This is a genomic window from Paucibacter sp. KBW04 (assembly GCF_003852425.1).
Taxonomy (GTDB): Bacteria; Pseudomonadota; Gammaproteobacteria; order Burkholderiales; family Burkholderiaceae_C; genus Paucibacter_A.
On record NZ_QAJN01000015.1, the window covers coordinates 170,909 to 226,943 of the forward strand.

The 56,035-nt window shown below is 64.6% G+C and carries 53 protein-coding genes and 1 riboswitch (2 of these 54 cut by a window edge); of the genes, 22 read left to right on the top strand and 31 right to left on the bottom strand.

Annotated features, from left to right (window positions below):
* On the top strand, positions 1-492 hold the 3' portion of the coding sequence (locus DBR47_RS19090; RefSeq protein ID WP_124453030.1) for a 2OG-Fe(II) oxygenase family protein. It extends 210 nt beyond the left edge of the window; the window shows 492 of its 702 coding nt (coding positions 211-702); its start codon lies off the left edge, out of view; it ends in the stop codon at positions 490-492.
* A gap of 62 nt (positions 493-554) precedes the next feature.
* On the opposite strand, the gene DBR47_RS19095 is transcribed toward DBR47_RS19090, so the two are convergent.
* The 7 genes from DBR47_RS19095 to DBR47_RS19120 form a co-directional block, all read right to left on the bottom strand.
* Positions 555-1,649 (bottom strand): N-formylglutamate amidohydrolase, encoded by a 1,095-nt coding sequence (locus tag DBR47_RS19095; RefSeq protein ID WP_124453032.1) that lies wholly within the window; start codon positions 1,647-1,649, stop codon positions 555-557.
* 13 nt (positions 1,650-1,662) lie between these two features.
* On the bottom strand, positions 1,663-2,982 hold the full coding sequence (locus DBR47_RS19100; protein ID WP_124453034.1) for an anaerobic C4-dicarboxylate transporter family protein: 1,320 nt from the start codon (positions 2,980-2,982) through the stop codon (positions 1,663-1,665).
* A 43-nt stretch (positions 2,983-3,025) separates the two neighbouring features.
* A complete protein-coding gene (locus DBR47_RS24615) occupies positions 3,026-3,187 on the bottom strand; it encodes a hypothetical protein (RefSeq protein WP_156089053.1) in 162 nt (53 codons plus the stop codon).
* Positions 3,188-3,259: 72 nt separating this feature from the next.
* Positions 3,260-6,424, bottom strand: coding sequence for an ATP-binding protein (locus tag DBR47_RS19105; protein ID WP_124453036.1), 3,165 nt, complete (start codon positions 6,422-6,424; stop codon positions 3,260-3,262).
* Positions 6,425-6,504: 80 nt separating this feature from the next.
* The gene (locus DBR47_RS19110; RefSeq protein WP_197047162.1) at positions 6,505-7,656 is read right to left on the bottom strand and encodes a PleD family two-component system response regulator; all 1,152 of its coding nucleotides are present in this window, start codon (positions 7,654-7,656) and stop codon (positions 6,505-6,507) included.
* Positions 7,657-7,777: 121 nt separating this feature from the next.
* Complete coding sequence (locus DBR47_RS19115; protein ID WP_124453040.1) at positions 7,778-8,359, bottom strand: TMEM165/GDT1 family protein; 582 nt, start codon at positions 8,357-8,359, stop codon at positions 7,778-7,780.
* Positions 8,360-8,413: 54 nt separating this feature from the next.
* A riboswitch (yybP-ykoY riboswitch) is annotated at positions 8,414-8,621 on the bottom strand.
* Positions 8,622-8,644: 23 nt separating this feature from the next.
* Positions 8,645-9,052, bottom strand: coding sequence for a hypothetical protein (locus DBR47_RS19120; protein ID WP_124453042.1), 408 nt, complete (start codon positions 9,050-9,052; stop codon positions 8,645-8,647).
* 160 nt (positions 9,053-9,212) lie between these two features.
* Between DBR47_RS19120 and DBR47_RS19125 the strand changes: the two genes are divergently transcribed.
* The 4 genes from DBR47_RS19125 (at position 9,213) to DBR47_RS19140 (ending at position 11,060) form a co-directional block, all read left to right on the top strand.
* Positions 9,213-9,602, top strand: a complete 390-nt coding sequence (locus tag DBR47_RS19125) for a VOC family protein (protein WP_124453044.1) — start codon at positions 9,213-9,215, stop codon at positions 9,600-9,602.
* A gap of 7 nt (positions 9,603-9,609) precedes the next feature.
* Positions 9,610-9,858, top strand: coding sequence for a TfoX/Sxy family DNA transformation protein (locus DBR47_RS19130; protein WP_197047163.1), 249 nt, complete (start codon positions 9,610-9,612; stop codon positions 9,856-9,858).
* A 31-nt stretch (positions 9,859-9,889) separates the two neighbouring features.
* Positions 9,890-10,483 (top strand): DinB family protein, encoded by a 594-nt coding sequence (locus tag DBR47_RS19135; RefSeq protein WP_124453048.1) that lies wholly within the window; start codon positions 9,890-9,892, stop codon positions 10,481-10,483.
* A gap of 67 nt (positions 10,484-10,550) precedes the next feature.
* Positions 10,551-11,060, top strand: a complete 510-nt coding sequence (locus DBR47_RS19140) for a DinB family protein (protein ID WP_124453049.1) — start codon at positions 10,551-10,553, stop codon at positions 11,058-11,060.
* Positions 11,061-11,092: 32 nt separating this feature from the next.
* Here DBR47_RS19140 and DBR47_RS19145 read toward each other — a convergent pair whose 3' ends face one another.
* From DBR47_RS19145 to DBR47_RS19180, 8 genes are all read right to left on the bottom strand, one after another.
* A complete protein-coding gene (locus tag DBR47_RS19145; protein ID WP_124453051.1) occupies positions 11,093-11,515 on the bottom strand; it encodes a PaaI family thioesterase in 423 nt (140 codons plus the stop codon).
* A 13-nt stretch (positions 11,516-11,528) separates the two neighbouring features.
* Positions 11,529-12,179 (bottom strand): urease accessory protein UreG, encoded by a 651-nt coding sequence (ureG, locus tag DBR47_RS19150; RefSeq protein ID WP_124453054.1) that lies wholly within the window; start codon positions 12,177-12,179, stop codon positions 11,529-11,531.
* Complete coding sequence (locus DBR47_RS19155) at positions 12,173-12,862, bottom strand: urease accessory protein UreF (protein WP_124453056.1); 690 nt, start codon at positions 12,860-12,862, stop codon at positions 12,173-12,175. The genes ureG and DBR47_RS19155 overlap by 7 nt, the downstream gene beginning before the upstream one ends.
* Before the next feature lie 7 nt (positions 12,863-12,869).
* A complete protein-coding gene (gene ureE / locus DBR47_RS19160) occupies positions 12,870-13,556 on the bottom strand; it encodes an urease accessory protein UreE (protein ID WP_124453059.1) in 687 nt (228 codons plus the stop codon).
* A 68-nt stretch (positions 13,557-13,624) separates the two neighbouring features.
* Positions 13,625-14,089: a GNAT family N-acetyltransferase gene (locus DBR47_RS19165; RefSeq protein ID WP_231512398.1), complete on the bottom strand. Its 465-nt coding sequence runs from the start codon at positions 14,087-14,089 to the stop codon at positions 13,625-13,627.
* Between the two features lie 136 nt (positions 14,090-14,225).
* The gene (gene ureC, locus DBR47_RS19170) at positions 14,226-15,947 is read right to left on the bottom strand and encodes an urease subunit alpha (RefSeq protein WP_124453063.1); all 1,722 of its coding nucleotides are present in this window, start codon (positions 15,945-15,947) and stop codon (positions 14,226-14,228) included.
* A complete protein-coding gene (locus tag DBR47_RS19175; RefSeq protein WP_124453197.1) occupies positions 15,944-16,249 on the bottom strand; it encodes an urease subunit beta in 306 nt (101 codons plus the stop codon). The genes ureC and DBR47_RS19175 overlap by 4 nt, the downstream gene beginning before the upstream one ends.
* A 16-nt stretch (positions 16,250-16,265) precedes the next feature.
* Positions 16,266-16,568: an urease subunit gamma gene (locus DBR47_RS19180; protein WP_124453066.1), complete on the bottom strand. Its 303-nt coding sequence runs from the start codon at positions 16,566-16,568 to the stop codon at positions 16,266-16,268.
* 78 nt (positions 16,569-16,646) lie between these two features.
* On the opposite strand from DBR47_RS19180, the gene DBR47_RS19185 reads away from it, so the two are divergent.
* The 9 genes from DBR47_RS19185 (at position 16,647) to DBR47_RS19225 (ending at position 27,666) form a co-directional block, all read left to right on the top strand.
* The gene (locus DBR47_RS19185) at positions 16,647-20,051 is read left to right on the top strand and encodes an ATP-binding protein (protein ID WP_124453199.1); all 3,405 of its coding nucleotides are present in this window, start codon (positions 16,647-16,649) and stop codon (positions 20,049-20,051) included.
* Positions 20,041-21,009 carry a response regulator transcription factor gene (locus tag DBR47_RS19190; protein ID WP_231512400.1) on the top strand — a complete coding sequence of 323 codons (969 nt, stop codon included), beginning with the start codon at positions 20,041-20,043 and terminating at the stop codon, positions 21,007-21,009. Before DBR47_RS19185 ends, DBR47_RS19190 begins: the two co-directional genes overlap by 11 nt.
* A gap of 134 nt (positions 21,010-21,143) precedes the next feature.
* Positions 21,144-22,418 (top strand): NAD(P)/FAD-dependent oxidoreductase, encoded by a 1,275-nt coding sequence (locus DBR47_RS19195; RefSeq protein WP_124453070.1) that lies wholly within the window; start codon positions 21,144-21,146, stop codon positions 22,416-22,418.
* A gap of 152 nt (positions 22,419-22,570) precedes the next feature.
* The gene (locus DBR47_RS19200; RefSeq protein ID WP_124453072.1) at positions 22,571-23,203 is read left to right on the top strand and encodes a twin-arginine translocation signal domain-containing protein; all 633 of its coding nucleotides are present in this window, start codon (positions 22,571-22,573) and stop codon (positions 23,201-23,203) included.
* A 36-nt stretch (positions 23,204-23,239) separates the two neighbouring features.
* Complete coding sequence (locus DBR47_RS19205) at positions 23,240-24,808, top strand: GMC family oxidoreductase (RefSeq protein ID WP_124453074.1); 1,569 nt, start codon at positions 23,240-23,242, stop codon at positions 24,806-24,808.
* A 12-nt stretch (positions 24,809-24,820) separates the two neighbouring features.
* Positions 24,821-25,201, top strand: coding sequence for a ribbon-helix-helix domain-containing protein (locus DBR47_RS19210; RefSeq protein ID WP_124453076.1), 381 nt, complete (start codon positions 24,821-24,823; stop codon positions 25,199-25,201).
* Positions 25,198-25,737, top strand: coding sequence for a lactoylglutathione lyase (gene gloA, locus DBR47_RS19215; RefSeq protein WP_124453078.1), 540 nt, complete (start codon positions 25,198-25,200; stop codon positions 25,735-25,737). The genes DBR47_RS19210 and gloA overlap by 4 nt, the downstream gene beginning before the upstream one ends.
* A gap of 329 nt (positions 25,738-26,066) precedes the next feature.
* A complete protein-coding gene (locus DBR47_RS19220) occupies positions 26,067-26,348 on the top strand; it encodes a hypothetical protein (protein ID WP_124453080.1) in 282 nt (93 codons plus the stop codon).
* A 16-nt stretch (positions 26,349-26,364) separates the two neighbouring features.
* On the top strand, positions 26,365-27,666 hold the full coding sequence (locus DBR47_RS19225) for a DUF2325 domain-containing protein (protein ID WP_124453082.1): 1,302 nt from the start codon (positions 26,365-26,367) through the stop codon (positions 27,664-27,666).
* A 20-nt stretch (positions 27,667-27,686) separates the two neighbouring features.
* Here the strand turns inward: DBR47_RS19225 and DBR47_RS19230 are convergent, their stop codons facing one another.
* The 4 genes from DBR47_RS19230 to DBR47_RS19245 all read right to left on the bottom strand — a co-directional run bounded on the left by DBR47_RS19230 (position 27,687) and on the right by DBR47_RS19245 (position 32,721).
* Positions 27,687-29,717 (bottom strand): TonB-dependent siderophore receptor, encoded by a 2,031-nt coding sequence (locus DBR47_RS19230; RefSeq protein ID WP_124453084.1) that lies wholly within the window; start codon positions 29,715-29,717, stop codon positions 27,687-27,689.
* Positions 29,718-29,812: 95 nt separating this feature from the next.
* Positions 29,813-31,558, bottom strand: coding sequence for a M56 family metallopeptidase (locus DBR47_RS19235; protein ID WP_124453086.1), 1,746 nt, complete (start codon positions 31,556-31,558; stop codon positions 29,813-29,815).
* A gap of 73 nt (positions 31,559-31,631) precedes the next feature.
* Positions 31,632-32,009, bottom strand: a complete 378-nt coding sequence (locus DBR47_RS19240; RefSeq protein WP_124453089.1) for a BlaI/MecI/CopY family transcriptional regulator — start codon at positions 32,007-32,009, stop codon at positions 31,632-31,634.
* 67 nt (positions 32,010-32,076) lie between these two features.
* On the bottom strand, positions 32,077-32,721 hold the full coding sequence (locus DBR47_RS19245; RefSeq protein ID WP_124453201.1) for a trimeric intracellular cation channel family protein: 645 nt from the start codon (positions 32,719-32,721) through the stop codon (positions 32,077-32,079).
* 288 nt (positions 32,722-33,009) lie between these two features.
* Between DBR47_RS19245 and DBR47_RS19250 the strand changes: the two genes are divergently transcribed.
* A complete protein-coding gene (locus tag DBR47_RS19250) occupies positions 33,010-34,029 on the top strand; it encodes a porin (protein ID WP_124453091.1) in 1,020 nt (339 codons plus the stop codon).
* A gap of 81 nt (positions 34,030-34,110) precedes the next feature.
* Here the strand turns inward: DBR47_RS19250 and ppk2 are convergent, their stop codons facing one another.
* The 3 genes from ppk2 to DBR47_RS25125 all read right to left on the bottom strand — a co-directional run bounded on the left by ppk2 (position 34,111) and on the right by DBR47_RS25125 (position 36,225).
* A complete protein-coding gene (gene ppk2, locus DBR47_RS19255) occupies positions 34,111-35,352 on the bottom strand; it encodes a polyphosphate kinase 2 (protein ID WP_124453093.1) in 1,242 nt (413 codons plus the stop codon).
* A 142-nt stretch (positions 35,353-35,494) separates the two neighbouring features.
* On the bottom strand, positions 35,495-35,719 hold the full coding sequence (locus DBR47_RS24740; RefSeq protein ID WP_197047164.1) for a hypothetical protein: 225 nt from the start codon (positions 35,717-35,719) through the stop codon (positions 35,495-35,497).
* Entirely contained in the window at positions 35,716-36,225 is a 510-nt protein-coding gene (locus DBR47_RS25125) for a hypothetical protein (protein WP_231512406.1), read from the bottom strand. The genes DBR47_RS24740 and DBR47_RS25125 overlap by 4 nt, the downstream gene beginning before the upstream one ends.
* Before the next feature lie 18 nt (positions 36,226-36,243).
* Between DBR47_RS25125 and DBR47_RS19260 the strand changes: the two genes are divergently transcribed.
* The gene (locus DBR47_RS19260; protein ID WP_394342383.1) at positions 36,244-40,851 is read left to right on the top strand and encodes a right-handed parallel beta-helix repeat-containing protein; all 4,608 of its coding nucleotides are present in this window, start codon (positions 36,244-36,246) and stop codon (positions 40,849-40,851) included.
* Between the two features lie 10 nt (positions 40,852-40,861).
* Here the strand turns inward: DBR47_RS19260 and DBR47_RS19265 are convergent, their stop codons facing one another.
* Both DBR47_RS19265 and DBR47_RS19270 read right to left on the bottom strand, forming a co-directional pair.
* A complete protein-coding gene (locus tag DBR47_RS19265; RefSeq protein WP_124453097.1) occupies positions 40,862-41,443 on the bottom strand; it encodes an RES family NAD+ phosphorylase in 582 nt (193 codons plus the stop codon).
* Between the two features lie 13 nt (positions 41,444-41,456).
* Positions 41,457-41,975, bottom strand: a complete 519-nt coding sequence (locus tag DBR47_RS19270) for a hypothetical protein (protein ID WP_124453099.1) — start codon at positions 41,973-41,975, stop codon at positions 41,457-41,459.
* Positions 41,976-42,235: 260 nt separating this feature from the next.
* Between DBR47_RS19270 and urtA the strand changes: the two genes are divergently transcribed.
* The 6 genes from urtA (at position 42,236) to DBR47_RS19300 (ending at position 48,600) form a co-directional block, all read left to right on the top strand.
* Positions 42,236-43,510: an urea ABC transporter substrate-binding protein gene (gene urtA, locus DBR47_RS19275; protein ID WP_124453101.1), complete on the top strand. Its 1,275-nt coding sequence runs from the start codon at positions 42,236-42,238 to the stop codon at positions 43,508-43,510.
* Positions 43,511-43,597: 87 nt separating this feature from the next.
* Positions 43,598-45,202: an urea ABC transporter permease subunit UrtB gene (gene urtB / locus DBR47_RS19280; RefSeq protein WP_124453103.1), complete on the top strand. Its 1,605-nt coding sequence runs from the start codon at positions 43,598-43,600 to the stop codon at positions 45,200-45,202.
* 7 nt (positions 45,203-45,209) lie between these two features.
* Positions 45,210-46,310 carry an urea ABC transporter permease subunit UrtC gene (gene urtC, locus DBR47_RS19285; RefSeq protein WP_124453105.1) on the top strand — a complete coding sequence of 367 codons (1,101 nt, stop codon included), beginning with the start codon at positions 45,210-45,212 and terminating at the stop codon, positions 46,308-46,310.
* On the top strand, positions 46,307-47,176 hold the full coding sequence (urtD, locus tag DBR47_RS19290; protein WP_124453107.1) for an urea ABC transporter ATP-binding protein UrtD: 870 nt from the start codon (positions 46,307-46,309) through the stop codon (positions 47,174-47,176). The genes urtC and urtD overlap by 4 nt, the downstream gene beginning before the upstream one ends.
* A 6-nt stretch (positions 47,177-47,182) precedes the next feature.
* Positions 47,183-47,887, top strand: a complete 705-nt coding sequence (gene urtE / locus DBR47_RS19295) for an urea ABC transporter ATP-binding subunit UrtE (RefSeq protein WP_124453109.1) — start codon at positions 47,183-47,185, stop codon at positions 47,885-47,887.
* Between the two features lie 194 nt (positions 47,888-48,081).
* Positions 48,082-48,600, top strand: a complete 519-nt coding sequence (locus DBR47_RS19300) for an FxDxF family PEP-CTERM protein (RefSeq protein WP_124453111.1) — start codon at positions 48,082-48,084, stop codon at positions 48,598-48,600.
* A 96-nt stretch (positions 48,601-48,696) separates the two neighbouring features.
* Here DBR47_RS19300 and DBR47_RS19305 read toward each other — a convergent pair whose 3' ends face one another.
* From DBR47_RS19305 to DBR47_RS19335, 7 genes are all read right to left on the bottom strand, one after another.
* Positions 48,697-49,593, bottom strand: a complete 897-nt coding sequence (locus DBR47_RS19305) for an urease accessory protein UreD (RefSeq protein WP_124453113.1) — start codon at positions 49,591-49,593, stop codon at positions 48,697-48,699.
* Between the two features lie 60 nt (positions 49,594-49,653).
* Complete coding sequence (locus tag DBR47_RS19310; protein WP_124453115.1) at positions 49,654-50,349, bottom strand: PEP-CTERM sorting domain-containing protein; 696 nt, start codon at positions 50,347-50,349, stop codon at positions 49,654-49,656.
* A gap of 42 nt (positions 50,350-50,391) precedes the next feature.
* Positions 50,392-52,593 carry a phosphocholine-specific phospholipase C gene (locus tag DBR47_RS19315; protein ID WP_124453117.1) on the bottom strand — a complete coding sequence of 734 codons (2,202 nt, stop codon included), beginning with the start codon at positions 52,591-52,593 and terminating at the stop codon, positions 50,392-50,394.
* Positions 52,594-52,632: 39 nt separating this feature from the next.
* Positions 52,633-53,217: a PEP-CTERM sorting domain-containing protein gene (locus DBR47_RS19320; protein ID WP_124453119.1), complete on the bottom strand. Its 585-nt coding sequence runs from the start codon at positions 53,215-53,217 to the stop codon at positions 52,633-52,635.
* A 93-nt stretch (positions 53,218-53,310) separates the two neighbouring features.
* Complete coding sequence (locus DBR47_RS19325) at positions 53,311-54,651, bottom strand: NAD(P)/FAD-dependent oxidoreductase (RefSeq protein ID WP_124453122.1); 1,341 nt, start codon at positions 54,649-54,651, stop codon at positions 53,311-53,313.
* Positions 54,652-54,755: 104 nt separating this feature from the next.
* On the bottom strand, positions 54,756-55,328 hold the full coding sequence (locus DBR47_RS19330; RefSeq protein ID WP_231512401.1) for a GNAT family N-acetyltransferase: 573 nt from the start codon (positions 55,326-55,328) through the stop codon (positions 54,756-54,758).
* A gap of 371 nt (positions 55,329-55,699) precedes the next feature.
* A protein-coding gene (locus DBR47_RS19335; protein ID WP_124453124.1) for a 2OG-Fe(II) oxygenase crosses the window boundary here: on the bottom strand, positions 55,700-56,035 show its end. The gene runs 573 nt beyond the window's last position; only the last 336 of its 909 coding nucleotides appear in the window; the start codon falls outside the window, past its right edge; its stop codon occupies positions 55,700-55,702.

Sequence of the window (56,035 nt, forward strand, 5' to 3'; positions counted from 1 at the left end):
CAGCGCGCCGCCCTGGCCGATGGCATCCACCGGCTGGCGGGCCAGGACTTCCAGTTTTCCTTCTACACCGACTCCCTGGTTGCGGCTGCCAAGCGGGGTGATGCCGATTTGCTGGCGCGCTTCATGCGCTGGATGGCCGACGAGCAATTCATGTCCAAGATCCGCGAGATCAGCGGCGTACAGGACATCAATCGCGTCTACGCCCAGGCCACCATGTACACCCGGGGCAATTTTCTGGTGGCGCATGACGATCATGTCGACGCCGAAAACCGCCGCCTGGCGTATGTGATCAATCTAACCCGCCACTGGCGCGCCGACTGGGGTGGCGTGCTGCACTTTTGCGCGCCCGACGGCAGCATCAGCGAGAGCTTTTTCCCGCACTTCAACTCGCTCTCGCTCTTCCGCGTGCCGCAGACCCACTTCGTGTCCTATGTGCCCCCCTTCGCGCAAGGCGAGCGCACGGCCATCACCGGCTGGCTGATTGCCGCCTGATGATGGGGCGCCAAGCCAGGCTCAGTACTTGCCTACGCTTGATGGCAGCGCGCCTCGGGCGCTCAAACATCCCCTTCGCGCAGCAGCCGCCCGGCCTCGGCCAAGCGCTGCGCCAGGCCTTGGATCAGGGCCTGATCGACGGGCGGCCAATCACCGCCGGGCTGCTGCAGCCGCGCCGTGGCCGCAGGGCCCAGCAAGCGCTCGCGCAGCAACTCAACTTGTAGCGCACCGCTGTGCGGGCCCCGATGCGAACGCAGCAGCTGGCCATAGTGAATGGTTTCAAACGCGCCCTTGTAAGGACGATTGAGGCTGAACTGGCTACCCGTCAATTCGGCGTCCACCCCCAAGGCCTGGGCCCAGGCGGTTTGCACGCGACGGGTGGTGGCCCCGTCCAACGTGATCGGCTCATCGGCCCCAGCGCCTTCACCCCGCGCATCGCCCCGGTTGCCGAAATTGACCCAAGCCGGCATTTGCGCGGCCACAGGCCTTTCCACAACCAAAGCGCCATCCGCACGCATCTTGGTACCCATGGTGTCGTGCAGGCTGATGACGCGCAGCGGCCGACCGGCGCGCGCCGCCATCAGCCGCGTCAAGGCTAACTCGCAAGCGCTGCGGTACACGGCCACGCCCTGGCTGATGCTGCGCTCATGCGCCTGGGCCAGCGCCTGCCACTGCATGGGCGTGCTTGGCTCCAGCAGCACGGCTTCGTCGTTGAAGGTGATGGGGCGGATCGCATCGACCCCGGCCAGGCTGAGTACCTCACCGGCCTGGTGGCGGCGCAGGCGCTCGAAGCATTCGCGCAGCATGGCCATGGCATGGACCGTGCCGGTCGGCGGCGCGCGATTGGCATCCAGCACCAGGCGGGCATGGGGGTTCTCGATGAACAGCACCTGCGGGTCGGCCTCCGCCCAGGCGCGGCCCAGGGGGCTGGTCAGGCAGTCGGAAAAATCGTATTGCTGGCGCCGCGTCAAAGCCGGGTTGACGAAGGGCTGCAGCTCGGCCGGAAAAGCGGCGCTGGCATGCGGGCCCAGCACCAGGGTGTCGATGCGCGCGGCAGCCGCCGCATCGAAGCGGCCGCCCTGCAGGTGCAGCAATTCTTCAGGCTCAAAGCGGCGCCCTGCTGCGATCCATTCCAGGGCCTCGGAAGCATTACTCATACGGGCTCCAAATTCAATAAAAGCGGCTCAAGAGCAGGCCCACCCCCACCGACACACTGGCAAACACCAGGGTCGGGATCAGAAAGGAGTGGTTGATGACGGCGCGGCCGATGCGGGTGCTGCCGGTCTGATCGATCTCCACGGTGGCGATTTGTGAGCCATTGGTGGGCAGCAGGCAAACGCCGATCACGGCCGGCCACATAGCGGCCAGCGTGGCCGGCGAGAGGCCCAGGGCAATGCCGATGGGGATGATGGAGAAGGTGGTGCTGGACTGGCTGGTGGTGAGGGCCGCCACCGCGAACAGGGCCAGGGCAATCATCATCGGAGTCTGGCGGGCCAGCTCACCCAGGCCGCCGACGATGGCGTCCGAATGCGCGGCGATAAAGGTATTGGCCATCCAGGCCACGCCAAACAAGGCCACCACCGCCACCATGCCGGAGTCAAACAGCGGACTCTTGACGATCTCACTGGCCTTGACCTTGCACAGGGCCACGATGGCCGCAGCGACGCTGAACATGGTGATCTGGATCAGCTTGGACAGGTCCACCTCCTCCAAATCCCCCTTCACCAGCACGAGCGGGCGCAGCTGCTCAAAGATGCCGGCCGCGACGATAAAGCCGACCCCGGCCAGAAAGATCAGCGCCGACAAACGCCCCTCGCGCGTGACCGGCTTGGCCTGGCCCTCGCTGCGTGGCGGGGCGATCTCGCCGGCCGCCAGGCGGCGCAGGTATTCCGGGTCTTGGTCCAGCGGCTTGCCCACGCGGTTCATCACAAACGCGCCCACCAAGATGGAGGCAATCGCGCCGGGAATGGTGATGGCCAGAATGTCGGTCAGCTTGAAGCCCAACGGCGCCAGCAGGCCCACCATGGCCGCCATGGCGGCAGACACCGGGCTGGAGGTGATGGCCAGCTGCCCGGCCGTGGTGGACAGCGCCAGCGGCCGCTCCGGCCGCAACTTGTTGGCGTACGACACCTCGTAAATCACCGGCATCAGCGAGTAGTAGATATTGCCGGTGCCCGCACCGGCACAAAACGCGTAAGTGGTGAGCGGCGCCACATAGGTGATTTGGTTGGGAAAGCGGCGAATCAGCTTCTGCGCCTGCGCCACCAGAAAGTCGATGCCACCGGCCAGCTGCATGGCGCCGGCCGCCGTCACCACGGTCATGATGATGAGCATGGCCGACACCGGCACCGGCCCCGGCGCGACGTCGAACAAGAGCACGAATAGGAACACACCCACCGCGCCAAACAGCCCGATGGCCATGCCTTTGTAATGCACGCCGACGGCGATCATGGCCAAGACCAGCAGGCCTTGCAAAAACACCATACCCATTTATTAACTCCCTATTTGATGGTTGTGGACGAGTAGCCCACTCTTAAACGATGTGAATGAGTTCGGCCCAGCCGGTCCGGATGATGTGAGTGTCGATGCAATAGAGGACAAAGGCCGCCCGCTTACTCATGACCATGCTGCCGATTTCTCCCAAGCGGACCGGCAAGCGCCCGGCATGGCGATACGCCGTGAGCGTGCCGCCCATTGAGTCGAAGACTGCGGCAATGGGGCCGGACCCGAGGGTCACAGGGAAGGTCAACAGGCCGGCAGCCTGGCTTCAACTGCCTGCCTTGGCCGTGTAGGCCTCATGCCAGGCCACGATGGCGCTGACCATGGGGGCGATCTCACGGATCAGGGCGGTCAGGGCCGCGGGCACATCGGCCGGGTCGCCACGGCTGCTGGTGGCCACTTCCAGGCGCTCGGCGCAGCTGGACAGCTGCAACATGCCCAGATTGCCCGACAAGCCCTTGAGCCTGTGCGCCGCGCTGCCCAGGGCCGGCAGGCCGCTGATGCGGGCCTCCTCGAACACGCTTTGGTACTGGGCGTATTGCTTGGCAAAAGTGCCCAGCAGCTTGGCCAGCAGCTCCTGGCGGCCGGCGCAGCGGGTCAGGGCGGTGTCGAAGTCGGTGCCGGGCAGATCGGGCCAGATATCGCTGCGCTTGCTGGGCAGGGCCTCGGCGCGAGTCTCGGCACCCGCTGCCGCGCGCTCCCCGGCAGCGGGCAACTCATCCAGCGCGGCGAACTGCGAGGGCCGCAAGCCCCCGGGCCCGCGTCGCTCCAGCGGCTCCGCCTGAGTCAACAGGGTGCGCATCAACTCGGCTTGATCGATGGGTTTGCTGATATGCCCTTGCATGCCGGCCTCAGCGCACTTGCGTTTTTCTTCCGGCAAGGCATGGGCGGTCAGCGCGATGACGCGCAGCTGGGGCGCCATCTGGTGTAGGCAGCGGGTGGCCTCGTAGCCGTCCATCTCAGGCATCTGCACATCCATCAGCACCAGGTCATAGCCATCGGGCCCGGCTTCCTGCACCCGGGCGATGGCCTGCGGCCCGCCATCGGCGCTCATCACCTCGGCGCCGGCCAGGGTCAGCAGGTCGTGCAGGATCTCGCGATTGATGTCCACATCGTCCACGATCAGGATGCGCAGGCCGCGCAGCAGATCGGGTCCGGTCATGCGCAGAGGCGGGGCCTCATGCTGATCCTCGGCCTTGACCTGCACCCAGGGCAGGCGCAGGGTGAAGCAAGAGCCCTTGCCCAGGGTGCTGGTGACGGTGATCAGGCCGCCCATGGCCTGGGCCAGGCGGTTGCTGATGCTCAGGCCCAAACCGGTGCCGCCGAACTGGCGGGTGATGGAGCTGTCGGCCTGCTCAAAGGCCTTGAAGATGCGCGACTGCTGCTCGGGCGCGATGCCCACGCCGGTGTCGATCACGCTCAGCAGCAGATAGTCATCCTTCTGCGAAACGCTCAGGCGCACCTCGCCCTGGTCGGTGAACTTGATCGCATTGGCCAGCAGATTGACCAGGATCTGCGTGACACGCAGAGCGTCGATCGCCACCCAGTCGCTGAGCAGCTTGTAGTCCAGCTGCAGGCCCAGATGCTTGGCCTCGGCCCGCTCGGCCACCAGGCCTATCACCTCCTTGCTGAGCTGGCTCAGATTGGCGGGCTGGCTGTCGATCTCCAGCTTGCCGCTCTCCACCTTGGAGTAGTCGAGGATGTCGTTGATGACGCTGAGCAGATGGCGGCCGGAGCGCACGATGCGCTCAAAGCCATTGCGCGCGGCCGCCGGGTCGGCGCTGCGGCCTATGCCCAGCTGGGCCAAGCCCAAGACGGCATTCAGCGGGGTGCGGATCTCGTGGCTCATATTGGCCAGGAACTCGCTCTTCACCCGCGCCAGGCGTTCGGCCTCGTCCTTGGCCTGGCTCAACTCGCGCTGCAAGCGCTTCAGCGAGGTCACATCGGTGCCCAGATTGAGCACGGCATAAGGCTTTTTACGGCCGTCCAGCAGGGGCACGGTGACGATCAGATAGTCGTGCGCGCCTTCCACCGGATGGATGAACTGGCTCTCGGTGGTGGCACTGGCCGCGCCGGCCATGACCTGGGCATCGGTGTCGGCGATTTCGGCCGCCATCTCGGGCGTCAGGAAGTGGCGCGCGCTCAGGCCCAGCACCTGGTCGCGGCGATGACCCGAGGCCTGCTCAAAGCTGCGGTTGATCAAGGTGTAGCGGCCTTGCAGATCGCGAATGCTGAGCGTGATGGGCAGGGCCTCGATGATGTCCAGCAGGCGCTGCTTCTCCAGCATCAGCTCGCTGGTGCGTTCGCGCACCTGCTCTTCCAGCCGGCTGCGCTGGATGCGCAACTCGGACTCGGCGCGCACCCGCTCGGTGATGTCGTGTCCGAAGCTGACCACGCAGGACTCGCCGCCGATCAAGAGCCGGTCCAGCTTCAAATCCCACCAGATCGGGCTGCCATCGCTGTGCCGTGACTGCCACTCGAAATACTGCGCGCCCTGGTCCAAGGTTCGGCGCACCCACAGCATGGCCTGCTCGCGTGAATAAGGGCCGCCGGGAAAGAGCAGGCTGCTATCCAGCTCGCTGGCCCGCTCACATCCAAAAGTCTTCAGAGTCTGCGCATTGGCGAATCGCAGGGCGGCCGTCTCGCCGTCCAGGATGACGATGCAGGACAGGGAGTTGTCCAGCAGCACCCGCAATCGGTCCTCACTCTCACGCAAGTCCTGCGCCGCCAGTTGCTGGGCATGCAAGGTCTCGGTCAAGAGTTGGCGGGAACTCTCCAGCGAGGACGTGACCTCCCAGAACAAGCTGCCATAACGCATGCTCAACCAGCCCACCACCAGGCTGCTGACCATGAAAACCACCGCATAACTCGCCAGCGGCGGCAACATGCTCAGCTCCATCGGCCCGATCAGGCCTTGCGCCTCCGCCTGCCAAAGAATGAGAAATCCCAGCAGGGCAAAAGGGGTGGCCCACTGCACCGCCCGCGGCCCCACCAACAAGCCCATCACGGCCAGCCAAGCCACCATGGCCACCATGCCAGACGCATGCAGGCCGGTGCCATAGATCAGGGCCGAGCCGAACTGCAAAAGCATGGCGGCGCAGCAGAAGAAACCCACGCCCCAGCGCAGGTTGAAGCGATGGATCATCAGCAAGGCCAGGGCAGCCACGCCGAAGAAGAGGCTGCCCGAAGCCATGCGGCTCAGGCGCAGCGACCAGGGTAACTCCAGCTGCAAGGCCAGGGACAAGACCTGGGCCGCAGCCCCCAGCATGACCAGCACCAGCAGCACCGTGGCGCTGCGCTTGATGGAGGCATCCAGGTCCTGCCTGAAGCCTTGCAGGCTTTGCTGCCGCTCGGCGGCCAAACGGCTCGGCCCCACCGACGGCAGCGCCGGGTCGGCGGCCTGCGCCAGCAACTCAGGCTGGGGCGCGCTCAAGTCTCACTCCGGCCAGCCTCCGCTGCCCGCCAGGGGCAAGCTGCCCCAGCATTCCGGTATCAACAGCCATCAACAAGACCTCAGGCATACTGATTGAGCTTGAGAATGACGCGGGCCAGAAAGTCCTCCACCTCCTGGCTTTTGCCCATGCTGCTCAGCACGGCCTCCATATGCTGCTTGAGCAAAGTGCTGAGGAAGTCTTCCTGGGAATGGGTCAGGCCCAGATGCAAAAAGCTGGACTCCACCTCGGAGTTGAGGCTCTCGAAAATGGCTTTGACTTCGGCTCTTTGCGCGTGGCTGCGCGCCGAAATATCGGTCAAGGCATTGCGCGTCATGCTGACCAGATGGCGCACATCGGCCAGCTCGCGCGCGGCCATCTCGGTGTCCAGGGCCGAGACCCGCACGATGGCCCCCTCCACCAGCATGGCCACGTTGTCGATGGCCCGGCCCATGCGCTCGGAGACGGCGCGGTCCATGCCCTCACCACGGTCCATGCGCAGGTCGCGCACGAACAGCAGAACACTGCCATAGCTGAAGCCGGTATGAGCCCCCAGGGGCCGGATGCGCGCGCCCTCGGTCTGGGCCTGCAGATGATCGAGGATGGAGTTTTCCAAAGCGCTGCACGGGCTGCGCGCATTCAACGACAAGGCCGCAGCCCGCCCGCGTATGCGCAGGCAGCCGTCGAGGCCGTAACGCTGCAAGGCCTCGAACAGCGCGCGGGCCACCTGGGCGTAATCGGCGCAGCCGGCCAGCTGCCGCTGGTACTCCAGCACCACACCGGCCTCGCCCACCATATCGGCGGTGGAGAGCACCGCGTTCATCACCTCGTCCAGCTGGCCCGCCAGCTCCCGCTGCTTGTCGCGATTGGCCAGCACCAGGCTGATCTTGGCCTGCAGCTCCGTCGGGTCAAAGGGTTTGGAGAGATAGTCCGCCCCGCCCGCCGCATAGCCTTGCAGGCGCTCATCGATGCTGACCTTGGCCGAGTGAAAAATCACCGGAATATCGGCGCTTCGAGCGTCGGCCTTCAGGCGGCGGCAGGTTTCATAACCGTCCAGGCCCGGCATCTCAACATCCAGTACCACCAGATCAAAAGCCTCGGTGGCGCAACGGGCCAGGGCTTGTTCACCGCCCGTGACGCAGACCACCTTGAAGGAGTCCTCCAGCGTGGCTTCCAACATCTGGAGGGTCAGCTCGTCGTCGTCGACCAGCAGCACTCGTGAAGACAAGGTCATGGCAACTCCCCTGGAACCGATGGTGCACAGCGGCATGCACTGTTTCAGCGCATCGGCATGTTCGCACGGTTCTTGAGTTGCTGGGGAGTCTCGGCGTTAGTCCGCCGCCACATGACACCCGTCAAAAGCCCAGTCGCGCGCCCAGGCCCAGCAAGGTCGCGGCGCCCAGGGCGGCGAAGATCAGCGCGGCAATCCCATGCACCAGCCGCACGGGCACCCGGCCGGCCATGCGGTCGCCCAGGAAAACGGCCGGCACATTGGCAATCATCATGCCCAGGGTGGTGCCCGCCACCACGGCCACAAAGGCGTGGAACTGGGCCGCCAGGGCGACGGTGGCGATCTGCGTCTTGTCACCCATCTCGGCCAGGAAAAAGGCCACGATGGTGGTGCCCAGCACGCCCAGCTTGAACTTGGCGCCGCCCTCTTCCTCTTCGTCAATCTTGTCGGGGATCAGGATCCAGATGGCCATGGCCAGAAAGCTCACACCCAGCACCCAGCGCAGGGTCTGCGGGCTCAGCTGGGTGGTGATCCAGGCACCGAGCGCACCGGCACCCGCATGGTTGATGACGGTGGCGATGAAGATGCCCAGGCAGATGGGCAGGGGCTTGCGGAAACGTGCGGCCAGCAAAAAGGCCAGCAGCTGGGTCTTGTCACCGATTTCGGCCAGGGCCACGACGCCGGTTGAAACGAGGAAGGCTTCCATGGGGCGATTCACTTTCTGATTTTCTTTGCGGCCGGTGCGTTGAGCTTCAACCCAACACCCCAACAAAAACCAATTGACCATGGCCCCACCGGCCGCTGGAGCGGGAGGGCATGGTCAAAGGTCTTGCCAGGTCCAACAACTGCGCGCGCCATGGTCCGAAAAACCTAGAAAAGGTGGACCAAGTGTGTTGACGCGAGCCCGTGAATATTGCCAAGCTCTCTTCAAGCTGGGTTCACGGCGGCTACTCCCCAATGACGGGCGAGAGTTTAACCGAGACCCAGGGCCTCAAGCCTTGGCGGTCTTGACGTAGGCGCTTTTGCGAAAGCGCAGGGCCGACCAGTCCTCATCGATCGCCACCATGCGCACGCTCTCAAAACCGGCGGCCGCCAAGGCCTGCCAGCCGGTGTCGCGGTGGAAGTCGCAGCTCAAACGCTTGGAGCTTTGCTTGGGGTAGGCGAACCAGAGCTTGGCATCGCCCTCCAATCGGCCGAGCAACTGCGCCGACAAGGCCTCAACCTCGGTCAGGCGGGTGACGAAGGCGAGCACGAATTCGGGCGAGTTCGCCTCGTCCAGCCTGCGCAGAATCTGTGGGCCAGCCAAGGCGGCGAGTTCGGGCTCGAAAGAAGCCGGCGCATTCAAGACCAGCACGGCCGACTCATGCTTGAGATTCAACTTCTTAAAAATGGCGCTCATGGGCAAGGTGTCCTGCAAGGGCGAGGCGGTGGGGAGGGGCAGGCTTGATTCTCACCGGGCCTTGAGACCAAGTCTCATGACAAACCTTGTCAGCATGGCAAGCCCAAGCAAGGCGCAATCGCTTAGGCTGCCATCCTCAAACCCGAGGAGTGCCCCAACCATGAACTTCGCTTACACCATCGTCTACGTCGCCGACGTCGCCGCCTCGCTGGCATTTTTTGAAAAAGCCTTTGGCATCAAACAACGTTTTTTGCATGAGTCGGGCGCTTACGGTGAACTGGAGACCGGCGCCACGGCGCTGGCTTTTGTAGACCACGCGACGGCCCGCGACAGCGTGGGCCAGGACTATGTGGTGGCAGCAGCCAGCCCTGCCCCGCTGGGCATGGAAATCGGCCTGAGCACCGCCGATGTGGGCGCCGCCTTCGAGCGTGCCGTGGCCGCCGGTGCCACGCCCGTCAAAGCCCCCCTCACCAAGCCCTGGGGCCAGACCGTGGCCTATGTGCGCTGCCCCGATGGCACGCTGGTGGAGCTTTGCACCCCCATGGGCTGAGCCGACCGTGCGTGGCCTAGGTCCCAAGAGCCGCGCCCAGTTGGCCGCATTGGGCATCCACACCCTGGCCGACTTGCAGACGCAGGACGCCTACCTGCTCTACGCCCGGCTTAAGAAAACATGGCCGGCGGCCAGCCTCAATCTGCTCTACGCCTTGATGGGCGCGCAAGAGGACCGAGACTGGCGCGAGATAGCCCGCGAGCGCCGCAGCGAGGTCTTGTTGCGCTTGGACGATATGGGCCTGGCCCCAAAATAAACCGAGATCAAGCCCGAAGGAGGAAAGCACCATGCCCAGCCCCAGCAGCGAGCCATTGGCCCACCACCTGCTGACCCAGGCCTACAACAATGCCTGGGCCAATCACCGCCTTCTGCGCGCTTGCGCCCAGCTCAGCCCCGAAGAATTCTGGGCGCCAAGAGTGAGCTTCTTCCCCAGTATTTGCGCCACGCTCAACCACAATCTGACGGTGGACTGGTTCTATATCGACGCGCTGGAACGTGAGCTTCGCGAGGAGCCGCCCCACCCCGATTGCTACGAGTTCTTCAAGCTGGACGAGCCATTTGACAATGCGGCCGAGCTACAAGCCGCGCAAGCGCAGAGCGATCAGCGTCTGCTCCAACTTTGCGCCGCCCAAGTCGATGCCGAGCTGCAACGCCCGGTCACCATCGCCCGCCCGGGCAAGGCGCAGACCGACAGCCGACTGCGCCTGCTCGCCCATCTTTTTCAGCACCAGATCCACCACCGCGGCCAGGTCCACGCCATGCTGGCCGGCACCGCCGTGGCGCCGCCCCAGCTGGATGAATTCTTCTGCGCCGGTGAGGCCGCGCTGCGCGCCACTGACTTAGAGGCCCTGGGCTGGAGCGAGGCGCAGATTTGGGGCTGAAGAAGATCAAAGCCCGCCCCTTCCCATCATCAGCCCCACCCACGTCTTTCATCGAAAGGACAAGACCTTGAGCACCTCCACTCTGCTGAAATCATTGTTCGAGTACAAAGCCTGGGCCAATCGCGAGCTGTTCGCCGAACTGGAGACCAAGCTCGATGGCACACAGCATCCCGAGGCCTTTCGCCTCTGCCTGCGCTTGCTCAATCACATTTATGTGGTCGACCAGATTTTTGCCGCCCATCTCAGCGGCAAACCCCATGGCTACGCGGCCACCAATACGCCCGAGACTCCCAGTTTGAGCGAACTACGCGAGGCCGTCGCCAGCTGCGATGCCTGGTATCTGAGTCATATCGCCAGCTTGTCGGAAACCCAGTTCGAAGAATCGCTGAGCTTTGCTTTCACCGATGGTGAGCGCGGCCGTATGAGCCGCGAAGAAATATTGGCCCACATCATCACCCACGGGGCTTATCACCGCGGCGCTGTCGGGCGTGTCATGGCTCAGCTCGACGTGGCGCCACCACGCGACATCTTGACGCGCTATCTGCACCAGGTGGAGCCGGAGCGCCGGGCCGCTTGATTTCTCTTGCGGGAATTTTTGCGATCGGCGAATCAGCGCACGACCGCGACCGTCGCCTGCATCAAGGCGATCACCTTGTAAGCGGCCGATTCATCGCCGAAGGCGCGGACCTCGCCGGTGCAGACGGTGAGCGTCTTGCCCGCGTTTTGCACCCGGCCAATGGCCAGAAAGCGCTGGCCGATGGCGGGGCGAAGGAAGTTGATCTTGAACTCGGCCGTGACCACCTCACACGCCGCCGGTGCACGGGTGAGCGCGGCATAACCGCAGGCGCTGTCCACAATGCTGGTGATGGCCCCCGCATGCACAAAGCCTTGCTGCTGCGACAGCGTGCTGGCGAAGGGCATGGCGATCTGCACCTCACCCTCGGCCACCAAGGCCAGTTCGGCACCCAGGGTGCGCATCAGGCCTTGAGCGGCAAAACTGTTGGCGATGCGTTGCTGCAGGGTTTCGCTCATGGGAGTCCTCGGCTCAGGTGGGCAACATGCCTTTGCGCTCAATAAAACTCACCACCTCGTCCAGGCCGGTGAGGGTTTTCAGATTCGTCATCACAAAGGGTTTGTCGGGCCCGCGCATGCGCAAGGTGTCGGCCCGCATCACGGCCAGATCGGCGCCCACATGGGGGGCCAGATCGGTTTTGTTGATAACGAACAAATCGCTCTTGGTGATGCCGGGGCCGCCCTTGCGCGGGATCTTCTCGCCGGCCGCCACGTCGATGACGTAAATCGTTAGATCGCTGAGCTCGGGGCTGAAGGTGGCGGCGAGGTTGTCGCCACCGGATTCGATGAAGACGACGTCGGCCTCGGGGAACTGCTCCAACATGCGGTCGATCGCTTCCAGATTGATGGAAGCGTCCTCGCGGATCGCCGTGTGCGGGCAGCCGCCCGTCTCCACACCCAGGATGCGTTCGGCCGGCAGGGCGCCGCTGACGGTCAAGAGGCGCTGGTCTTCCTTGGTGTAGATGTCATTGGTGATGGCCACCAGGTCCCAGCGCTCACGCATGGCCTTGCACAGCATCTCCAGCAAGGTGGTCTTGCCCGAGCCCACGGGCCCACCGATGCCCACGCGCAGCGGGGGCAGTTTCTTCGTTCGATTCGGAATGTGGTGCAGGGGCGTCATGATCTGAACAGGCGGGAGTATTGAACTTCATGCCGGGCCGAGAGTATGGCCAGCATGGGCGAAAACGCTTGTCTTTGCGCGTCGGTGCAGGCTTGTGCCTGATCGACGGCGGCAGGGATCTCACGCGCCAGCCGCGCCAGAATGCGCTGGCCCGCGCTCTGGCCCAGGGGCACGGACTTGATGGCCGCCTGCACCATGTTCTCGGCCCAGCCGAAGGCGTAAGCCGTCAGGCCGTCTTGCACCGTGGCCCCACTGCTGGCCAGGGCCAAGGCCATGGCCATGGTGTAGCCGGGCGCACCTAGCTCCACACAGGTCTGGATCTGCGCCGGGCTGGCCGTGTAGTGGTTGCGCAGCCATTCCAGGAGCGAACGCCCCATCTGCTCGGACTGCTGGCGCAGCTCGGCGCTCTCGCGGGTTTGCGTCAGCCAGTCGTTGAGTTCGCGCAGCCGGGGCAGGTCGCCGCTCTGCCAGGCCGGCAATGCCTGCGCCAGCAAGGCCAGATCGCCGCGCGCCAGGCTCAAACGCAATTGCTCGGACAGCCAATCGGCGGCCGTCGCCTCGTCGATCACCAGGCCGTGTTCCACCGCTGCTTCCAGGCCCTCGGAATAAGAGAAGCCGCCGACGGGCAAGGCCGGCGAGGCCAGCCAGATCAGTTGCAGCAGGGTGGAGGCGCGGGGATCGGCCATTCGGGCATCAGTCGTGCTTGTGATCGTGGCCGTGATTGCAGCCGGGGCCGTGCACATGGGGCGCTGGGGCGGCAGCGGCCTTGATGGGGATGCTCAAGGGCTTGGGTGCGGCAGCAGGCTTGTGCTGGTGAGCATGGTCATGTCCATGATCGTGTCCATGGTCGTGGCCGCAGCCCGGTCCATGCACATGCGGTTTCTTCGTTTCTGCCGCTGCGTGGCTGTGGCTGTGACCAGCCGTCTCAGCGGCATAGGCGCCGCCCTCGGGATCAAAGCCCTCGTTCACCTCGACCACGGTGAGGTGCATGGCGCGCAGCATCTCGGCCAGCACATGGTCGGGCTCGATCTTGAGGTGATCGGGCTTGAGTTCGATGGCCACATGGCGGTTGCCAAGATGGTAGGCGGCGCGAGTCAGGTCGAAGGCGGAGCCATGGCTGCTGCAGGGCGTGATTCGCAGCAAGGCCTGAGGCTTGGCCACAACCCGGATCAGCGAGCCGTCCTCGGCCACCAGCACATCGCCGCCGCGCACCAGGGTGCCACGCGGCAGGAAGACGCCCAGCTCGCGGCCTTCGCTGTCGAGGGCCTGGAAGCGGCTTTTCTGCCGCGTGTCCCAGTCCAGTTCGACAGAGGCGGCGCGCTTGAGCAGCACGGGGGCCAGGCCTTGCCCTTGGGCCAGCAGTTTGGAAACTTGGATCATGGTGTTTGTGAGCGTGTGCTTGACGCTGGTGTTCGGAACGAAGCCGAATTATCCGCGCCAGGACTTTTCTACAAAGCCATGCTCATAAAGCAGCTGTGGGGGTCCAGGCCATAACTGCCAAAAGGCCCACAGTCCTGGAAGCCATGGCTTCGATACAGCGTCTGGGCGGGGATGAATTCCGCATGGGTGCCGGTTTCCAGGCTGAGGCGCTGGAAACCCAGCTCGCGTGCCTGTGCCAGGGCGTGCACGAGCAAGGCTCGGCCTATGCCCTGCCCGCGAACTTCAGCGGAGCAGCGCATGGACTTGAGCTCGGCATGTTCGGCGTCCAAGCGTTTGAGCGCCACCGTGCCGACGATTTGCTCGCCTTGCCAGGCGGTCCAGAAATGGATAGCGGGATCGCGCAAGGCCTGCAGGTCCAGGGCATGGACGCTCTCGGGCGGCGAGGTGCGATGCATATCGTCGAGGTGTTGCTGCAGGAAGGCGGCGATGCGGGGGTCGGTGAGATGCTTGTCGAGGCGGATATCAAGTGCCATGGGGGGTTCCTGTTTCTGAATTGAATGCATGTGTTCTCAAGGGTTCAGCCTTTGCCAAGGCCCAGCCGGGAGTTCGCCCCGGCGAGCGACCCACTTTTCTTGCTTCGCCAAGAAAAGTAAGCAAAAGAAGGTGACCCTAGAACAAGAAGTAGCGCTGCGCCATCGGCAACACCTCCGCCGGCTCGCACGTCAGCAATACCCCATCCGCCCGCACCGCATACGTCTGCGCATCCACCTCCATGCGCGGCAAATAGTCGTTGTGAATCATGTCGCGCTTACCCACCCCGCGTACGCCTCGCACCGCCGCCAAACTCTTGTTCAGCCCATAACGCCGCCCCACATCGGCGGCAAAAGCCGCTTGCGACACAAAGCTCAAGGAACCGCGCGCCAAAGCCCCGCCATAAGCTCCAAACATGGGCCGGTAATGCACCGGCTGCGGCGTGGGAATCGAGGCGCTGGGGTCGCCCATCGCGGCCATGGCAATCATGCCGCCCTTCAAAATCAGCGTGGGCTTGACGCCAAAAAACGCGGGCTTCCAGATCACCAGATCGGCCCATTTGCCGACTTCGATGCTGCCGACTTCATGGCTGATGCCATGCGCAATCGCCGGGTTGATCGCCAGCTTGGCCACATACCGTTTAACCCGCGCGTTATCGTTCTCAGGCCCGTCGCCCGGCAGCGCGCCGCGCTGGGCCTTCATCTTGTGCGCCGTCTGCCAGCAGCGAATGATGACCTCGCCGACCCGGCCCATGGCCTGGGAGTCGGAGCTGAACATGCTGATGGCGCCCAGATCGTGCAGGATGTCTTCGGCGGCAATCGTCTCGCGGCGGATGCGGCTCTCGGCAAAGGCCAGGTCTTCGGCAATCGCCGGGTCCAGGTGATGGCAGACCATCAACATGTCCACGTGCTCGTCCAGGGTGTTGATGGTGTAGGGCCGAGTCGGATTGGTCGATGACGGCAGCACATTGGCCTCGCCCACCACCTTCAGGATGTCGGGCGCATGGCCGCCACCCGCGCCCTCGGTGTGGAAGGTGTGAATGGTGCGGCCCTTGAAGGCGGCCACCGTGTCTTCGACAAAGCCGCTTTCGTTCAAGGTGTCGCTGTGGATGGCGACCTGCGTGTCTGTCGCCTCGGCCACATTCAGGCAGTTGTCAATCGCGGCGGGCGTCGTGCCCCAGTCCTCATGCAGCTTGAGGCCGATGGCGCCGGCATTGATTTGCTCGTGCAAGGCCGCGGGAAGACTGGCATTGCCCTTCCCCAGAAAGCCCAGATTCATCGGAAAAGCATCGGCCGCCTGCAGCATGCGCTCGAGATGCCAGGCCCCCGGCGTGCAGGTGGTGGCAAAAGTGCCGGTGGCCGGGCCTGTGCCGCCGCCCAGCATGGTGGTGACGCCGCTGCTCAGCGCCTCTTCGATCTGCTGCGGGCAGATGAAGTGGATGTGCGTGTCGATGGCGCCGGCGGTGACTATCATGCCCTCACAGGCAATCACCTCGGTGCCGGGGCCGATGATGATGTCCACCCCCGGCTGGGTGTCGGGGTTGCCGGCCTTTCCGATGGCCACGATGCGGCTTTTCTTCAGGCCGATATCGGCCTTGATGATGCCCCAGTGGTCGAGGATCAGGGCATTGGTTAGCACCGTATCGACGGCACCTTCGTCGCGCGTTCGCTGCGACTGCGCCATGCCGTCGCGTATGGTCTTGCCGCCGCCGAACTTGACCTCCTCGCCATAGCCCCCAGCGCACAGGGTCAGGTCTTGCTCCACCTCGATGATCAGCGCCGTGTCGGCCAGGCGCAGGCGGTCGCCCACGGTGGGGCCGTACATCTCGGCGTATGCGCGTCGTCCGATCTTGCTGCTCATAGCTTGCCCTGTACCAAAGCGCGAAAGCCGTAGACGATGCGATCACCACCCAGCTCCACCAACTCCACCGTGCGCTGCTGGCCCGGCTCGAAGCGCACCGCCAGGCCTGACGCGATATTCAAGCGCATGCCGCGCGCGGCCTCCTGGTCAAAGCCCAGGGCCGCGTTGGTCTCGGCAAAGTGGTAATGCGAGCCGACCTGGATGGGCCGGTCACCCTGGTTCTGCACCACCAGCGTGAGCGTGCGACGGCCGGGGTTGAGTTCGTGTTCGCCCTCGGGGGTGAAGAGTTCGCCAGGGATCATGTTCATCTCACCTTGTTCAGACAATGGGTTGATGCACGGTGACGAGCTTGGTGCCATCGGGGAAGGTGGCTTCGACCTGGATGTCGGCAATCATCTCGGCCACGCCTTCCATCACATCGGCACGGCTCAGCACATTGCGCCCCTCGCTCATCAGCTGGGCCACGGTCTTGCCGTCGCGCGCGCCTTCCATCACGGCCGCGCTGATGAAGGCCACGGCCTCCGGGTAGTTGAGCTTGAGCCCACGCGCACGGCGGCGCTCGGCCAGCAAGGCGGCGGTAAAGATCAGGAGCTTGTCCTTCTCCCTGGGAGTCAGTTCCATGGCTTGGCCCAAAGTTGCTTGAAGCCAATGTAGCAAGCCCCGTGCCGCCCCAGGCATGAAATGTGCGTTGAAGCAGAGATGGAAGCCCAGGCCCTCAATCCCGCCACTGCCGACGCGCCCCAGCACGTCATCAAGATCCGGCGCGACTACAACGCCTGGGTGGCCAGCGAGACCTTGGAGGACTATGCCCTGCGCTTTGCCCCGCAGCGCTTTCGCCGCTGGTCGCTGGGGCGGGTGGCCAATACCGCGTTTGGGGCGGCATCTTTTTTGATTCTGGAGGCCGTCGGCGCCACGCTCTTGCTGCAATACGGCTGGGCCAATGCCTTTTGGGCGATTCTGGCCACCGGCGCCATCATCTTTGCGGCCGGGGTGCCGATCAGCGTCTATGCGGCTCGCTACGGGGTGGATATGGATTTGCTGAGCCGTGGTGCGGGCTTTGGATACATCGGCTCCACCCTCACCTCGCTGATCTACGCCAGCTTCACCTTCATCTTCTTCGCGCTGGAGGCCGCCGTGATGGCCTACGCCCTGGACCTGGCGCTGGACATCCCGCCGCGCTGGGGCTATTTGATCTGCGCCCTGCTGGTGATCCCGTTGGTGACGCACGGCGTCTCGGCCATCAGCCGTTTGCAGCTCTGGACCCAGCCGCTGTGGCTGGCCCTGCTGATCCTGCCCTACCTCTACCTGCTGGTGCGCGCGCCTGCGGCCAGCGCCAGCTTCACGGGCATCACGCACCAAGTTGGTCTGCAATCGGGCACGGCCGGCTTCGATCTGCGCTTCTTTGGTGCGGCGCTGACGGTGGGCATCGCCTTGATCACCCAGATGGGCGAGCAGGCCGACTATCTGCGCTTCATGCCCCAGCAAACGCCAGCCAACAAAAAGCGCTGGTGGGCCGCCGTGCTGATCGGTGGGCCGGGCTGGGTGATTTTGGGCGTGCTCAAGATGCTGGGCGGCGCCTTGCTGGCCTGGCTGGCCATCAGCCATGCCGTGCCGCTGGAGCGGGCGGTGGACCCGAACCAGATGTATCTGGCGGCCTATGAGCTGATCTTCCCCAACTACGGCTGGGCGGTGGCGGCCACGGCCTTGTTCGTGTTTGTCTCGCAGCTGAAGATCAATGTCACCAATGCCTATGCGGGCTCGCTGGCCTGGAGCAATTTCTTCTCGCGCCTGACCCATAGCCATCCAGGTCGAGTCGTCTGGGTGGTGTTCAACACCGTGATCGCTTTTGTTTTGATGGAGATGAATGTCTTCGCCGCCCTGGGCGAGGTGCTGGGCCTGTTCTCCAATATCGCCATCGCCTGGATCATGGCGGTGGTGGCCGATCTGGTGATCAACAAGCCGCTAGGCCTCTCGCCCCCAGGCATCGAGTTCAATCGCGCTTATCTCTACGACATCAACCCGGTCGGTGTGGGCGCCATGGCCCTGGCCTCGCTGCTCTCGGTCAGCGCGCATCTGGGCCTTTTCGGGCCCATGGCCCAGGCCTTCTCGGCCTTGATCGCCATGAGCACCGCCCTGCTCACCGCGCCCCTGATCGCCTGGGCCACCAAGGGCCGCTACTACCTTGCACGCCAAGACGAGGATGGCAGCTATGCCCGCCTGCAAGCCACCCGCCAATGCGTGATCTGCGCGCGCGAGTACGAGGGCCCGGACATGGCCCATTGCCCCGCCTACCAAGGCCCCATCTGCTCCTTGTGCTGCACCCTGGACGCGCGCTGCGGCGATCTGTGCAAGCCGCAGGCTCGGCTGGCCGAGCAATGGTCTGCGGCCCTGCGCGCCCTGCTGCCGCGCCGCGTCTGGCCCTACCTGGAAATGGGCCTGGCCCACTATCTGCTGCTAATGCTCTTGGCCGCGCCCTTGCTGGCGGCCCTGGTCGCGGTGATAGGCCTGCACGAGAGTTTTCTGCGGGTCTACCTCACGCTCTTGCTGATCGCCGGCATCACCACCTGGTGGTTGGTGCTAGCAAATCAAAGCCGCGCCGTGGCACAAGAAGAATCCAAGCGCCAGACCCAGGCCTTGATGCGCGAAATCGCCTCACACCGCCGCACCGACGAGGCCTTGCAGGCGGCGCGTCAACAGGCCGACCAGGCCAATCAGGCCAAGAGCCGCTACATCAGCGCCATCAGCCACGAGTTGCGCACGCCGCTGAACAGCATCCTCGGCTATGCCCAGCTGATGGCCGAAGACCAGCAGCTGCCCGCCCACCGCAAGCAGGCGGTGCAGGTGATCAAGCGCAGCGGCGAGCATCTGCTCTCGCTGATCGACGGCACGCTGGACATCGCCCGCATAGAGGCCGGCAAACTCTCCCTGGCCCCCGGCCCCATGCAGTTTGCCGACGGCATGCACGAGCTGGCCGAGATGTTCGAGCCGCAAGCGGCGGCCAAGGGCTTGCAGTTCCGCTTCGAGATCCAGGGCACGTTGCCCGAGTGGGTGCGGGCGGACGACAAACGGGTGCGGCAGATCTTGATCAACCTGATCGGCAATGCCATCAAGTTCACCCCACGCGGCAGCGTCACCCTGCGCGCCCGCCACGCCCGCGAGATGGCCACCATCGAAATCGAGGACAGCGGCCCCGGCCTGAGCCACGATGAGCTGGCCCGCATCTTCGAGCCCTTCACCCGCGGCGACAACAGCGCCAGCGCTGCGGCGCCCGGCGCCGGCCTGGGCCTGACGATTGCGAAGATGCTGACCGACTTGATGGGCGGCGAGTTGAGCGCGCGCAGTACGCCGGGTCAGGGTGCGACCTTTGTCGTTCGCCTCTTCCTGCCCGAGTTGCATGACCTGAACCAGGGCAAGCGGCTCACCCACAGAGTTCTGAAACGCAGGGGCTATGCCGGCGAGCGCCGCCGCATCCTGCTGGTGGACAACGAGGAGGCCGACCGCTGTTTGCTGAGCGAGCTGCTGCAGCCCCTGGGCTTTGAGCTGCGCAGCGCCGCCAGCGGCCACGATGCCCTGGACCTTTTGGCAAGCGGCTACCGGCCCGACGCCGTGCTGATGGACCTGGCCATGCCCGGCATCGACGGCTGGGCAACGATCTTGCGCCTGCGCCAGCTCTACCAGGAGCTTTACCGCGGCAAGCAGCCCCTGCCCCAGATCGCCGTCGTCTCCGCCAATGCCTTCGAGAAAGGCCAGGAGAACGCCGCCGGCATCCAGGCCGAGGACTTCATCTTGAAACCGGTGCGCCACCCCGAGTTGCTGGACTGGCTGGGCCAACGCCTGGGCTTGCAATGGTTGGCGGATGAAGCCCTTGAGCCACAGCCTGCCGTGGTCACGCTAGCAAGACCTGACCCCACGCAATTGCTTGAACTCAAACAAGCCTTGAGCCTGGGCTATCTGCGCGGCGTCTTGCAGCAGCTGGAGAAGATCGAGCAAGCCGAGCCCGCGCTGCAGGCCTGGTGCGAGCGCGCCCGCGGCCTGGCACGGCAGTTCCAGTTTGAAGCCATCAGTGACTTGCTGAACCAAGAGGATGCAAGCCATGTGGGATGAAGGCATGAGCACAGGGCTGGTACTCATCGTCGACGATGTGCCCGACAACCTGGCCGTGCTGCACGACGCCCTGGATGAATCCGGCTACACCGTGCTGGTGGCCACCAGCGGCGCGGCCGCCCTGCAGCGCGCCGCTCAGGCCTTGCCGCAGATCGTCTTGCTGGACGCGATGATGCCGGGCATGGACGGCTTTGAGGTGGCGCGCCGCCTCAAGGCCGAGCCGGCCACGGCGCATATCCCCATCATCTTCATGACCGGTCTGACCGAGACCGAGCACCTGGTCGCCGCCCTGGCCGCCGGCGGGGTCGACTATGTGACCAAGCCCATCAAGCCCAAGGAGGTGCTGGCCCGCATGCAAGTGCATCTACGCGGCGCCCGCCAGGTGCAGCAAAGCCGGAACGCCCTGGATGCCTTCGGCTACGCCAGCATCACCGTGCGCGCCAGCGATGGCCGGCTGATGTGGCAAACCCCTTTGGCCCGCGAGCTGCTGCAGAGCTATTACGGCCATCTGGACCCGCGCCCCGACCATGCCCCGCAGCCCTTGCTGGACTGGCTGCAGCGCCATCTGCCTGCCGCCCTGGTGCAGGGCATCGAGCCGCCGCGCCTGATCGCCGAGCTGGGCGCGCGCCGACTGGCATTTAGCCTGCACCAGCAGCTCAGCGACGAGGAGGGCCGCAACGACGACTGGCTGATCGTCATGCGCGAAAGCTCGGACGCGGCCGTCATCGACTCCATGACCCTGGCCTTCAAGCTCACCGCCCGCGAGGCCGAGGTGCTGTACTGGGTCATCAAGGGCAAGATCAACCGCGACATCGCCGACATCCTCGGCGCCAGCCCCGCCACGGTGAAAAAGCATCTGGAACGCATCCACGCCAAGCTGGGCGTGGAGACCCGCACGGCCGCCGCCGCCATGGCCTTGAGCCGCATGCGGGGCTTGCACCCGCAGTGGGAGATTTGAGGCGGGTCCAGCAAAGCTTGCGGAGTCCCGTTCATTCTGTATTTAACTGATTGCGCAAATAACTGATCAACGATATAAACATGCCACGGTCACAAGAGATGGCCGCCCCCGTCTTTTCAAACCAGGAGACAAGCATGGCCCATATCGTTGTTCTGGGTGCCGGCACGGGCGGCATGCCCGCCGCTTACGAGTTGCGCGCCGAGTTGGGCAGCGGCCACCGCATCACGGTGGTCAACGCCCTGGACTACTTTCAGTTTGTGCCTTCCAACCCCTGGGTGGCCGTGGGCTGGCGCGAGCGGGAGGTCACCACCTTCCCCATCCGCCCCTATCTGGAAAAGAAGGGCATCGATTTCATTGCTCAGCCGGTGCTGCGCATTGATGCCGAGGGCAATGCCTTGGAGCTGGCGGACGGCCAGCGCCTGGGCTACGACTATCTGGTCATCACCACCGGCCCCAAACTCAGTTTTGATGAGGTGCCCGGCGCGGGCCCGGCTGGCCACACCCAGTCCATTTGCAGCATCGACCATGCCGAGCAAACCTGGGCCGCCTACCAAGCCTTTTTGCAAGACCCGGGGCCTGCGGTGGTTGGTGCCATGCCGGGCGCGTCCTGCTTTGGGCCGGCCTATGAGTTCGCCTTCATCCTCAACACCGATCTGCGCCGCCGCAAGCAGCGCAACAAGGTGCCCCTAACCTTTGTGACCAGCGAGCCCTATATCGGCCATATGGGCTTGGGCGGTGTGGGCGACTCCAAAAGCATGCTGGAGAGCGAGTTCCGCAACAACGACATCAAATGGATCTGCAATGCGCGGGTCGACAAGGTCGAAGCCGGCCTGATGTTTGTGAGCGAGCTGGACGAGGCCGGCCAACTCAAAAAGGAACACCAGCTGCCGTTCAAGTTCAGCATGATGCTGCCCGCCTTCAAGGGCGTGGACGCGGTGGCCCAGGTCGAAGGCTTGTGCAATCCGCGCGGCTTTGTGTTGATTGACGAGTACCAGCGCAGCAAGAAGTACAAAAACATCTTCTCGGCCGGTGTCTGCGTGGCCATCCCGCCGGTCGAGGTGACCCCGGTGCCCACCGGCGCCCCCAAGACGGGCTACATGATTGAAACCATGGTCAGCGCCATCGTGCACAACATTGCGGCCGATCTGCGTGGGGCCAAGGCCGACACCAAGGCCAGCTGGAACGCCATCTGCCTGGCCGATATGGGCGACACCGGCGCGGCCTTTGTGGCCCTGCCGCAAATCCCACCGCGCAATGTCAATTGGTTCAAAAAGGGCAAGTGGGTGCATCTGGCCAAGGTCGCCTTCGAGAAGTACTTCATGTACAAGATGAAGAACGGCACCTCTGAGCCCATTTACGAGAAGTACGTCTTGAAGTCGCTGGGCATCGAGCGCCTCGACCGCCCTTGAGCCCGGCAATGGGCCGAGCGAGACCTTTTGCGAAGCCTCGGTAGTTTCCCGCGTAAACAGCCCAGTACCACCACCCGGCAAGCGCTGCGCGCAAGATAGGGCTCACACAAGCCCGCGCAGCGTTTGACGACGGGCACGCCAGGAGACAGGCCATGCAAAAAGCTGACGACAAGTCCTTTGTGCCCATCCACGCGCTTGAGACCAGCGCATGCGATGAGTCCCCCGGCACGGTGCCCAAACAGAATCTGCCGCTGGTGCGGCGGGAGTTCCTCAAGGGCTCGGGTCTCTTGATGGGGACGCTGGCCCTGGGCTCGGTGCTGGCCTCACTGGCACCGTCCACCGCCTGGGCCTTGGAGCTCAAGACCCTCAGCAGCGAGGAGGGTCAGGTCTTGATGGCCATGGGCCGAGTGCTCTACCCGCACAAGAAATTGCCCGATGCCGTCTACGCCTTGCTGGCCAAGGACCTGGATGCCAAGGCCGCTGCCGACCCGGCCAGCGCCAAGATTTTGCGTGCCGGCATCGCGCAGCTGAAGGAGCAGGGCTTTGTGCGCGGCAATGCGGGCCAGCGCCTGGGCATCGTCAAGGCGATCGAGGGCGAGCCCTTTTTCAATCTGGTGCGCGGCCAATGCATCACCTCGCTCTACGACAACGATATGGCCTTCGCCGTCTTCGGCTACCCCGGCTCGGCCTGGGAGAAAGGCGGCTACATCACCCGTGGTTTTCAGGACCTCAAATGGCTGCCGGCCCCGCCGCTTGAAGCGAGCCCACCGCCCTATTTCGGCTGAAGCCCTGCGCAACAAGAAGATCACGGAGACAAGACCATGGCAAAGATCGCATACGACGACGACAGCGCCGTCCTCATCATCGGCTCCGGCGCGGGCGGTGGCACCCTGGCCAATGAGTTGTGCCAGAAAGGCATCAAGGTCATCGTGCTGGAGGCGGGGGCACTGCAGAGCAGCGCCAGCTTCATCAACGATGAATGGAAGAGCTTCAGCCAGCTGGCCTGGTTGGACCCACGCACCACCTCGGGCACCTGGCGGGTGGCCAAGGACTTTGCCGGCCTGCCGGCCTGGATCTGCAAGACCGTGGGTGGCACCACCACCCATTGGGCCGGGGCCTCGCTGCGCTTTCAAGCCCATGAGCTGAAGGCGCGCACGACTTATGGCGAGATTGCCGGCGCCAATCTGATGGACTGGCCGCTCACCCTGGACGAACTGGCGCCTTATTACAGCCGCGCCGAGGACAAGATGGGCGTGACCCGCACCCATGGCATCCCTGGCCTGCCGGGCAATAACAATTTCAAGGTCATGTATGCCGGGGCCAAGAAGCTGGGCTACAAAGAGGTCAACACCGGCAATATGGCCATCAACAGCCAGCCGCGCGATGACCGGGGCCGCTGCATGCAGCTGGGCTTTTGCTTCCAGGGCTGCAAGAGCGGCGCCAAATGGAGCACGCTCTACACCGAGCTGCCCAAGGCCGAGAAAACCGGGCTGATGGATCTGCGCCCCGAGAGCCATGTGAGCCGCATCGAGCATGACGAGAAAGGCCGCGTCAACGCCGTCGTCTACTTCGACAAAGAAGGCAAGGCCCAGCGACAAAAGGCCCGCATCGTCTGCGTGGCGGGCAACTCGATCGAGACTCCCCGGCTCTTGCTCTTGTCCGCCTCCAATCTCTTCAAGGACGGCCTGGCCAACTCCTCCGGCCAGGTGGGGCGCAATTACATGCGCCATATGACGGGCTCGGTCTATGCCCAGTTCAAGCAGCCTGTGCATATGTATCGGGGCACCACCATGGCCGGTGTGATCCGCGACGAGGGCGGGCACGACACCCGGCGCGGCTTTGCCGGTGGCTATGAGATGGAGACCCTGTCGCTAGGCATTCCCTTCATGGCCGCCTTTCTGAACCCCGGCGGCTGGGGTGCGGACTTTGCCGGCTGGATGGACAACTACACCCACTTGGCCGGCATGTGGTTGGTGGGCGAGGACATGCCGCGCGAGAGCAATCGCATCACGCTCAACAGCAATGTCAAAGACCGCTGGGGCAATGCCGCGCCCAATGTGCATTTCGACGATCACCCCAATGACATCGCCATGCGCGAGCATGCCTTCACCCAGGGCCAGCGCGTTTACGAGGCGGCCGGGGCGATCAAGAGCTTCCGCACCCCGCCCTACCCCTCCACCCACAATCTAGGCACCTGCCGCATGGGCGCCTCGGCCAAGACCAGCGTTTGCAATGCCTATGGCCAGACGCATGACATCGCCAATCTCTTCATCTCGGACGGCAGCCAGTTCACCACCGGTGGGGCCGAGAACCCCACGCTGACCATCGTCACCCTGGCCATCAGGCAGGCCGAGTACATCGCCAAGCAGATGGCGGCACGCTCAATTTGAAAGGAGTGGAGCATGTGCGAGTTCTTCGTCAAAGCCGACCCCATCCAGTACGAGCAACGCGCGCGCAGCGTGCGCATCCACGGCGTGCTGACCAGCTTGCGGCTGGAGAATATGGTCTGGGACATCCTGGCCGAGATGGCCGAGCAAGAAGGCTGCACCACCAATGCCTTGATTGCCACCTTTCACGATGAGATCCTGGCGCATCGCGGCGAGGTGCCCAACTTCGCCTCCTTTCTGCGCGTGACCTGCATGCGCCATCTGCGCCGCAGCCTGCAAACGGCCGAGAAGGCCCTGGAGGACAGCAAGCGCGCCGAGGGGGAGCCGCTGCCGCCCAGGCTGGCCGTGGTGGCGGACCTCGGCAACGGCAACACCATCAAACGGAGCGCCGCATGAGTTTTGGCAGCGAGCAAGAGCCGGGCGTCAGCGCGCAGCCCGACGCCCTCACCCGTGGCTTTGTCTTCAACCACAGCATGTTGCGGGTCAAGGACCCGGCCCTGGCCCTGGACTTTTACAGCCGCGTGCTGGGCCTGCGCCTGCTGCGCAAACTGGACTTCCCCGAGATGCAGTTCTCGCTCTACTTTCTGGCCCAGGCCGTGATCGCCGAGGGCGCGCCGCAGGACCCGGGCGAGCGCACGGCCTGGACCTTCTCGCAACGCGGCGTGCTGGAGCTGACCCATAACTGGGGCAGCGAAACGCAGGCCGACTTCAGTTATCACAACGGCAACACCCAGCCCCAGGGCTTTGGCCACCTCTGCTTCTCGGTGCCCGATCTGGACGCCGCGGTGGCCTGGTTCGACCAGCAGCAAGTGCCTTACGTCAAACGCCCGGAGCAGGGCAAGATGAAGGACGTGGCCTTCATCAAAGACCCGGATGGCTATTGGATAGAGATCATCGAGCCCGCCCGGCTCAAGCAGCTCGGGCGGCAATAAGAACTTATCCGCAAATAGCCGGGGTCGGCTGGCGGACGATTTGAACGCAGGGCTGCGTTGCAAATCCTCGCGATACCTTTGGGTATCGCTGTGGTTTGCGCCTTGCTCTGCATCCAAATCGCCTCGCCATCCTCAACCCTGCTATTCACGGACAAGTTCGAAGCCACAAAGCCCCCCTTCATTGCAAATGCGATTCATTCGCATTAAACTAGTTTCTCACCGCGAATCCCGGAACAGCCAGCCTCCTGCCCGCCAGCTCCAGCCCTTGCACCTCTCCGATACGGAGGTGTGCGCAGGCTTAGCCGGCTCGCTCTGGAGGCTTTGCATTCTTGGACCATCAACACAGCTCAAACCCTAGTGGCGGCCATGGCCCCGCCCTGCCCCTGGCCAGCAATGGCGTGGGCGCCGTCAGCCTCTGCCCCTGCGGCGTGCTGACCCTGCACCTCAACTGCTTCAGCCTGCGCCTGGAGCCCGGGGCCTTCCAAGAGCTGCACAAGCTGCTGGGCCTGGCCTTGGGCGAGTTGCGCCCCCCCGCCACGGCCGCGCCCGAACGCATCGGCATCACAGCCGAAGCCCAGGCCAGCAGCGGCCCGGGCGAAGCCCTGCACTGAGGCCGGGAGCCGCGCCATGTGTGAGAAAAAGGAAGACTGCCCCCACAGCAGCGCCCTGCTGATCAGCGGCCTGCACGAGGAGCTTGCGCAAGAGCTTGCCGCGCCGCCAAACCCCGCCTCTTCGTCCCGACGCCGTCGTCTATGGGAGTTAGGCTCGCATGCACTCTGCCCCGTCATCGGCGTCTGTATGCCCATGCCGGCCCTGCGCCGCCTGGCCGACAAGGTGATGGGCGGCCAGGTCCAGGCCGAGGACTACGAACTGCATTGCGGCGTGATCGCCGAATGCCGCTTGCGCAGCAAGATGGCCGATGCCCTGCAAAAAGAGCTGGACCGTCGCTACACGCTCAGCCTACAAGCCACGGCCAAGCTCAAGCATGCTGAGGCCCTGGCGCAGTGGTGGCGCGAAGCCCAGAACAGCAGTCGTGACCTGGCCGGGAGCTTTTGGGCCGTGATCACCCATGCCCGCTGCGACGAGGCTTTGGAGCACAAGGTGCTGGGCCAGGTGCATATGCTGCAGCACCAGATCGGCGTCGGTGCTCGGGTGGACCAGGGCCGCTTCGAGGCCTTGCTACAGGAAAATGCCGTGCTGGGCCGCGAGCTGGCCCAGGCTCAGCAGCGCCATGCAAAGCTTGCCGCCGCCCAGGCCCGCCAGCAGGAGGCGCAAGAGGCGATGTTGATGCGCAGCCGCGCCGAGCTGATCAGCTGCCGCAGTGTCTTGGCCCAAACCCTGGAGCAATTGCAAGCCCTGCAAGCCGAGATCGAACAACCCGCCCTGCGCCAGGCGCGCGAGCGACGCCAACAGCAGCAGGCCCAGCGCCTGGAGGTGCTGGAGCCCGCCCTGCAAGCCGCCCAGCGCGAGGCCCGCCAACAAACCCTGCGCGCCGACGCGGCCGAGGCGGCGCTGCAACTTTTGCGTGAGCAAGCGCCCGCGCCGCAATGCGCGTCGGAGGGCGCTTGCGCGCAGGCAAGACCTGACCCCACGCTGCAGCAGCGCGCCGTGCTCTGCGTCGGTGGCCGACCGGCCAGCGTGCCCATCTACCAGCGGGTGATCGAGCAAACCGGCGGTCGCTTTCTGCACCACGATGGCGGCGAGGAAGACAACCCCGCAAGGCTGGACGCCACGCTTGCCGCCGCCGATCTGGTGATCTGCCAAACCGGCTGCGTCAGCCACAACGCCTACTGGCGAGTCAAGGACCATTGCAAGCGCACCGGCAAGCAATGCGTGTTTGTCGAAACGCCCAGCTTGTCAGCGCTCAAAAAAGCTTTGACGGAGGTGTGCGCGGCCAACAGCCACAAGGCCTTGAGCGAGAAGGACTGAGCTCGCCGCCAAGCTCACCATCAACCCCGCCACTCCAGCCCCAGCTTCAGCTGCAGGGGCTGGGCGCGCTGCTTGATCTGTTCCTGGGACTGCTCGCCTTGCTGCCACTGGCTGCGCTCCCAAAACCCAGTCGCCAAGGCATTGGCCAGACTCAGGCGCAGGGTACTGCTGGGGCCGAGGCTGCGCGAGGCGCTCAGGTCCAACTCCCGTACACCCCGGCTTTGGCTGCGTGAGCTGAGCGAGTCGGGGCTCCAGCCCGTGCTGCCCGTCTTGAAGCTCGCGGCCAGGGTCCAGGCTTGGGGCAGCTTGAGATCCAGGCCCAGATTGAGCTGCCAGTTGGCGCTGTCGCCCCAGCTGCTGTGCTGCAAGGCCTCGCGCCGGGTCCAGCTGTAAGTGAGGTTGTAGCGCAGCGCAAGTAGAAGGCCGGCCACCCAGCGACCATCGGATTCAATCCCCCAGGTCTGGGCCGCACCCATATTGGCCGGGCGCTCGATCCAACGATAGTCCTGTTGCACCAGCTCGACCATTTTGTGATCCTGCCGTCGGCGCGCGAACAGGCCGAGATTGAAGCTATGGCCGGTGGCGGCCTCGCGCTCGTAAGCGAGATCCAGGCCCCAGGCGGTCTCGGGGCGCAGATTTGGATTGCCTTGGTAGTCGGGCGTCAAGGGGCTGTTATTGGTGCTGGTGAAGGGGCGGGGCAGAAGCTCGGCCGCCGTCGGCGCGGCAAAGCTGCGCGCCAGGGCCAGGCGAACACGGCCTTGGGCTTGCGGCAGCTGCCAACGCAGCTGCGCGCTGGGCAAGAGCAGCTGCGCACTGTGGGTTTGCGCCTCGCTGCGGGTGAGCAGATGCTCCCAGCGCAGGCCCGCACTCAAAGAGACCTTGGGTGAAAGCGTCCACTCGTCTTGCACAAACAGGGCCGCGCGCGCCAGCCGGGCCGAGGCGTCCAGGGCGCTGTCGGAAAAGCCCGCCAAGGTTTGCAAGCGCGTCTCGCGGCGCGCTTGCAAGCTGGCCTCGCTGCCCAGGCTGAGCCGGTGATCCGCCGCCGCGTCCAGGCTGAGCTGCAGGCGCTCGCTGATATCGCCCTGGCGCAGATCACCCCAGGTGTGGTCGTCCAGGCTGGCGCCGACATCGGTGAAGTCGGCGTGCTGTCGATGCAGGCCCCCAGCCAGTTCCAGGCTCAGCTCACTCTCGGGGCTGAGCAGCCAGGTTTGCGAAGCTTCGGCTCGCAGCTTGTGATAGCGCTGGGCATAGGCTTCGTGGTGCTGTGGGTAGACAGGGGGGCGGCCTGCCTGCGTCAAGGTTTGAAATGCGGAGTCGCGCCGCAGGCGACCCAACTCCAGGCTGCCCGCCCATTTGCTACCGTCGCTGGCACTGAACTGAGGGGCCAGCCTCAGCACATCGAGCACGCCCTCTCGCTGCTCGCGGGTCTGATGCTGACCGAAGCTGCCCTGCTCGTCGCTGCGAATCAGCTGCTCGAATCTTCGTCGCGAGAGCTGGGCCGCCCAAGCAAAGCTGGCGGCAGAGTCCGGCCAAGGCCCGCTGCCCGAGGCCTGCAGCCGGGACTGGGTCTGCGCCGGGCTGCTCGCGTACTCGGCCTGAGCTTGCTGACCGGGCTTGGCGCTGGCGGGTTTGAGCACGATATTGATGCTGCCCGCCAAGGCCTCGGCGCTGTGCTGGCTGCCGCTGGCGCGCAGAATCTCTACCCGCTCGACCTGCTCGGGTGCGATCTCGTCGAGCGAGAAGCCTTGCGGCGCTTTGCGCCCGTTCAGCAAGATCTGGGTATAGCCCGCCCCCAGGCCGCGCAGGCTCAAAACAGGCGGCTGGCCGACCGGGCCGGGCGTGCTGCTGACACCGGGCAGGCGCTTCAAGGCCTCGCTCAACTGGCTGTCACCCAGGCGCAGCAACTCGGCCTGCTGAATGACGATCTTGCCCTGGGTCTCGGTGACGCGGGCGTCCTGGCGCTGTGCTTGGATTCGGACCGCATCCAGGGTTTCAGTGGCGCCGACATCGGGCGTCAGCAGGGATAGCAAAAGCAGAGCTGTGAGTCGCATTTTTTGCAGGAAGCAGGCAGCGCTCCGCCAACCCTGGGCACGGTGGCCGGGTGGCTGAACGCTGGGGAATGAGAGGGAGGGAGAGAAGAAGCGGCTCAGCCGCCGCTGAACGCTTGGCTTAGGGCCTGGCGTATGGCTTGCAGATCACGCACGCGCTCTTGCCGGTCGGCCGAGGCCAGCAGCACCACGGTATGCGGCTTGCCATCCAGCTTGATCTTGACGGCCATGCAGCCGCCGGCGGCCTGCGAGGAGCCAGTTTTGGAGAGCTGGAAGTTCCAGCCCGGATCGCCGACCAAGGGATTGGTGTTGTGCATCAGGGCCGGGCGGCCGTTCAAGGGCACGCTGGCTTGGCCGCCGCTGGTGATGCGGGCAATGGCCTCGTAGCGCTCGGCCGCACTCAGCAAGCGCGCCACTTCTTGCGCGGTGGAGCGGTTGGCGTCCGAGGCCCCGCTGGCATCGCGCAAATCGGTGTGGCTCAAACCGAGTGCCTGCGCCTTGGCCACGGTGGCGCGCTCAAAAGCAGACAGTCCACCGGGGTAGCTCTGCGCCAGCAGTTCGGCGGCACGGTTGTCCGAGGCCAGCAGGGTGAGAGTCAGGGCACTGCGGCGCGTCAAACGCGTACCAGCCTTCAGGCCCGCATTGCTGAAGCGGTGCTGGGCCACCAAGGCGGGCGTGATGCGCAAGGGCTCGTCCATATCGGCGCCGCTGTCCAGCACCACCATGGCGGTCATGAGCTTGCTGATGGAGGCCACGGGCACGACGGCCTCGGCGTCTTTGGCGGCCAGCACCTGGCCGCTGGCATCGTCCACCACCAGCATGTGTTTGGCGCTGACCAGGATAGGCCCGAGTGAAGCCACGGGGCTGGGCCGCTCGGCGACCGTCGGGGTCGGGTGTTCCTGCTCCTGTGTTTGCGCTTGCACCATCAAGGCCGTGCCCGCCAAGGCCAGGGCACTGGCCAGCAAGCGCCAGCCGGGCCGCTGGGCCTCGGGCCTCAGCAGGCCTTTGATACGGCTCAGCAACTCGCCGTCGTTGGCGGCCAGGGCGGGCTGGGGGTGGCTCAGGCCCTGAGCCAGCTCGTTCAGTGCCAAGGCCAGCTGGCGCGGCTCGCTCAAGACCTGGGCGGCCAGGGCGTCGGCGATCAGCTCGCGCTCGGCGCGCATGCGGCGTGACAGCCACCACACGACCGGGTGGAAGAACAGCAAGGCCTCGACCACACCTTGCACGATGTTGAAGAGATAGTCGGCCCGCCGCACATGGGCCAGCTCATGGGCCAGCAAAGCCTCCAAGAGCGCGGGCGATAAGCCGGTGAGCAGGCAGGCCGGCACGATCACCACCGGCCGCCACCAGCCCACCGTGAGCGGGCTGGGCAAGTTAGCTTTCACCACGCGCAGCAGCACACGACCGCGCAGGCCCATGTCCTTGGCCAAGCCGTCCAGCCGCGTCTGCCAGGCCGCCTCCACCTGCTCGGGCAGGCGGCGCAGGCGCGCCACCCAGATCAAGCCCAGGCTCAAGCGGGTGAACATCAACGCCACACCTAGGCCCCAAGCCGCCACCAGCCAAGGCATGGCGGCTTGCAGACGCAGCAGCCAAGGCGACAGCTCCGCAAGCCTGAGGCTCTCTTGCCAAGTCAGAGGCGCTTGCAGCTCAGCCAGCGTCAGGCAAACATGCCGCAGCGGCAAAGCCACGCACAACAGCAGGGCCGCGCCACACAAGGCATAGCGGCTGCTGGCACTGGCCCGGCGCAGCGCATGCAGCAGCAGCGCCGTGATGCCGCCAATCAGCAAGCCCTGCCACAGAAAATGCAGCAAGGCCCAACCTAGGGCATAGGCCCAGGCGCTCATTGGGGCACCCTCCGCGCTACGCGCTGTCCCGCCAAGCGGGAGCGAGCTTGCTTGGGGCGGCCCGGCGCGGCGCTCACGACTTATCCCCTTCCAAGAGCTTGGCGATCTCCGCCCGCTCCTTCTTGCTGACTTGCGTGCGCAGCGCTGCCATCACCAGGTCCTTGCCCGAGCCCGCGAACACCTTGGACACCAGGTCTTTCAGTATCTGAGTCTGCATCTGGTCTTGCGCATGCACGGGGGCGTAGACATGGGGGCGCTGGCCCTCATCGCGCTTGAGCAAGCCCTTGGTGTGCATGAGCTGCAACTGGCGCAGCACGGTGGCCTCGTTCAGCTCGGGGCGCTCGGCGCTCAGGGCTTCATGGGTCTGCTTGGCGCTGGCCGGGCCTATGCGCCACAGGGTGCGCAAGAGCTCAAGTTCAGCGGCGGTGGGTTTGGGGGCAGGGGTGCTCATGGATGCAGAATAAATGTTCTAGAACAAAATGTCTAGAACATTTATTCTGAACCGGCAGCGCAGGCGTTTAGGCGCGCCAGCCCGGCAGCCGCCAGTCGCGCCAAATGGCCACAAAGCGGCTGCCGGCGATGAAGAAGATGCAAGCGAACAGGCTCAGCCAATCGGGCGCCTTGAGCTGCTCCAGCAGCAGATAAAGCCAGCCGCCCAGAAAGGCCAGCAAGGCATAGGGCTGGTGGTCGCTGAAGGCTTGCGGGATCTCGTTGCAGACGATGTCGCGCAGCACGCCGCCGAAGACGCCGGTGATCACGCCCATCAGCACGCAGATCAGGGCCGGCATGCCCGCGGCCTGGGCGGCGTCCACGCCCACAGTGGCGAACAGGCCCAGGCCCAGGGCATCGGGGACCTGGATCAGGCGGCGGGTGGGTTCGTAGTGGCGCTTGCGCATGAAAAGCACGGCACCGAAGGCGATGGCAAAGATCAGCCAGACGACGTTGACGCTCTCCACCCAGTAAAAAGGCCGCCGGTCCAGCAGCAGGTCGCGCAAGGTGCCGCCGCCAAAGGCCGCGAGGAAGGACACCACGCAGACACCGACCGGATCCAGGTGCTTGCGCGCGCCGGCCAGGATGCCCGAGATGGCAAAAGCCAAGGTGGCGGAGAACTCGATGCCCATGCGCAGCATCAGGCCGTAGTGATCGATCACCGCGTTATTCATCATGAGGAGCAATTCAAGGTTCAGCGGCTTGCCTCGCAAGCCCGGGCCGCATTGTCGCGGGACTCTCGCCTAGCCCGTGTGAATCCCCATCACAAGCCCCTTGTGTAGCGGGCTTGTTCAGGCGCGGTGCAGGCCTTGTCGGGCCATTGTGCTGCGGCCGTGGGCGCTTTGTGTGAGCTCTGTACAGCGCCGCTCAGGAGGCGGCAAACGCTTCAATACTGGCGGCCTTTCGCAGCCCCCATCACCGGAACCCCGGCGGGCCGCTCCATCCAGAGGAGATCAAAACTCATGAAAAAGACATCGATTGTTCGGCTGGCTGCCTTGGGCACTCTCGGCACCTTGTCGCTGGCGGCCACGGCCCAATCCTCCGTTACCCTGTGGGGCACGGTGGACGCCAATGTGCGTTACTCCGACGCCAATGGCCAGAACACCACGCGCCTGGGCACCGACGGCAAGGACAGCAGCACCGTGGGCCTGCGCGGCTGGGAAGACCTGGGCGGCGGCCTGAAGGCAGGCTTCTGGTTGGAGCATCGCTTCAACCCCGATGACGGCAGCATCAATAGCTCCGGCAGGCAGTGGCATGGCCGCTCCTCGATCAGCTTGGCCGGCAACTTCGGTGAGCTGCGCCTGGGCCGCTTCACCACGCCCAGCTACGACAACTATCTGGACTACGACGCCTTCAACGGCAATGGCGTGGGCGCGGTCACCACCTTGCATTCCGATTTGGGCAGCAAGGTCGAAACCATGAGCCGCACGGACAACACGGTGGCCTATTACATGCCGACGACGCAAGGCGGCTTCTTCGGCAATGTGAGCATGGCCGCAGGCGAAGGCGCGGACGGCAAGAAGTACGCCGGTGCTCGCCTGGGTTGGAGCCAGGGTGCCGCCAAGGTGAGTGCCTCCTACGGCGAAACCAACACGCTGAACAGCAAGTACAAGCAGACCTCCATCGGCGGCTCCTACGACTTTGGCGTCGTCAAGACCATGGCCTCGGTGTCGGAAAACAAGTTCCAGGATCTGAAGCAGAACATCTACACCATCGGCGCCCATATGCCGGTCAGCGCTCACGGCACCATCCGCGCCTCTTACGCCATGGTGGATGGCAATGCCGCGGCCGAGAACGCCATGTACGGCGACAGCAAGCAGCTGACCCTGGGCTACCTCTACGACATGTCCAAGCGCACAGCGCTCTACTCCTCGGTCTCGCATATGACGAATACCAAGGCCAGCCTGGCGACCGGTGACTTGGCCGTGCTGCCCGGCGGCAGCTCGACCGCGCTGGAGATGGGCATCGTGCACCGCTTCTAAGCCGGCTGTTCTGCAGGCTTGAAAAACTCAAGGCCACGGGGCTCGCAGCTCCGTGGCCTTGTTGTTTGTCAGCTCAAAGCATCAGGGCTTGAGCGGCTCGAAATGGCCGTGCGTGTGGCCCTCGCCGCGCTCATAGACCACATTGGCCCGGCCCACCAGCAGCGGGTCCAGCTGGCCGATCTTGTCCAGGTCTTTGTTGGTATAGGGCAGCTGATGCAGGATGTGGCGCATGGCATTCAGGCGCGCGCGCTTTTTGCAATCGGACTTGACCACCGTCCAGGGCGCCTCGGCAATGTCCGTGTGATAGAACATGGCCTCCTTGGCCTTGGTGTAGGTCTCCCATTTGTCCAGCGAGGCCTTGTCGATGGGGGACAGCTTCCACTGCTTGAGCGGGTGCGCCTCGCGCTCCTTGAAACGGCGGCGCTGCTCTTCGCGGCTGACCGAGAACCAGAACTTGATCACATGCATGCCTGAGCGGGTCAGATTGCGCTCGAACTCGGGCGCCTGACGCATGAACTCGTTGTACTCGTCATTGGTGCAAAAACCCATCACCCGCTCAACGCCGGCGCGGTTGTACCAGCTGCGGTCAAACATGACGATCTCGCCCGCCGTGGGCAGATGCTGCACATAGCGCTGGAAGTACCACTGGCCGCGCTCCACATCGCTGGGTTTTTCCAGCGCCACGACGCGCGCACCGCGAGGATTCAAATGCTCCATAAAGCGCTTGATGGTGCCGCCCTTGCCCGCGGCGTCACGCCCCTCAAACAGCACCACCACCTTGGCTCCCGTGGCCTTGACCCAGGCCTGCAGCTTCAGCAGTTCCACCTGCAGGCGGTACTTCTGCTTCTCGTAAGCCTTGCGGGACATCAGGTTCTTGTAGGGGTAGGCACCACTGCGCCAGTGCGCCGACAACTCGTCATCCGGGTTGATCAAGCCCGCGCTGACGGGGCCGGGGTGCAGCTCGGCCAGCAAGGCCTGGCGCAAGGCCTTGGCATCGTCGGGCGAGGCGCCGGCCACCATGGCACGCACCGAGTTCGCCACCGCGTCCGCCCCCCCGTTGACCATCACATCCTTCAGCGCCACCAGCTCCCGCGCCTGGGCTTTTTCCACCGCGTCCTTCACCACATGGCGAGCGATGCGATCCTGGTCCAGCGAACCCGCCGTGTCACCGCTGCGGCTGCGTCGGGGTTTGGGGGCGCTTGTGTTGGCAAGACCATTGAGCGTGGACTTCTTCTTGCCCACACCGTTGACGGCGAGGCGCTTGGCCGAATCGGCCGCCTTGGCGCGGCCGGTCCGCGCAGGACGAGGGCTGTTTGTACTCATGGTGTCTTCAGCGTTGAGGGTTGATCGGTCATGAACCTGTCACATTGACACTTTCGCAGGGGCCTGTCCTTGATGCAACTCAAGATTGAACGGCATGTGCACATGGATATCCCACGCTTGACGACTGCATCCCGGACATTGTTCACAGGCCGCTTCGGTGCTTCGCAAACCCCTTCTGGTGCAAAACCGCCAGCGCCTGCACCAAGGCCATGCCCGCTTCTCCACAGGCAGACAAAAAAAGCCCCTGGCTTGTGGCCAGGGGCTTGAAATCCACCCAGGGGCGGTGGAGGAGACAACTGAAGATACTTTGACTTTGCAGGAAGCGTGCCAAGTACGGAAGTTGGCGGCTGCGCTGGGTGAGATTCAAGCGCCCTTGTCACAGCGGCAGTGCAATCCCTGCTGGTCGCCCCCAAGCGAGGCTGCTACAAAACCGTACAAGGCCGTCAGGCGGCTCACGTCGAAGTGGGGAGGGTAGACATGGAATGGCGCATAGACGCCTCGGCGCCGAGCGCCTGGCGTGACCTGCAGGCCGCTTTGGCGCAGGCTTGTGAGGGGGGCGTTTTGCGGCTCGGTGCCGGTCGCATTGCCGGCCCACAGCCGCTTCAGCCACCCGCCGGCGTGACGCTCGTGGGCGAACCCGGCACAAGCATCGTTTGCACTTCTTCCGAGCCGGCCATCCTCATCGCCGCTGACGGCGTCACCCTCAGCGGCCTTCGCGTCGAGGCTCACGCTGCCGGGCAGACCCTGCTGCGTATCGCGCCCTGCGTCGGCGCTCGAGTGATTGACTGCCAGTTCGATGGTCTTGGTTTGGCTGGCATCGCCATCGATGTGGATCGCGCCAAGGAAGTCTTGGTTGAGGGCTGTCGCATCCATGGATGCAGCGATGAGGACGTGCCTGATCGTGCTGGCATCCTCTTCAGGTCAGCCCAGGGTGAAGTGCGCGAATGTTCCCTCATCGGTGGGCGAAACGGCATTCGGGCGCAACGCAGCGCCGGTGCACTTGATCTGGCCTCACATCTGTTCGTGCGCGCCTGCACGGTAAGCGATGCCTTGTATAGCTGCATCAGATTTCTTTCCAGCCAGGGTCTGGCCGAAGGCAACGAGTGCTGGGGCAGCCGCAAGAACAGCGGCATCGTCGTCCAACGAGATAGCAATTCGCTCGACGCCCCCAGCGAGGTAACGCTGAGAGGTAATCGATGCCATGACAACAACGAGGCTGGCATCGTCTTCGCTTCCAGCAATGGCTTGGCCGAATACAACGAGTGCTGGGGCAGTCGCACACGCAGCGGCATCTTCGTCCAGCGTGACCCCAATTCGTACGACACCCCCAGCGAGGTAACTTTGCGAGGCAACAGCTGTCATGACAACGAACTCGATGGAATCTCCTTCCTTTCCGCCAAGGGCCTAGCCGAAGGCAACGAGTGCTGGGGCAGTCGCACTCGCAGCGGCATATTCGTCCAGCGTGACCCCAATTCGTGCGACGCCCCCAGCGAGGTAACTTTGCGAGGCAACAGTTGTCATGACAACGAACTCGATGGAATCTCCTTCTTTTCCGCCAAGGGCCTAGCCGAAGGCAACGAGTGCTGGGGCAGTCGCACAGGCAGCGGTATCTTCCTCCAGCACGACGCCAAATCGCCCGGTGCCCCCAGCGACGTAACTCTGCGCGGCAATCGCTGCCACGACAACGAGATTCATGGCATTCACTTCACTTCTTGCAAGGGCCTGGCTGAAGACAACGAGTGCTGGAGCAGCCGCGACGGCAGCGGCATCTTCATCTTTAGCGACTCCAATTCGTGCGACGCCCCTAACGACCTAGTCTTGCGCCGAAATCGCTGCCATGACAATGAACACGCTGGCATCTGCTTCTCGTCCGCCAAGGGCTTGGCCGAATACAACGAGTGCTGGGGCAGTCGTGCGCGCGGCGGCATCGTCGTCCAACCAGATCGCGATTCGTCCGATGCACCCAGCGAGGTAACTTTGCGAGGCAACAGCTGTCATGACAACGAACTCGATGGCATCTGCTTCATTTCTGCCAAGGGCCTGGCCGAATACAACGAGTGCTGGGGCAGTCGGAAGAGATGCGGCATCGCCGTCGAACGAGATAGCGATTCACCCGGCGCCCCCAGCGAGGTAACTCTGCGCGCCAATCGCTGCCATGACAACGAGCGCCATGGCATCAGTTTCGATTCAAGCAAGGGCTTGGCCGAATACAACGAGTGCTGGGGCAGTCGCACGCGCAGCGGTATCGTCGTCCAGCATGACGCCGATTTCGCCGATTCCCCCAGCGAGGTGACTCTGCGCAGCAACCGCTGCCATGACAACGAACAGGCTGGCATCGTCTTCGCTTCCAGCAATGGCTTGGCCGAATACAACGAGTGCTGGGGTTGTCGAACGCACAGCGGTATTGTCGTTCAGCCTAGCCCCGATTCGCGCGGCGGCCCCAACAAGGTAACTCTGCGAGGCAATCGCTGTCATGACAATGAACTGGCTGGCATCATCTTCTTTTCCAGCAACGGCCAGGCAGAAAACAATGAGTGCTGGGGCAACAAAGCAAACAATGAGGTGGTTCGCCAAACCAGCCCAGCCGTCACGATCACCCATCACCACACCCTACCCCAGGTGCCGCCCCATGAGCTGCGTCTTGCCCATCATGCGGCTCATCCGCTGGCGGCCTGGCTGCGTGCGGGTCCCGAACCCGAGCTGCGCCACCGGCTGGCGGACTTTGTGTGGAGTGGCTGCGCGCACTGCCTCGCAAGCTGGCAGGGCGGGCGGCGACGCGAGCCGAGGCTGGGGTCAACACCGGTACCCGATCTGGAGAAAGTGCCTCATCTCTTCACGCTGAAGGCGCAGGAAACGCGGGGCGGGGCTGTACAGATTGCGCGTGCACGACTTGTTCAGCTGCTTAGCGAGGGAGCCACCCAATCGCCCGCACCGGGCCTGCCCATGCTGGACGCGCTGTTGGCCCGGGTGGGGGCACTGGAGCACGCACGCCGGGGCAAACGCAGCCCGAAGCGCGAACCCATCGAGGCGCTGCGTGAGCCGGTGGCCTTGGTTTCGGCGGATACGCCAGCGCTGGACGCTTGGTTGCAAGACAAGAAAAGGCAGCGCGCAGCCCTGGGCCACCGGCAGGGCCCGCGCGGGGCGGCGCAGGGCTTTCGGCTGATGGTGTTGGACGGCCTGGGCCATGACGCGGGCGGGACTGGCCCCGCTGGCGAAACGGGCTTCCTCGTGGCTTCGCTGCTGCGAGGCTGCACCCCCCTTCAAAAATGTTTGAAGGCTTTGCGCGCCTGGCTGCAAGCGCCGCTGGACGCAGTGGTTATCTCGCTATTGATAGCGGGCCTTGGTTTGGCCTTTGTCACGTGGTGGCTGGCTCCGGCTGGGGCTAGCCCTCTGGCACCGGCACTTACCCAGCTGTTGGCCGCCCCAGGCGAGATGGCGGCCTGGGGCAAGCTGCGTGAGGCGGTGAGCGCGGTGTGGAGCGCAGGCTTTCCGCTGGATGACTGGAAGACATTAGTCAACCTGCTGTTGGTCGTTGTCTTGCTGCTGCCGCCGCTGACACGCCTCTTGCCGGAACCCCTGAACCCGGCGTCAATGTTTTTGCGTGCATTGACGAAGATCGTCATGGGCTGTCTCGGCTTGAAGGACGCGGCCGAAGCCGTGCCCATGCCGCAATGGTTGCGACGGGTTCTGTCCTGGTGGCTGCAAAGCGCCAGCGCCACCCGCAGTTGCTTGCGGCGCGAGCTCTACGGCGAACCCTTGTTCGCTCCCCTATGGCGCCGCCGCTGGCCCTTGACGCTGGTGTTGGTGCGCGGTGTGGACGCACCCAGCCCCGCCCAGCAAGAAGAGATGCGCCAAGTGATGGCGCTATGCCCGCGCCGCCATCACTTGCTGCTGGTGATGCAGATGCCGGGGCTGGCCATGGTGACGGGAGGCTTTCTGGATACCTGGTTCACACCCGGCCAAGCTTGGCCACCGCAGGCCTGGCTGATCCACGACCCAACTTCCATCGGCTTGCCGACCGGCGGCGAAGACAAGGTCGGCCCCGAGGCCTTGGTTCGATTGAGCGCTTTGCTGGGATGGCCAAGGAGTGAGGGCGAGGACGAAAAAGCGGCCAACACACTGGGCAAAGCCACCGATTGCGATCTGCACCCGTTACTGGTGCTGGGTTCTACCGCCCATGCCCACCTGACGCTGTGGCGCGCCAATCAGAGCTATAGCCATATCGCAGAAAGCGTCTGGCGAAGATGGCAACGCCTGCTCTGGGCCCTGCCCGGCCATCGACGGGTGCCCGGAGACAACTGGCTGGAGAAGCAGGACAAGGCGACGCAACTTGGCACCGCCTTGCTGCTGGTGAAGGGGCCTCACGGCCAGCGCATGGCCTGGGTGGGCCGGGCCGGCTGGCGGCGCGCCTTGGCTGCGGCACTACAGGGCTATTTTCAGCAGCAAAGGGGAACGTCGGCCGACAGCTATCTGGCCAAGCTGCTGGCTGGCGCGGAGCGCGAACACCTGCGCAGCTCGCGGCGCCACTGGCGCGCTTGGCGCGGCACGGAACCGACGGATCGCACGGCCCTGCAGCGCGGCCTGCTGCACCTGGAGGCCGCACTCGACCTCGCCCTGGAGCGGGGGCAGCTGGGAGGCAGTGGAGACGACGCCCAGCTGCGCAGCGACTGGCGCATGGTGGGCATCTACGCTGAGGCCGGCCGACGCGAGCTAGAAAAGGCGGACCGCCTCCGCTTGGCGGGTGTGTTGCTTCGCGCCGAAGAACGCTATAGCGAAGAGGCCGGTCCTAAGCCCCTGCTCGCCAAGGCCCTGGCCGAGCCCTTGGACAAATCGGTGCCAAAAATTTGGGCTGAGCTGGCTGGGGACTTCCGGGACTTGTCCGATCAACTCGCAGTTTGCGGCGCAGCCACCGCGGCTGAGGTGCTGGACAGCCTTCGCCGCCAGGAATGGGCGGCGCTGCCGGATGCCATCCACCAGGCCCTGCGCGATCGCGTAGCGGCCAGGGCCGCGACGGCTTGGCACCGTTTGAAGGCGGCCAAGACCGAGGCCGAACTCAGCGGTGCCTGCGCGGCTCTGGCAGGCCGCCCAATGCTCTTGCTGGGGCTGCTGGGCCGAATGGCTACGGCGAGCGTGCGTCACCATGTAACTGAGGGCAGCAATCTGGCCGAGGCCTTGGGCGAAGTGGCGGATGGCCTGCTTGTGCTGGCCGATGCTTTGCCGCCTGAGTTGCCGACTGAAGAGCTGCCCGACTGGCAGCCATTGGGTGAAACGCCCGTTTGCAACTGGGCGGCCCGCTTGCTGCGAGAACCCCTCGCTCGCCAGACTTTGGCCGAAGCTATCGCTCAGGCAGACGCTCGCCTGACCAAGCTGCGTCGCGCCGCAAGCGCCGAAGGTATCGAAGGCTTGGCGATGGGCACCCATGGCGCGATCAACCGCGAGTTGAGTCAGGGAGCAGACGCCGAAGACTGGGAGTTGCGAGAAGACAATCCTGGCACCTAATCGATTGCCTTCAAGGCATCAAATCCAAAGCGCTCCCCACCAAAGCCCCCGCCACCACCCCATGCAGATTGCCCGTACTTGCTTCCACCAAACGCTCAGACCAAGCGGGCTTGAGCTGGCTCAGGGCCTCGCCGAACAAGGCATAGCAATCGGCCCCGAATTGCTGCGCTGAGCGATAGACGATGCCCTCAAAACCGTGGCGATAGGCGTCCAGCGCCAGCGCCTGGGTGTGCTTGAAACGCAGGGACTGCAGCACCGGCCAACTGGAAGCGTGTGGGCGCAGGTCGAGCAAGCTCATGCCCGAAAGGGTTTGCAAGCACAGCAGCGAGCGCTTCTCTAGCTGGGTGAAGGACACGGCCGTGGTCTCACGGCGGCAGAGCGATTCGAACACCGCGGCCTCGGGGCTTTCGGCGAAATAGCCGACCGGCACGCCGGGCAGATCAAAGCGGCCCGAGAGCAAATGGCTGGGCGCCAAGCGCAGGGCGCCGATGCGCACCGTGTCTGGGCGGGCACGCGCCAGCTGAATGCGGAACAAGGCTTGGCCGGCGCTCAGATCGGACTGCGGCGCGTACTGAAGGCTGGCGAGTTTCACGGCTCAATTGAACTCAGCTGGCCTCGACGCCGGCCAAGGCCAGCACCCGCTCCAACTGGCCTTGCTCGAGGGCCTGACGCGGCGTCTTGCCGCTCAGGCCGCCCAGCGGCGTCTCCAGAAAGGCCAGCAAGGCCCAGCCTTCCACCGTGCCCAAAGCTTGAGACAAGGCCGGCAGCGCGGCCCAGCACTGCGGCTCAAACTGCCAGCGCGGCAGGCGAAAGCCGCGGCGGGTCTGCGTCAGACCGATGGCACGGCCCTTGGCGATCCAGGCGTTGATGGTGACGCGAGTGGTGCCGGCCAGGGCCGCCGCCTCGTCGGTCGAGACCATGTCCTCGGCGCTCAGGCGCTCCATACGGGCGGCCAGGCTGCTGGCAAACAAGGCCTTGGTTTGCACGCTGGACAGATAGGGCGACGGCCGCTGCGGCGCGCGTGGGGTACGCGCTGAAGAAGTAGCAGTGGCGGCGCTGCCGCGCGCCACGGCACGGCCAGGGGCCACCGAGCCAAGGGCTGAACTCTGGACGGAGCTTTTCATGGGGAACGGCTGCCTTTCTTCCTGACTGACTTCCGGCAAGTCTTGGCACGCCGCGTGGACGCCGACAAGTTCGGAAGGTTCGTAAAGTTGGATTATGCCAGCCCGAGCCGGCTTTTGCCAACGCTGCGTCAGTGCCCGGCCCGCCGTACGCCATCCGCCGTATATGCCGCCCACCCCTCGCTCCCTAGCATGGACTCGTCTCTTCCGAGGATTTCGGTCCCCCCGTTCGCTTCGCTCACCCCATCCAGGAGTTCCCCACCATGCAAGAACAACGCCGCTTCACCCTCAAAGCCTTGGCCGCCGCCACCGCCCTGGCCGGCATCTCTTTCACCAGCCTGTCGGCGGCTGCCGCCGACACCATCAAGGTCGGTGTGCTGCACAGCCTCTCGGGCACCATGGCGATCTCGGAAACCGTGCTCAAGGACACGGTGCTGATGGCCATCGATGAGATCAATGCCAAGGGCGGCGTACTGGGCAAGAAGCTGGAGCCCGTGGTCGTGGACCCCGCCTCCAACTGGCCGCTGTTCGCCGAGAAAACCAAGCAGCTGCTGACGCAAGACAAGGTCTCGGTGATCTTCGGCTGCTGGACCTCGGTCTCGCGCAAATCGGTGCTGCCCGTCCTTGAAGAGCTCAACGGCCTGCTGTTCTACCCGGTGCAGTACGAAGGTGAGGAGCTGAGCAAGAACGTGTTCTACACCGGTGCCGCGCCCAATCAGCAAGCCATTCCTTCGGTGGACTATCTGATGAGCAAGGACGGTGGCGGGGCCAAGCGCTGGGTGCTTTTGGGCACCGATTATGTCTACCCCCGCACCACCAACAAGATCCTGCGCGCCTACCTCAAGAGCAAGGGCGTGAAGGACAGCGACATCGACGAGAAGTACACGCCGTTTGGCCATAGCGATTACCAAACCATCGTCGCCGACATCAAGAAGTTCTCGGCCGGCGGCAAGACCGCCGTGGTCTCCACCATCAACGGTGACTCCAACGTGCCCTTCTACAAGGAGTTGGGCAATGCTGGGCTGAAGGCCAAGGATGTGCCAGTCGTCGCCTTCTCGGTCGGCGAGGAAGAGCTGCGCGGCGTGGACACCAAGCCGCTGGTGGGCCATCTGGCGGCCTGGAACTACTTCATGTCCATCAAGAACCCGGCCAACACCGCCTTCATCAAGAAGTGGAGCGATTACGCCAAGGCCAAGAACATCGCCGGCCACAAGGACAAGCCCCTGACCAATGACCCGATGGAAGCCACTTACATCGGCATCCATATGTGGAAGCAGGCGGTGGAGAAGGCGGGCAGCACCGAGGTGGACAAGGTGATTGCCGCCATGGCCGGCCAGACCTTCACCGCACCCTCGGGCATCACCTCCAAGATGGATGAGAAGAACCACCATCTGCACAAATCGGTGTTCATCGGTGAAATCAAGGCCGATGGCCAGTTCGGCGTGGTCTGGAAGACCCCGGCCCCGGTGAAGGCCAAGCCTTGGAGCCCATACATCGAAGGCAATGACAAGAAGGCCGACGAGCCGGCCAAGAAGTAAGTAAGCAAGCAAGCACGGCGCTTCTCAAACCGCCTTTCTTTCCTCGCACTCTCGATCTGCCCGGCGCCCAGGCGCCGGGCCCCAGCCATGTTGCGCCTGAGATTTCTACTCCTCTTTCTATCGCTGGCGCTTGGCTGGCAAGGCGCCCAGGCGCTGAGCCCGGCCGCCGCCCTGGCCCTGGTGCAGGGCGAGCCCGAGGCCCGCATTGCCGCGCTCAACCAGGCGATTCTGGAACCCGATGCACGCACCCAGGTCTTGCTGCAAGCCCTGGCCGCCGATTCGGTACGCATCTACAAAGACCAGCTCTTGATCATCTCGGCCGATGGCGCTTCGGCGCAAGACGCCCTCAGCGGGCAAGACCTGACCCTGCCCGCCGACGCACTCGCTCAGGCCGAGGAGGTGATGCTCAACAACCGCCTGCGCGGCGAGTTAGACACCGCGCTCGCCGCCCTCAAGCTCTTCAGCGACAAGCCCGAGGAGCGCCTGGCCGCCGCCCAAGCCCTGGCCAAAGAGCCCAGCGAGGCCCGCCTCGCCCTGCTGGACCGCGCCCTGGCCAAAGAGTCTTCCGCCGAGGTCCGCGCCGCCTTGCAGCTGGCCCGCGCCGCCGCCCTGCTGAACAGCGAGAACCCGGCCCTGCGCTCGCAAGCCGCCAAAGACTTGGCCGAACAAGCCCGCACCCCCGCCACCGAGCTGCTGCTGAACGAGCGCATCGCCGTCGAGCCCGACGCCATGGTCAAGGCCGATCTGCAGACCGCCTTGCGCAAGGTGCGCGAAGGCCTGGCCTGGGGCGAGCGCCTGGGCGCCCTCTTCACCGGCCTGAGCCAAGGCAGCATTCTGCTGCTGGTGGCCCTGGGCCTGGCCATCACCTATGGCCTGATGGGCGTGATCAATATGGCCCATGGCGAGCTGATGATGATCGGCGCCTATGCCACCTATTTGGTGCAGCTGGGCTTTCGTCACTACCTGCCCGCGGCGGCTTTCGATTACTACTTGCTGGCCGCCCTGCCGCTGGCCTTTCTCGCTTCGGCGGGCGTCGGCGCGGTGATGGAACGCACCGTTCTGCGCTGGCTCTACGGCCGCCCGCTGGAAACTCTGCTGGCCACCTGGGGCATCAGCCTGGTCTTGATGCAAGCGGTGCGCAGCCTGTTTGGCGCGCAAAACGTCGGGGTGGAAAACCCGGCCTGGATGAGCGGCGGCCTGCAGCTATTGCCTAACTTAAGCCTGCCCTACAACCGCCTGCTCATCATCGTCTTCGCCGGCCTGGTGCTGGGCGGCATGAGCTTGTTGATCAAGCGCACCCGCCTGGGTCTGTTCGTGCGCGGCGTCACGCAAAACCGCAGCATGGCGGCCTGCACCGGCGTCAACACCGCCCGAGTGGACACCTATGCCTTTGCCCTTGGATCAGGCATCGCCGGCCTGGCCGGCTGCGCGCTCAGCCAGGTGGGCAATGTGGGCCCGGACCTGGGTCAGAGCTATATCGTCGACGCCTTCATGGTGGTGGTCTTGGGCGGGGTGGGCCAGCTGGCCGGCACCGTTTACGCCGCCCTGGGCCTGGGCCTGGTGAACAAGTTGCTGGAGGGCGTGGTGGGCGCGGTGCTGGCCAAGATCGCCGTGCTGATCTTCATCATCGTCTTCATCCAGAAGCGCCCGCAAGGCATCTTCGCCGTCAAAGGCCGTGCGGCTCAGGACTGATCTCATCATGACGACCTCCCCTTCTCAATCCTCCTTCCTCGACACCCCCCAGCCCTTGTTGAGCCGCCGTGGCTGGGCGGGCTATGCCCTCGCCTTGGTCCTGGTCTGCGCGGTGGTGCCCGCCCTCAATCTGCTAATCCCGGCCGATAGCCCCCTGCACCTAAGCGACTACCTCGTGGCCCTGGTTGGCAAGATCATGTGCTACGCGATTTGCGCCTTGGCCATGGACTTGATCTGGGGCTTTGCCGGCATTTTGTCGCTGGGCCACGGCCTCTTCTTCACCCTGGGCGGCTATGTCATGGGCATGTATCTGATGCGCCAGACCGGCAGCGAATTGCCCGAGTTCATGGTGTTTCTGGACTGGAAGACCTTGCCTTGGTTCTGGCAATTGAGCGACAGCTTCCCCGCCACCCTGGCCCTGATCGTGCTCGTGCCCGGTGCCGTGGCCGGCGTGTTTGGCTACTTCGCCTTTCGATCGCGCATCAAGGGCGTGTACTTCTCCATCATCACCCAGGCCCTGACCTACGCGGCCATGCTCCTGTTCTTCCGCAACGAGACGGGCTTTGGCGGCAATAACGGCTTCACCGACTTCAAACGCATCCTGGGCATGGCAATTGCCACCCCGGCCATGCGCATGACGCTGTTCGTGCTAACGGGCCTGGCCTTGCTGGGCTTTTATCTGCTGGCCCTGTGGCTGACGCGCTCCAAATTCGGCCGGGTGCTGCAGGCCGTGCGTGACGCCGAATCCCGGCTGATGTTTTGTGGCTACTCACCCCTGCCTTACAAGCTGACGATCTGGACGCTCTCGGCCCTGATGTGCGGCATCGCCGGAGCGCTTTATGTGCCCCAAGTAGGCATCATCAACCCCAGCGAGATGAATGTGGCCAACTCCATCGAGATCGCGGTCTGGGCCGCCGTGGGCGGGCGTGGCACGCTCTTGGGCCCCATCGCCGGCGCCTTCCTCGTCAACGGCGCCAAGAGCTGGTTGACCGTCAGCGCGCCGGAGTTCTGGCTCTACTTTCTGGGCGCGCTCTTCATCGCCGTGACCCTGTTCCTGCCCCAGGGCCTGGCCGGCCTGTTCAACAAAGTACTCGCGAAAAAACCATGACGCCCGAGCTGATGGAACAAGGCCTGCAAAGGCTGCAAAAAAAGGCGCCGCCTGCGGCCGAGCAATCCTCCGGCGACCGCAGCGCGGGTTACTCCAGAGTCCACGAACCCGGCAGCCTGGACCTCAGCCACGGCCGCATTCTTTATCTGGAAGAGGTCTGCGTCAGCTTCGACGGCTTTCGCGCCATCAACAAGCTCTCGCTGGACATTGCGCCCGGCGAGCTGCGCTGCATCATCGGCCCCAATGGCGCGGGCAAGACCACGATGATGGACATCATCACCGGCAAGACCCGGCCCGACTCGGGTCAAGTCTTCTTCGGCAGCACCATCGATCTGCTGCGCCATAGCGAGGCCGAGATCGCCTCCATGGGTTTGTGCCGCAAGTTCCAAAAACCCACGGTGTTCGAGGCCCTGAGCGTGTTCGAGAACCTCGAACTCTGCCTCAGCGGCCCGCGCGGCGTGGCCGCGGCCCTCTGGCACCGCTTGAGTGGCCTGCAGCGTGATCGCCTGGCCGAAGTGCTGGAGCTGATCCAACTCAGCGAGGAGCGCCACCGCCCCGCTGGGCTCTTGAGCCACGGCCAAAAGCAATGGCTGGAGATCGGCATGCTCTTGATCCAAGACCCCAAGCTGCTGCTGCTGGACGAGCCGGTGGCCGGCATGACCGACCAGGAGACCGAGCGCACGGCCGAGCTCTTCCTCACGCTGAAGGGCAAGCACACCTTGATCGTGGTCGAACACGATATGGGCTTTGTGGGCCGCATCGCGGAGAAGGTGACGGTGCTGTGCGAGGGTGCCGTTTTGGCCGAGGGTTCGCTGGCCCAGGTGCAGGCGGACGAGCGCGTGATCGAAGTCTATTTGGGGCGCTAAACCAAAATGCTAGAAGCCAAGAACATCCAGCAGTACTACAGCGGCAGCCATATCCTGCGCGATGTGTCGCTCAGCGCCCAGACGGGCCGCGTCACCGTCTTGCTCGGCCGCAACGGCGTGGGCAAGACCAGCTTGCTCAAGTCCTTGATGGGCGTGGTGCCCATCAAGAGCGGCGACATCCAGTTTGACGGCCAGCCCATCACCCGCGCCACGCCCTACGAGCGCGCGCGCGCCGGCATCGGCTATGTGCCGCAAGGCCGCGAGATCTTCGGTCGCCTGACGGTGGAAGAAAACCTCTTGATGGGCTTGGCCAGCAAGCCCGCCGGCACACCGCTGCCGCCGCAATTGTTTGAGCTGTTCCCGGTGCTCAAGCAAATGCTGCACCGGCGCGGCGGCGATCTCTCTGGCGGCCAACAGCAGCAACTCGCCATCGCACGCGCACTCGCCGCCGGGCCGAAATTGCTAGTCCTGGACGAACCCACCGAAGGCATACAGCCCAGCATCATCAAGGACATCGGCCGGGTGATTAGAAAGTTAGCCGATGAGGGATTGAACGGTCAACGCATGGCCGTGCTGCTGTGCGAGCAGTACTACGACTTTGCCGAGGAACTGGCCGACGACTATCTGGTGCTGGAGCGGGGTGCGGTGATCTCTCAGGGCAGCAAGGCCGAGATGCTGAGCCGCGGGGTTAGGCGGTTGGTGTCTATCTAATAACAACAGTCCCCCAGCCCTAACGCTCACATTTACCGCAGTATGAAACGCGCCTCCCCTCATCCTAGGGGGTGCCCCCGGGTTAACCTTGACTTCACCCTCCTAGGGCTTCAAAGTCGACAGTTGCTCAGCTGGGCCTAGTTGTTAGGCCGCGCAGCAATGTCGAATACAAATCCAATGCAAGGGAGTGTGTGATGAACAACCAGACCAAAACTCTGTTGGCGCTTGCGATGAGCGGCCTGATGGCTTCTAGCGCCATGGCGGCTACCGCTATTCCCCTGAGCTGGGACAGCAAGGGCGGCTCGGCCTCCTTCGCCGGCAAGGATGGCCAAAATGACTTCAGCTTTGACCTGAGCGGTCTGAGCACCCACGGTGATGTGTTCATCACCCTGTCTTCCAGCTTCGGTCTGGGCGCGGGTTTTGACATCACCGGCGCGAGCTTCGATGGCAAGGCCTTCACCGCCGTGCTGAATTTCAACTCGACCCAATCGCCTGTCGGCTTTGACAACTGGTACTTCAAAGCCAGCGATCTGGGCAAGAGCGTGCACCACTTCACCGTCACGGGCCTGGCCCTGGGCGGTGCCTTCAACGGCACGGTCAACATCACCAGCGCTCCGCTGGCCCCCATCCCCGAGCCCAGCACCTACGCTTTGCTGCTGGCCGGCATGGGCGTGGTGGGCCTGGTGGCACGCCGTCGCGGCCTGCAAGGCTGAGTTTCTGCAGCAGCCACGCTGCTGCAGATTTTTGAAGAGCCCGCGCAGCCTAGGCCCGCGGGCTTTTTTGTTGGGCCAGCCTATCCTTGGCCTTAACTACATCGCCCACAAGCGTGGTGGCTGAGCAGGCAAACCCCACAACTCCTGCCGCCAAACCGCCCAGCATTGGCGCAGCAACTGCAAGCTGGGCTCGCTCAGATCGCTGAGCGCGCGCAGCAGCAAAACCTGAGGGTGAGCCGCCGTGGCCCCCGCCAGCAGGCTGCCGCCCTCACTGGCCTCGATCAGCGCCCGCACCGCCTCCAGTGCCCGCTGTTGACGCGGCTTGGCCATGGCCTCGCCACAGGCGAACACCAGCGTCGCCAGGCAGCGCCGCCCGGCCAGGCCCAGGCGGCCGTTCATCAAGAGTTCATCGTCTGCGCGAATCAGGCCGCGCTCCAGCCAAACGCCGCTCAGCTCCAGATGCTGAGCAAAGCGGCCTCGGTCAAAAGGCGCTCCGGCCATTGGCAGGCCCAGGGCGGTGATGTCCCAGGCCAGCAACTCCGCCCCCGGCGCCAGGGTGAAACGAGCCTCGTTGATCGCATCGCAAGCCGGGTAGGCAATCGCCTCCAGCGGCAACCATTCCAGACGCGCACCCGCGGCCAGATCGGCATGCAGCTGCTGCCGCGCCACGGCACCCGCCTCGCTGCGGTAGAAACGCGTGGCGCCCGGCGTGGTCACCAGGCCGTGCGCGCCCTCGCCCACCTGCACCCGCAGGGCCAAGGTGTCACCCCCGACCAAGCCGCCGGGTGGATGCACCAGCACGTTGTGGCAAATCGCCCCACCCTCCGGGTAGAGCGTCTGCAAAATGCGCAGCGGCCCATCGTGCCGATAACGCGCCACACTGCGGCCGCCTTCCAGACTGAGCTTCAAATCCAGCTCGGCACGCCAGCGCGAGCCCAAAGACGGGGCGGTGGAAGTGGGGCCAGAAACAGAAACGGGGATGCTTGTTTGCATCCCCGCATTGTGAGCAAGATCCGGGCCGAGTCTTCGGCTCGAATCTCAGGACAGCCTTATTCAGCCCTGTTGCTGCAGCTGCTTGCGGCGCCGCGCCACCAAGCCCAGCGCGCCCAGGCCCAGGGCCATCAAGGCATAGCTTTGCGGTTCGGGCACGGCGGCGGCGTGCAGGACGAAGGCGAGGTTGTCGGCATAGCCGTCGTTGTCGCTGGAGTTCAGGCGCTCCATGCTGAGCGAGAGCTGGATCTGCGTCGTGCCGGTGGGCACATAGCCGCTGACTTCGCGAAACAGCAGGCCGGTCTGGTTGCCGCGGTCGGCCGGAGTGACCGGGCCCAGGGTGGCGGAGCCGATCTCGGTCTTAGCCGCGTCCATGAAGGAGACATAAAGCTGAGCGTTGTCGCCCTGGTTGGTCCAGCCGCCCAGATAGCCGCTCAGATCAAAGCTCAGCTTGCCCGTGCCGACCTGAGCCGCCAGATTGCCAATGTCCAGCAATTGGAATCCGGCCGAGAAGGGGCTGGACTGGCCAGCAAACAGATAGCTGCCGCGATTGAGCGGGCCCGGCTCATTGGGCTTGACCCAGTTATTGCCGTACTTGACGGCCTGGAACAGGTCCGTGCCCTCGAAGGCAGTCCAGCCGCTGGCGCTACCGGCTTCGGCATTGCCGTTGGCGATGAGATTGTTGCCCAGCGAGGCGGCGGCTTGCGCGCCCAGGCTGCACAGCAGCAGGGAGGCGAGAGCGATGAAAGACTTTTGCATTGGAAACTCCTTGGCGAAAAATAGAGGGAAAAAACGGCGGACTCAAACGCGGTACTGATCCAGCAGCGCGGGGCCGGCCATAGCCGGGTCGCTGATGGAGGGCTGGCCGTTTTCCAGATGGCCGGCGAAGCGGCGGCTGTACTCGGCCTGGCCCTGCACACGGACGCTGAAGTCGTACCAGTTGGCGCTGTCCTTCAAAGGCAGGCGGATGCTGGCGCTGGCGCGCGGGCTCAGCTGCTGTTGGCGCGGCGTCGCATCAAAGTATTTGTTTGCCACCAGAGTGAAGGTGCAGGCAAAGCTGCCGGTATTGCTCAGCTCCACGATCAGCTCGCCGTTGACGGCATCCGGCGTCACCTTGACCTCGGGGTTGGGCTGGGCGGCGGCGGCAACGCGGCGCGAGTTGCCGGTGAAATGGCGGTGGAAACCGTTCGGACCCAGCACCCACAGGTCGTAGGCACCGGCCGCGGTGGGCGCCCAGCTGTCATTCAGCTGCTTGCCCGCTTCCACCGTGTAGCGGCGCGGGATGGCCGTCAGATTCAAGCGGTCGTAAACATGGAAGACGGCAGCCGCCTCGCCGGTATTGGCGAACTGCAGCTCGATGCGGGTGGAGCCCACCCGGCCCGGATTGACCAGCACCTTGGCCGTGGTGTGCAGCTCGTAAGGCAGGGCGCGGGCCGGGCGCACGCCCACGGCCTGCACCGGGGCGCTGATGGCGGCCGGTGTAGGCGGCGTGGTCGTGCCCGGCAGGGCGCGGGCGCGGGTCGCCAGGGCCACGGTATTGGGCAGGTTGGCGAAAAAGGCGCTGTCCTCCGGGTCCTTGAAGTTGAAGGCCGAGGTCAGGTCACCGCAGACGGCGCGGCGGTGAGCGCTGATATTCGGCTCCATCACGCCAAAGCGCGCCTCGATGAAGCGGATCACCGAGGTGTGGTCCGCCACCTCGGAGTTGACCCAGCCGCCCTTGCTCCAGGGCGAGATCACATACATGGGCACGCGCGGGCCGGGGCCATAGGGCTTGTGCTGGTGGGTGGCGGCCGTGCCGTTGAGGATGTGGTGGTACTCGCCGGTGGTGTCCACCGTGGAAGCGCCGGCCAGCTGGGCCTTGGCGGGGTCTGCGTCCCAAGTCAGATAGGACGGCGCGGCAGGCGGCGGCATATGGTCGAAGAAGCCGTCGTTCTCGTCGAAGTTGACGAACAAGACCGTCTTGCTCCAGACCTCGGGATTGGCCGTTAATGCGTCCAGTACCTTGGCCGTGTAGTCCGCACCTTGGGCCGGACTGGAGGGGCCGGGGTGCTCGGAGCCCTCGGCGGTGGCGACGATCCAGCTCACCTGCGGCAACTTGTTGTTCTGCACATCCTGCTTGAGCTTGTCCAGATCGCGGGTGAGGATGCCGCGCGCCGCCAGCTCGGCCGAGTAGCCGGGGCGCTGGTAAAAGGCGTCACGGAAGGGCCGGAAGCCGAACAAGGCGTTGTCGGTGAAGTTGTCGTTCAGGTTTTGATACACCTGCCACGTGATACCGGCCGCCTGCAGACGCTCGGGATAAGTCGTCCAGGTGTAGTCGTCCAGCGGGTTCGGGTTGAACCACTCGTGGCTGTTGTCGGTCGAGGGGCCATTGCCCAGGCGCAGCGGGTCGTTCGTGCCGGTCCAGAGGAAGAGGCGGTTGGTGTTGGTGCCGGTCTGCGAGCCGCAGTGGTAGGCATCACACAGAGTGAAGGCATTGGCCATGGCGAACTGGAAGGGCAGCTCGCCCTCCTTGAAATAGCCCATGGCGTGGTTTTGCTTGGCCTTGGGCCAGGCGTTCATGCGGCCGCTGTCCCAGGCGGCTTGCGCGTCGGGCCAGGAATGCGGCGTGCCCGAGACGCGCATAAAGGCGAAGTTCTGCGCCGTGTTCAGGTGAAAGGGCGCCAGCGCCAGCGGAGTGACGGGCGGGCGACCCGGCGCGGACGTGGCCGCATTGGGCTGCACCCAGACGCTTTTGCCGCTGATGCCGGTCTTGTCGGCCACCGGCACGGGGAAGGGGTCGGCAAAGCCGCGCACCCCGTTGAGGGTGCCGAAGTAGTGGTCGAAGGAGCGGTTTTCCTGGGTCAGGATGACGATGTGCTCAACGTCCTGAATGCTGCCGGTGCGATTGTTGGCGGCAATGGCCAGGGCTCGCTGAATGGCGGGCGGGAAGCTGGCCAGGGCCACGGAGGCACCGGTACCGGCGGCGATATTGCGCAGAAAACTGCGACGATCTTGTGGGCTCATGATGGGCTGCGTGTTCGGTGTGGAAGGGGCCGAGGCGCTTCAGGCCTTAGGCGGCAGCTTACGGCGGCGGGCAATGGCGCCCACGGCCAATAAGCCGGCAAACATCAGGGCATAGCTCTGCGGCTCGGGCACGGCTTGGGTGAAGGAGAAATCGTCCATGACGAACTCACCGTGGTTGGCGCTCTTGACCACCACCCGGTCCACCAGGCCTTGGTAGCCGCTGGCCAGGAAGCTGGGTGTGCGGCTGGGGTCCAGGCTGGCCGAGCTGTGCACCTGCTTGCCTTGGTAGTACAGGTCAAAGCTCAAGAGCGCGCCACCCAAACCGGCAAAGTAAGCGCCATCAAAGAAGGCACCGCGCTTGCCAAAAGAGATCACGCTGGCTGCATCGGCCGCCATAAAACCGGTGGCCACGCGGCCCGCGCCGGAATGGGCGGTGTAAGGCTCGGCGGGTGTGGAGAACACCGTCCAGCCCGCCGCCGACCAATCCAGGCCGCCATAGTTCAGCGGCAGCTGACCATCGGGCAAATCATCAAAGTTCAAGACCGTCGCCATGGCGGCCGGCAGGCTGGCGAGCAAGACGCCCCCCAGGGCGAGTGAACGCGTCAAAACCAAAAATTTCCTCATCGAATCCTCCGTCTGTGTGGATTCGAGGCAATTTAGTGGGGTAATTTGGCGGCTTGATGACAGATAGTCGCCACTGACCCCTTGTTTAAGCGGCTAGGAGTCTGCCTCGGCGCCGCCTGCCGGCTCGGCAATCACGCGGGCATAACGCTGAAAACTCAAGTATGCCCAGGCCCAGTCCATCAAGACCACCAGGCGGTTGCGAAAGCCAATCAAAAAGTAGACGTGCACGAAAAGCCAGAACAACCAGGCGAAGTAGCCCGAGAACCGAAAACGCCCCAGGTCCGCCACCGCCGCCTTGCGGCCAATCGTGGCCAGGGCGCCGTAATCGACATAACGAAATTTCTGCGCGGTCTTGCCTTGCAGGCGGGCCAGGATATTGGCCGCCGCCAGCCGCCCCATCTGCTTGGCCGCCGGGCTGACGCCGGGCACAGGCAGCGCCCGGCCGTCTTTCTCATGGCTTTGCGCGGCGGCCAGATCGCCGATGACGTAAAGCTCCGCGTGGTCAGCCACCGAAAGCTCGGGCTCGACGATGACCCGGCCGGCGCGGTCCAGCGGCAGGCCCAGGCTGCGACCCAGGGGCGAGGCCGCCACGCCTGCGGCCCACACCACGGTGCGCGCCGGGATGCGGCGACGCCGGGTTTGCGGCGCACCGCCCTCGGGCGCGGGCAGCTGCTCCTCGATCTCCACGCCCTCGGCGTCGATCTGCACAACCCGGCTGCCGCAATGCAGTTGCACGCCCAAGGCCTCCAGCTGCCGGCCCGCCTTGGCCGAGAGCTCAGGCGGAAAGGCCTGCAAAACCCGGTCCGAACCTTCCAGCAAGAGGATCTGGGCGCTGGCCGGGTCGATGCGGCGAAATTCATCGCGCAAGGTGTGGCGGGCGATCTCGGCCAGGGTGCCGGCCATCTCCACACCCGTGGGGCCACCACCGATGATGATGAAATTCAACCAAGGCGCGCGCGCCTCGGGCGCCCCTGTTTTTTCTGCCTGCTCAAAAGCCAGCAAGATGCGCGCTCTGAGTTTGAAGGCATCGGCCAGGGTCTTGAGGCCGGGGGCGTGCTGGGCCCACTCATCCCGGCCGAAGTAGCTATGCGTGGCACCGGTGGCCACGATCAGGGCGTCGTAGCTCAAGACCTGACCCTCGCTCAGCTTGACTTGCCGCGCGGCCTTGTCGATGCCGCCGACCTCGGCCATCAGCACCGTCACATTGCGCTGGCGGCGCAGCATATGGCGGATGGGCGCGGCAATCGAGGGCGCCGACAAACCGGCCGTGGCCACCTGGTAGAGCAGGGGCTGAAAGAGATGGTGATTGCTGCGGTCGATCAGGGTGATGCGGACGCGCGGGTGATTGAGCGAGCGGGCCGCCTCCAATCCACCGAAACCGCAACCAATGATGATGACGTGATGCTGGGCGGAGAGGTCGGGCTCGGTTTGCATTCACAGCATTTTGCAGGCGCAGGCCTGCCCTGCTGTGCGCAGAGCCTATGCTTTGATCGAATGGGCTCAGGTCTTGCCGGCATCAGATCAGCAAGACCGGCGCCTCAACTCGTCAGCAGCTTTTCCATGAAGAGGCTGAAGGGGTCGGCGCGATAGTTGCCAAAGGGGCCGCAGCGCTCGAAGCCCATGCGCTCGTACAGGCGCTGGGCGGCGGGCTGGCGCACACCGGTTTCCAGGCGCAGCAGATGGCGGCCGGCGGCCAGCGCTTCCTTCTGCAAGGCCGACACCAGGAGCGAGCCCAGGCCCAGGCCGCGCTGCTCGGGCGCCACCATCATGCGTTTGAGCTCGGCGTGGTCCTCATGCAAGACCAGCGCGCCGCAAGCCACCGCCCGCTGCTGTGCATCGCGCACCACCAGCAGGCGCACCTGGGGCTGCATCAGTGCAGTGAGGGGCAGCAGATGGTTGTTGGCGGCGGGGTAAAGCTCGTTCTGATACGCATCCAGGGCGGCGATCAAGGCCTGCACCTCGGGCTGATCGGCACGCTCGCGCCTGATGCTGAAGGCGGCCGTCTCGCTGCGCGAGGGCTGGGCCACGGCACGGCCACGCGAGACCCACAGCTGCCCCGGCGCAAAGCCCATACGGCCGGTCGAGACCGGCGGCAAACGATCCTGGCTCATGGGCAGACCCTCCTCGACCGGTGAAGAAACTGGGGAGCAGGCAATCGACGGTGGCGCGGCAAGAAAATGAAGACTCATGGGAAACAAAAGAGAGGGGCCAAGACCGGCAACCAGGCCGGACATCAGCCCACAGAAGCGTGCCGAAGCGTGCAAAAGATCAGGGCAGGAACACGCCCCAAAAAAGTCAAAGCAAGGAAGTCAATGCAATTGACGTGCCAGGCCAGCGGACAAAAGCCTGATCGACCGGCGGGCCGCCAGGTCAAATCTCATGAGGCTTGGCACCGGCGCTTTCTCGCGTCCCGCGAGAAGCAGACCAGCGCCGCTATTTTCGCAGCTTCTCGACGCCTTGTTTTGGCTGTGGACTCTGGAATTTATAAATACGCCCGCTGCCGCAGCCATTTGGTGGCGATGTACTTCACGCCGCTGAGCACCGGCAGGCCGGCATGCAGGGTGGCGGGGTCTTCCACGCCCTGCCCGTCCACGCTGGCGAAGTACAGCGCCGCGCCGCGGCGAGGCCGTACCTCAAAGCCCAAGCTGGGGAAGCGGGTGGCGCCGCCGGCCTCCACCTCGTCCAGATAGAGAATGCAGGTTCCCACCCGCTGACCGCCGGTCTGCAGATGGCGTTGGCTGCCGGGCAGGCCAGGGTTGAAGTAGTCGAAGTGGGCGCGGTACTCCCCGCCCGCCGCATAACGCAAGACCTGCAGGCC

What these genes read in the sequence shown, in the direction of transcription:
- DBR47_RS19095 (WP_124453032.1), bottom strand. Translation starts at nt 1,649, where the DNA reads ATGAGTAATGCTTCCGAGGCCCTGGAATGGATCGCAGCAGGGCGCCGC.
- DBR47_RS19100 (WP_124453034.1), bottom strand. Translation starts at nt 2,982, where the DNA reads ATGGGTATGGTGTTTTTGCAAGGCCTGCTGGTCTTGGCCATGATCGCC.
- DBR47_RS24615 (WP_156089053.1), bottom strand. Translation starts at nt 3,187, where the DNA reads ATGGGCGGCACGCTCACGGCGTATCGCCATGCCGGGCGCTTGCCGGTC.
- DBR47_RS19110 (WP_197047162.1), bottom strand. Translation starts at nt 7,656, where the DNA reads ATGACCTTGTCTTCACGAGTGCTGCTGGTCGACGACGACGAGCTGACC.
- DBR47_RS19115 (WP_124453040.1), bottom strand. Translation starts at nt 8,359, where the DNA reads ATGGAAGCCTTCCTCGTTTCAACCGGCGTCGTGGCCCTGGCCGAAATC.
- DBR47_RS19120 (WP_124453042.1), bottom strand. Translation starts at nt 9,052, where the DNA reads ATGAGCGCCATTTTTAAGAAGTTGAATCTCAAGCATGAGTCGGCCGTG.
- DBR47_RS19125 (WP_124453044.1), top strand. Translation starts at nt 9,213, where the DNA reads ATGAACTTCGCTTACACCATCGTCTACGTCGCCGACGTCGCCGCCTCG.
- DBR47_RS19135 (WP_124453048.1), top strand. Translation starts at nt 9,890, where the DNA reads ATGCCCAGCCCCAGCAGCGAGCCATTGGCCCACCACCTGCTGACCCAG.
- DBR47_RS19145 (WP_124453051.1), bottom strand. Translation starts at nt 11,515, where the DNA reads ATGAGCGAAACCCTGCAGCAACGCATCGCCAACAGTTTTGCCGCTCAA.
- DBR47_RS19155 (WP_124453056.1), bottom strand. Translation starts at nt 12,862, where the DNA reads ATGGCCGATCCCCGCGCCTCCACCCTGCTGCAACTGATCTGGCTGGCC.
- ureE (WP_124453059.1), bottom strand. Translation starts at nt 13,556, where the DNA reads ATGATCCAAGTTTCCAAACTGCTGGCCCAAGGGCAAGGCCTGGCCCCC.
- DBR47_RS19165 (WP_231512398.1), bottom strand. Translation starts at nt 14,089, where the DNA reads ATGGCACTTGATATCCGCCTCGACAAGCATCTCACCGACCCCCGCATC.
- ureC (WP_124453063.1), bottom strand. Translation starts at nt 15,947, where the DNA reads ATGAGCAGCAAGATCGGACGACGCGCATACGCCGAGATGTACGGCCCC.
- DBR47_RS19175 (WP_124453197.1), bottom strand. Translation starts at nt 16,249, where the DNA reads ATGATCCCTGGCGAACTCTTCACCCCCGAGGGCGAACACGAACTCAAC.
- DBR47_RS19180 (WP_124453066.1), bottom strand. Translation starts at nt 16,568, where the DNA reads ATGGAACTGACTCCCAGGGAGAAGGACAAGCTCCTGATCTTTACCGCC.
- DBR47_RS19185 (WP_124453199.1), top strand. Translation starts at nt 16,647, where the DNA reads ATGGAAGCCCAGGCCCTCAATCCCGCCACTGCCGACGCGCCCCAGCAC.
- DBR47_RS19190 (WP_231512400.1), top strand. Translation starts at nt 20,041, where the DNA reads ATGTGGGATGAAGGCATGAGCACAGGGCTGGTACTCATCGTCGACGAT.
- DBR47_RS19195 (WP_124453070.1), top strand. Translation starts at nt 21,144, where the DNA reads ATGGCCCATATCGTTGTTCTGGGTGCCGGCACGGGCGGCATGCCCGCC.
- DBR47_RS19200 (WP_124453072.1), top strand. Translation starts at nt 22,571, where the DNA reads ATGCAAAAAGCTGACGACAAGTCCTTTGTGCCCATCCACGCGCTTGAG.
- DBR47_RS19205 (WP_124453074.1), top strand. Translation starts at nt 23,240, where the DNA reads ATGGCAAAGATCGCATACGACGACGACAGCGCCGTCCTCATCATCGGC.
- DBR47_RS19210 (WP_124453076.1), top strand. Translation starts at nt 24,821, where the DNA reads ATGTGCGAGTTCTTCGTCAAAGCCGACCCCATCCAGTACGAGCAACGC.
- gloA (WP_124453078.1), top strand. Translation starts at nt 25,198, where the DNA reads ATGAGTTTTGGCAGCGAGCAAGAGCCGGGCGTCAGCGCGCAGCCCGAC.
- DBR47_RS19225 (WP_124453082.1), top strand. Translation starts at nt 26,365, where the DNA reads ATGTGTGAGAAAAAGGAAGACTGCCCCCACAGCAGCGCCCTGCTGATC.
- DBR47_RS19230 (WP_124453084.1), bottom strand. Translation starts at nt 29,717, where the DNA reads ATGCGACTCACAGCTCTGCTTTTGCTATCCCTGCTGACGCCCGATGTC.
- DBR47_RS19235 (WP_124453086.1), bottom strand. Translation starts at nt 31,558, where the DNA reads ATGAGCGCCTGGGCCTATGCCCTAGGTTGGGCCTTGCTGCATTTTCTG.
- DBR47_RS19240 (WP_124453089.1), bottom strand. Translation starts at nt 32,009, where the DNA reads ATGAGCACCCCTGCCCCCAAACCCACCGCCGCTGAACTTGAGCTCTTG.
- DBR47_RS19245 (WP_124453201.1), bottom strand. Translation starts at nt 32,721, where the DNA reads ATGAATAACGCGGTGATCGATCACTACGGCCTGATGCTGCGCATGGGC.
- DBR47_RS19250 (WP_124453091.1), top strand. Translation starts at nt 33,010, where the DNA reads ATGAAAAAGACATCGATTGTTCGGCTGGCTGCCTTGGGCACTCTCGGC.
- ppk2 (WP_124453093.1), bottom strand. Translation starts at nt 35,352, where the DNA reads ATGAGTACAAACAGCCCTCGTCCTGCGCGGACCGGCCGCGCCAAGGCG.
- DBR47_RS25125 (WP_231512406.1), bottom strand. Translation starts at nt 36,225, where the DNA reads ATGGATGCGACAGCCCTCAACCAAGACTTCCTTGGCGCGATCCACATC.
- DBR47_RS19270 (WP_124453099.1), bottom strand. Translation starts at nt 41,975, where the DNA reads ATGAAAAGCTCCGTCCAGAGTTCAGCCCTTGGCTCGGTGGCCCCTGGC.
- urtA (WP_124453101.1), top strand. Translation starts at nt 42,236, where the DNA reads ATGCAAGAACAACGCCGCTTCACCCTCAAAGCCTTGGCCGCCGCCACC.
- urtB (WP_124453103.1), top strand. Translation starts at nt 43,598, where the DNA reads ATGTTGCGCCTGAGATTTCTACTCCTCTTTCTATCGCTGGCGCTTGGC.
- urtC (WP_124453105.1), top strand. Translation starts at nt 45,210, where the DNA reads ATGACGACCTCCCCTTCTCAATCCTCCTTCCTCGACACCCCCCAGCCC.
- urtD (WP_124453107.1), top strand. Translation starts at nt 46,307, where the DNA reads ATGACGCCCGAGCTGATGGAACAAGGCCTGCAAAGGCTGCAAAAAAAG.
- urtE (WP_124453109.1), top strand. Translation starts at nt 47,183, where the DNA reads ATGCTAGAAGCCAAGAACATCCAGCAGTACTACAGCGGCAGCCATATC.
- DBR47_RS19300 (WP_124453111.1), top strand. Translation starts at nt 48,082, where the DNA reads ATGAACAACCAGACCAAAACTCTGTTGGCGCTTGCGATGAGCGGCCTG.
- DBR47_RS19305 (WP_124453113.1), bottom strand. Translation starts at nt 49,593, where the DNA reads ATGCAAACAAGCATCCCCGTTTCTGTTTCTGGCCCCACTTCCACCGCC.
- DBR47_RS19310 (WP_124453115.1), bottom strand. Translation starts at nt 50,349, where the DNA reads ATGCAAAAGTCTTTCATCGCTCTCGCCTCCCTGCTGCTGTGCAGCCTG.
- DBR47_RS19315 (WP_124453117.1), bottom strand. Translation starts at nt 52,593, where the DNA reads ATGAGCCCACAAGATCGTCGCAGTTTTCTGCGCAATATCGCCGCCGGT.
- DBR47_RS19320 (WP_124453119.1), bottom strand. Translation starts at nt 53,217, where the DNA reads ATGAGGAAATTTTTGGTTTTGACGCGTTCACTCGCCCTGGGGGGCGTC.
- DBR47_RS19325 (WP_124453122.1), bottom strand. Translation starts at nt 54,651, where the DNA reads ATGCAAACCGAGCCCGACCTCTCCGCCCAGCATCACGTCATCATCATT.
- DBR47_RS19330 (WP_231512401.1), bottom strand. Translation starts at nt 55,328, where the DNA reads ATGAGCCAGGATCGTTTGCCGCCGGTCTCGACCGGCCGTATGGGCTTT.